This window comes from Achromobacter sp. Root83, from assembly GCF_001428845.1.
GTDB lineage: Bacteria > Pseudomonadota > Gammaproteobacteria > Burkholderiales > Burkholderiaceae_B > Achromobacter.
Genome location: NZ_LMIU01000009.1, coordinates 1 through 57,461 on the forward strand (window position 1 = coordinate 1; position 57,461 = coordinate 57,461).

Sequence of the window (57,461 nt, forward strand, 5' to 3'; positions counted from 1 at the left end):
CCAAGCGCCAAAACTACCTATGCAGGTGTCCACTAAAACTTGACCACCACATTGCGGTCCGGAGCCTTCGCTCCGGACTGCCCCTTCGTCATCTTCGTTGTCGCCTGCGGCGACTGCCTTCAGATTCCCTCGGGCTTATCGACTCCCCTCGCTCGCCCCCGCCCCGGCGCCAGCCGCTACAGGAATGGCTGGCCGGGTTTGCTGGGGCGGGTGGTGTGCTTGGCGTTCTTGCCGCGCTCGGGGTGGGGGAAAGAGGATCTTGCGGGGTCGCCAAAACCGGCCGCGCGGGCGGCCTTCTTTGGCTTCGCGGTGTCTTGCGTCGTGGCGATGGCGATGGCGCTTAGCGCTTTTCCAGCGCGAGCCTTAATCCGAATGCGATGAATACTGCGCCGGTGACGCGGTCCAGGCCGCGCGTGACGGCGGGGCGGGACAGCCAGCGGGCCAGGGGGCGGGTGGCGGCGACCAGCAGCACGAACCAGAGCATGCCGACGATGGCGTGGACGACTGCCAGCAGCAGGCTGAAGCGCAGGACGTCGGCGCCGGCGGGGATGAACTGGGGCAGGAAGGTGATGTAGAAGACGCCGACCTTGGGGTTCAGGGCGTTGGTCAGGCAGCCGCGCAGGAACCAGCCGGTGCCGGTGGTGCCGTGGCGGGCGGCGGCGGTTGCGGTTGCGGCGGTCACGGGGCGGGCCGGGTCTGCGGCGGCCTTGCGGCCTGGCAGGGTGCTCCACAGAAGCTTGATGCCCAGGTAGAACAGGTAGATGGCGGCGCAGATGCGCAGCGTGTCGTAGGCGAATGTGGATACCGCCAGCAGGGAACCCAGGCCGAATGCGGCGATGGCGCCCCAGAGCAGGCAGCCAGCGCTGATGCCCAGGCCCGCCATGAGGGCGCGGCGCGCGCCTTCGACGGCGGCGGTGCGCAGCACCAAAGCGTTGTCCAGGCCGGGAGTGATGGTCAGGATGGCGGCGGCCAGGGTGAAGGCGAGCAGGGCGGCGGTGGGCGTCATTTCGGGCGGCGAATTGGGGGTTGGCGTCGGGCGCCCGGGAAGTGTAACGCCGTCCCGGTGACCCGGAGCGCTGGATAACCAGAGAACCAGGAAACCGGTGCGGTCGGCGTCCGCGGGCCGCGCGGGATTGCAGCCGCCTGCCGGCATCTTTGGCAAGCCGCCCGTGAAGCCGTCCGGGCTGCCCGGGTAGGGCCGCGCCGCCGCAGGCGGTATCATGGCGGCCTTCTCGCAATTCGCTTTTTTCAACGGATTTTTGCCATGGCCCTGCGCGCCACTATCTACAAGGCCGATCTCAACGTCGCCGATACGGACCGCCACTATTACGGCAGCCATACGCTGACGGTGGCCCGCCATCCCTCGGAAACCGATGAACGCATGATGGTCCGCCTGGTCGCTTTTGCGTTGCATGCGCAAGAGGAACTGTCGTTCACCAAGGGGCTGAGCGACACGGACGAGCCGGACCTGTGGGTCAAGGACCTGACGGGCGCCGTGAAGCTGTGGATCGAGGTGGGCCAGCCCGAAGAGCGCCGCATCTTGCGTGCGTGCGGGCGCGCCGATGAGGTCATCGTGTACTGCTACGGCGGCTCCGCCAGCAAGATCTGGTGGGACGGGGTGCGCAACAAGCTGGAACGCACCCGCAACCTGAAGGTGGTCAACCTGCCGTCGGAGCAGACGCGGGCGCTGGCCAAGCTGGCCGAGCGCACGATGCAGCTGAACGCCAATATCTCGGACGGCATCGTGTACTTTTCGGCGGAAAAGGGCGAGGTCAGCGTCGAGCCGGAGTCCTGGCGCTAGCAGGGCCTGTTCTTGCTGAATGGTGATACGCGGGCCGGTAATCGGGGCCGGGGCTTGCGTTGCGGATAGTCGCGGTATTAATATGACGATCATCATATTTTAGGTGCCGCGATCATGGCTTCTCGACGTAAGGAACTGTCCCACGAGCGCATCGTCGATGCCGCATCGCGCGCGATCCGGCGCGAGGGGTATTCGGGCGTGGGCGTCGCGGAAGTCATGAAGGAAGCCGGCCTGACCCATGGCGGCTTCTATGCGCACTTTCCCTCGCGCGACGCCTTGCTGGCGGCCGCGATGGATCGCGCCGGCCAGGACGGCGCCGACCGGCTGTCGCAGGGCATGGCGCGCCGCCGTGCCGAAGGCGCCAGCCCGTTGCGGGCCTGGGTGGAAACCTACCTTAGCGAGGCGCATCTGACGGGTTGCGAGGGCGGTTGCCCGGTGTCCGCGCTGGCGTCCGAGATTCCGCGCCAGTCGCCCGAAGTCCGAGAGGTGGCCGCGACCCGGGTGCAACGCTTGCTGGATGCCCTTGGGCAGGTGCTGCCCGCCAGCGCGGGCGGGCATGCGGCGGTGGCGGTGACCAGCACGCTGGTCGGCGCCTTGCAGCTGGCCCGGGCGCTGGGCGATACGCCCCAGGGACGCGCCGTACTGGCGTCGGCCCGCCAGGCGATCCTGGACCAGTACGACCACGAGGACGCCAGCCCCGCCCATTGAACGTTTTTCCCCAGGCCGTCTTGCGCGGCCTTTTTGCCGGACGTAAATATGATGATCATCATATTTGTGAGTATCGAAACCTGGCGGATCCGCCACACCACCGACTGACCAAGGATTACCCATCATGGAACTCAAGAACGCCGTTGTTTTCATCACCGGGGCCAATCGTGGCCTGGGGCTGGCCTTTGCCCGCGAGGCGCTGGCCCGTGGCGCCCGCAAGGTGTATGCCGCCGCGCGCGACCCGGCCAGCATCACGCTGGCGGGCGTGCAACCCGTCAAGCTGGACGTGACCAACGCGGACGACGTGGCGGCCGCCGCCGCGCTGGCCAAGGATGCGACGCTGATCATCAATAACGCCGGCATCGCGGAGACGGGCGGCTTTCTGGCGCCGGGCAGCGTTGAATCGGCGCGCCGCCATCTGGACACCAATCTGTTCGGTCCGCTGCTGGTGGCGCAAGCGTTCGCGCCGGTGCTGGCCGCGAACGGTGGCGGCGCCGTGCTGAATGTGCTGTCGATCGCAAGCTGGATCAATGGTCCGCTGCTGGGCGTGTACGCGATGAGCAAGTCCGCCGCGTGGGCGCTGACGAATGGATTGCGCCAGGAACTGCGCGAGCAGAAGACCCAGGTGCTGGGCCTGCATATGGGCTTCGTGGATACCGATCTGACCAAGGGCATCGATGCGCCCAAGTCCACGCCGGAAGCGATCGTGAGCCAGGCCCTGGATGCGCTGGAAGCGGGAGAAGAAGAGGTGCTGGCCGATGAGCGGACGCGCCAGGTCAAGCAGGGCCTGTCCGCCAGCCCGGCGGTCTATCTCTAAGCCCGAGGACCGCGCCATCATGCACTCGACCGCAACGTCCGCCGGGACGCCTCCCGCAGTATTGCCTCCCGACGCAACGGCTTCCTCCAACGGCGCGTCCGCCGCTGCCGGTTCGGCCGCCGGAGCTTTTACTGTCGGTGCGTCCGCCGCCGGTGCTTCCTCCGCCACGCCTGCCGCCATCGCGCCGGCGCCACCGGCGGCTTCGTCGCCGTGGCCCGTGTTCTGGGTCTCCAGCATCGCCGTGTTCCTGGTGTCGTTGGACAGCACCATGCTGTACGCCGCGTTCGGCGCGCTGCGGGACGGCTTTCCCGAAGCGTCCGCCGCGGACATGTCGTGGGTGCTCAACGCCTACACGGTGGTGTTCGCCGCCATGTTGATTCCGTCGGGCGGACTGGCCGACACCCATGGCCGCAAGCGCATGTTCATGGGCGGCGTGGTGCTGTTCCTGGCGGCGTCGGCCGCGTGCGGGCTGGCGGGCACCGAGGGATGGCTGATCGCCGCGCGCGTGTTGCAGGCTATCGGCGCGGCCCTGCTGACGCCCGCGTCCCTGTCGATCGTGCTGGCGGCGTTCCCGGCGTCGCAGCGCTCGGTGGCGGTCAGCCTGTGGGGCGCGGTGGGCGGCCTGGCGGCGGCGGTTGGCCCCAGTTTGGGGGCATTCGTGGTGGATGTCGCGGGCTGGCCGTGGGCGTTCTATATCAACCTGCCGCTGGGCGCCTTGTCCCTGTGGTTCGGCGCCGGCCTGCTCAAGGAATCGGTGCGGCCCGACGCCCGCCGCCGGGTGGACGGGGTGGGCATGGCGTTGCTGGTCGTGGGCGTGGGCGCGCTGGCCCTGGCGATCGTGCAGTCGGAATCGCCGTCTTGGCAGCGCGGCGAATTGGCGGTCGCGGCTGCCGTGGGCGTGATTTCGATGATCGCGTTCGTGGCGTGGGCACGCGCCACGCCGCATCCGCTGGTGGACCTGGCGCTGTTCAAGCATCGGACCTATCGCTATGTGAACCTGGCCACGTTCAGTTTCGGCATCGCGTTCGCCATGATGTTCTTCGCGTTCTTCTTCTTCATGACCGGCGTGTGGCATTACAGCCTGCCGCGCGCGGGGCTGGCGGTCACGCCCGGTCCGTTGCTGGTGATGCCCACGGCGATCATCACCGGCCGGCTGGCGGCGCGGATGGGGCACCGGCCATTCCTCGTGGGCGGCGCGCTGATCTATGCGGCCAGCGGGCTGTGGTTCCTGCTGGTGCCCGGCGCCGAACCGGCTTACCTGAGCGCATGGCTGCCCGGTTTGCTGCTCAGCGGAATCGGCGTGGGCATGGTGTTGCCATCCTTGTCCGGCGCCGCCGTCAACCGGCTGCCGGCCCAGCATTACGCCGTGGGCAGCGCCGTCAATCAGGCGACCCGCCAGATCGGCGGCGTGCTGGGCGTGGCGATCACGGTGCTGCTGCTGGGGCATGGCGCCGTGAGCCACGCCGATTTCTCGCCGCTGTACCTGGGGCACGTGGGATTGGCGCTGCTGACGGCGGTGCTGTGCCTGGCCGTGGACACGCGGCCCAGGACGAGCTGAGCGGCCTGCCGGGCCGGCCGGCATCGGATTGGCCGGCTTCGGATTGGCCGGCATCGGAGCGGGGGGCATCCGATCCGGCGCCGCGGTTCAGGGGCAGGCCTGCCCGGTCAGGTTCGCCGGATCCGTGCAGGCCTGCCACGCTGCCGGCGCCATCGCCGGCACCAGCAGCACCCGGCTCATTGGGTCGACGTACCAGAGTATCCGGCCCGGCTTGTCGTGCATGGCCTTCCAGATTCGCTCCTGCTCATCGGGTTTGAGCGGCGCCTGGCCCAGCGGGCCGGTCAGGCCTTGGGCAAGCACGGTCTGGGTCTGCGGATCCCAGGATTCCAGATCGGAATCGTCCAGCGGCACGTCGTCGGCGATGCGCACGATACGCCACTCGTTGCCCGGCACCTCGGCGGACAGGCGCGACAGTCCTTCCCGTTCCAGGATGTGGAGCCGGTCCCGTTGGGGGGCAGGCTCGGCATAGGGAAGGGAGGCGCTGCTTTCCCCTGCCGCCGCGTAGGGAGAGTACTGGCGCACATAGCGTTGCCGCGGCCGGCCATTGCCGTCGTAGGTTTGCACGGCGACGGGCTCGCCGAGGGCGGTGGTGTCGATGACGCGCAGCAGCGCGCCCGCCGCGTCGCGCACGAAACGCCGGCTGCCCGCCGGGTCTTGGGCGTTGCCGCAGCGGTCGGCGATGAACTCGATCAGCGCGCCTTGCGCATCCCGCTTCAGGCAGGTCTGGCCGACCATCGCGTACGTCGCGCCGGGCGCCTGCTCATATTCGGCGACGCGCAGCAGCGCGCCCCTGGCGTCGTACTCCAGCGCGAATCCGCCCGCGGGCTGCTGCGGCGCGGGGCCGCCGCGCGCGGGCCTGTCGTAGCGTTCGATGCGGCACAGGTGGCCTTCCGGATCGAAGTACAGCCGGGTGGGCGCGACCGCGCGGCCGCCGTCCGCGCCACGGTTCACGCCACGGTTCACGCCACCGTTCACGCCGCCGTTCACGCCACCGTTCACGCCACCGGCCACCGCGCCATTCACCGCGCCATCCGCCCCGCCGTCCACCCGGTATGCGGACCAGTCCACCTTGTCCATCCATGTCCGTGGCAGCAGGTCGCCCTTGTCCTCCGCCCACACCGGAGCGGGCCGCGTGGGGACGCGTTCGCCATGGCGGCCCAGCAGGACACGTTCGTGGCTCAGATCGACAGAGACGGGCGTGGCCGCGAGCGTGCCGGGCGCGGCGAAGCCGGCGTCGGCCGGTCCGCAGGCGGACAGCGCGGGGGCGGCGTGCAGGGCGGCGGCCAGCAGCGCCACGCAGGGCAGGCGCTCAAGCATATTGCAGCGCATCGATGAACTTCACCAGATCCCAGAATTCCTTGGATACGCCGCCCAGCCGCAGCTTGCCGTCGCGCACCTCGAACAGCAGGAAGGGGTAGGCGTCGCGCGCGAACACGCCGGGGTCCGGCAGCCGATAGGGCTTGAAGACCTCGGGGTTGCCGAAGTAGCGTTCCAGCCGGCCGCCGCCGTCCACGTGCATGTAGCGCACGCGCAATGCATCTTTTTGGTAGGCCGCCTGCGTGTCCGGATAGACGCCGCCGTCGCCCGCCACGACGGCATCGGACAAGGCGGCCAGGAACACGCGCTGGATGCCGGCGAAGTGGATCTCGCCGCTGGTGCTGCCCGTCTTGGCCGCGGCCAGTTCCTTGACCAGCCCCGTCGCGCGCGATCCGGGCACGATGGTGTTGGCGAACAGGGCGTCGATGTCCGCCTGCTTCGGATCGGGCGACCGGCGCAGGCGCAGCAGGTCCTGCTTGAAATCGCCCAGCCATTGCCGGTAGCGCTGGTTTTCCGCCTGGCGGTCGAAAGCCTGGGCGCCGGCCAGGCCGGGCTGCAGGGCCAGAAAACCGGCCAGCGCCAACAGCCAGAAGCGCCGCAACCAGAGCAAGTCGAGAAAAGTAGGAGGGCTCATAGGGCTGCGATCATATCTTCCGAAATGATGCAATTTTGGTGCGGAACGTGACAAAATGTCATCCACACCCCAGTCATGGCTGTGCCGATGAATCTCGTGTCTATCAGGTACTGAAATGCCCGCTACAGGTGATGCGACCCTTACTCCAATGCCTGGCGACGGCGCGGGCGGGAAGCACCCTGAACCGGACGGTCCGCTGGACAAGCTGGCCCGTCTGGCCCGGCGGCAGTTCGGCGTGGACATGGCGCTGGTGGCGTGCACCGACGCCGACGGCGTGTGGCAGGCCCGGGCCGGCACGCCGCCCACGCTCCCCGACGTTCCTTTTTCCGCCGAATGCCCCGTGCGCGCCGCCGACGGCCGCCAACTGGGGACCTTCCGCCTGCTGCACGGCCAGCCGCGCGCCTTTACCGACGAAGACCGCCTGGCCCTGCGGGACCTGGCCTGCCTTGCCGCCCTGGCCGTGGAAAAGCGTCAGGCGCTGGCGTCGGACCGGGCGCAGGAAGACGGCTGGCGCGACGAGGCCCGCAAGCTCTCGATGGCCATCGCCGGCAGCGGCACGGGCGTGTGGGACCGCAACGTGGTCACAAGCGAGATCACGTACTCGCCGGGCTGGAAGGCCTTGCTGGGCTACGGCGAATCCGAACTGTCGACCCGTCTCGAAGACGCCTATGGGCGATTGCACCCCGATGACCTGGAGTACGTCCGCGCGGCCATGCAGGACCACGTCGACGGCAAGACCGACTGCTACGAGGTCGAACACCGGATCCGCTGCAAAGACGGCACCTACAAATGGATATGCAGCCGCGGCAAGGTCGTCAGCCGCGACGCCGCGGGCAAGGCGCTGCGCATGATGGGCACCACCACCGACATCAGCGCGGTGCGCGCCATGTCCGAACGCCTGCGGCGCACGGCGGATCTCGTCGTCAACCTGACGGACGCGGTGCCCGGCCTGGTCTTCCAGTGCCGGCCGGTGCCCGAGGGCGGGGCGTGGTTCTCGTATGTCAGCGCGGGCATCTGGGACATGTTCGAGCTCACGGCCGACGACGTGCGCGCCAGCACCACCGCCATCGAGCGGCGGGTCCATCCCGACGATCTGGCCGTCTACCACGCGTCACTGAAGGCCGCGGCGGCCGCGCAGACGCCCTGGCATCTGGAATACCGGGTCTGCCTTCCGCTGCAGGGCGTGCGCTGGCGCCAGGGCGATGCCAGCCCCCGGCGCGACGTGGATGGCGGCGTGGTCTGGCATGGTTTCGTCACCGACATCACCGACCGCAAGCGCGCGGAATTCGAACTGCGCGAACAGGCCGCCACCGACGCCCTGACCACCTTGCCCAACCGCCGCCATTTCATGTCGCGCATCGCCGCGGAGCTGGCGCGGATCAAGGGGCACGGCAGCCGCTGCTCGGCGGTGCTGATGTGCGACCTGGATCACTTCAAGCACATCAACGACACCTGGGGGCACGCGATCGGCGACGGCGTGCTGCAGCACTTCGCGAAGATGCTGCGTGCCCAGTTGCGCGAGGTCGATCTGGTGGGGCGCATCGGCGGCGAGGAGTTCGCCGTCGTGCTGCCGGACACCGACATCGAACGCGCGCAGATCTTCGCCAAGAACGTGCAGCGGCGCATCGCCGACACGCCGTTCTCGGCGCAGGGCAGGCCCATTCCGCTGACGGTCAGCATCGGCATCGCCTCCATGCACACGATGGACGCCGACGCGGAACTGGCGCTCAGCCGCAGCGACCGCGCGCTGTATTTCGCCAAACAGCGCGGGCGCAATCGGATCGAGTCGGTGTTTTCCCGATAGAACAACCCGCCAGGCCATTTGTTCCATTGACGGTACATTAGGACACCCCTAGAGTTCCCGTCATGGGAACCTCATTGCCACTTCCGAAGTACCACCAGATCTACCTCGTCCTGCGCGAGCAATTGCAGGAAGGACGGTTCGATCAGGACGGCGTGCCCGGCGAACATGCGCTGGCCGGCCAGTTCGACGTGGCCCGCATCACCATCCGCAAGGCCATGGAAATGCTGGTGACGGACGGCCTGGTGTCGCGCCGGCCCGGCCTGGGAACCTGGCCCCTGCGCGGCGCCTCCAGCCGCAACAGCCTGCCGGCCGCGAACGCGCAACAGAAGGCGCACCTGACCGGCCTGCTCGAGAACATCGTCAACATGGGGCTGCGCACCTCGGTGCAGGTGCTGGACAGCACGCTCGTGTGGGCCCCGCCCGCGGTGGCCGATGCCCTGCACATTGCGCCGGGCGAACCCGTGCACAAGAGCCTGCGGGTGCGCAGCACCGAGGCCGGGCCGCTCTCGCATATCACGACCTACGTGCCGCGGGCGGTGGCCGATTTCACGCGGGAAGACCTTGAACGCGAGCCGCTGCTGATGCTGCTGGAAGCGGCCGGGGTGGAGTTCGGCGGCGCCACGCAGACCATTTCCGCGCGCCTGGCCGATGCGCAGGTGGCGCGGCACCTCGATGTTTCGGTGGGGTCGGCGCTGCTGTCGGTCACACGCGTCGTTCGCGACGTGAACGAGCGGCCCGTACAACTGTTGCAGGGCCTGTACCGGCCCGATCGCTATCAATACCAGTTGCAGCTGTCGCGCGTCGGCAGCATCGACGCCAAGGTCTGGGTCAGCGAAGAGCTGTCGGCCCAATTCCATTGAACCCTTCGGAGATCGTCCCATGAATTCGCGCCGTACTTTCCTCTATCAATCCGCCGCCGCCGCCGCGCTCGTATCCGCGCCGTGGGTGGCCCGCTCTCAGGGAGCGGCACCCATCAAGGTGGGCGTGCTGCATCCGGTGACCGGGGCCCTGGCCTATTCCGGACAGCAATGCCGCCTGGGCGCGTTGCTGGCGATCGAGGACATCAACAAGGCGGGCGGCATCAAGTCGCTGGGCGGCGCGCCGCTGCAGGCAGTGCTGGGCGACGCGCAGTCGCGCCCCGAGGCGGGTTCGGCCGAAGTGGAAAAGATGAACGAGGCCGGCGTGTCGGCCATCGTGGGCGCCTACGCGTCGGCGATCTGCCTGGCCACGACGCAGACGGCCGCCAAGTACAACCTGCCGCATGTGGTGGACGTGGGCGTGGCCGATCAGATCGTCGAACGCGGCCTGAAGAACACCTTCCGCTTCGGTCCTGGCTACCGTGCCTGTAGCGAACGCGCCATCATGGATCTGGCGGCGCTGAACGACGCGGCCGGCAAGCCGGCCAAGACCGTGATGATCGTGCACGAGGATTCGCTCTTCGGCACCGGCACGGCGGCGCTGCTGTCCAAGTCGCTGCCGCAGCACGGATTCGAGGTCAAGGAAGTGGTCAAGCACCCCAACCCCACCCGCGACTTCAACAACATCGTGCTGCGCATGAAGTCGGTCAATCCCGACATCGTGATCCCGGCCAACTACTACAACGAATATGCCTTGCTGCTGCGCGCCATGAAGCAGCAGAAGGTGCAGCCCAAGGCCATCTATTCGGTGCTGGGCGGCGCCGCGTCCAGCTATAAATTCCTGAAGGAGTTTCCGGACATCGCCAACGGCATCATCGACTGCAACCACTGGTTCAACCCCAAGGATGCGCGCGTGGCGCCGCTGAAGGCCCGCGTCGAAGAGAAGGGCGCGTACTTCAGCTACGAGGTCTTCATGACCTACACCGCGATGCTGCTGCTGGCCGATGCGCTGGAGCGCGCCAAGTCCGCCGACCGGGCCGCCATCATCGATGCGCTGGCCGCCAGCACGTTCCAGGACAACCTGATGCCCTACGGCCCCACGAAGTTCGTCAATGGCCAGAACACCGGCGCCCAGCCCTTGCTGACGCAGGTGATCGGCGGCGACATCAAGGTGATCTTCCCGGCCGACTACCGCCAGGCCGACGCCGTTTTCCCGCTGAAGACCTGAGCATGCTGGATCCCGCCATCCTTTTTTCCTCTGTGCTGAACGGCCTGACGACCGGCGCCGTGTATGCGCTGATCGCCCTGGGCCTGACCCTGATCTACGGGGTGTTGCACATCATCAATTTCGCCCACGGCGCGGCGCTCATGGTGGCGCTCTACGCCGTCTACCTGCTCAAGGACCGGCTCGGCATCGACCCCTACGCCGCCTTGCCGCTGGTGGTGGCGGGGATGTTCGCGCTGGGCTATGCGCTGCAGCGCTTCGTGATCAACCGCGCCAGCCATGGCAAGGACGAGAACATCCTGCTGGTGACGCTGGGGCTGGCCATCGTGCTGGAAAACCTGGCGCTTGTCTGGTTCAAGTCCGACACGCGCAGCATCGATACCGCGTACACCCTGTCCACCGTCGAGATCGGGCCGGCCATGATCGCGCTGCCCAAGGTCATCGCGTTCTGCGGCGCGCTGGCGGTGGCGGCGGTGCTGTTCTGGATCATCCGCAGCACCGATCTGGGCCGCGCCATCCGGGCCGTCGCGCGCGAGAAGCAGGGCGCCAAGCTGATGGGCATCGACGTCGAGAAGGTCTACGCGGTGTCCTTCGGCATCGGCATGGCCTGCCTGGGCGCGGCCGCCTGCTTCCTGCTGCCTGCCTACTACGTCAATCCGCAGGTGGGCAGCGGCTTCGTGCTGGTGGCCTTCACCATCGTGGTGCTCGGCGGCATGGGCAGTTTCGTCGGGGCGCTGGTGGGCGGTCTGCTGATCGGCGTGGTGGAGTCCATCGGGGGCCTGTTCCTGGGCGACTCGCTGGGCCAGATGGGCATCTTCGCGATCTTCATCGCGGTGCTGCTGTTTCGCCCGCAGGGGCTGTTCGGGGCGAGGGGCTGACCATGAAACGGGATCTTTGCGCAATCGCGCTGTTTGGCGTGGCCCTGGCGGCCGTTGGCGCGCTGGCCCAATCGGGCGTGCTGCTGACGTTCGTGATGATGTCGCTGTACGCGGCCCTGCTGTCGCAGGCCTGGAACATCCTGGGCGGCTACGGCGGCCAGTTGTCCTTCGGGCATGCGCTGTTCTTTGGCGTGGGAGCCTATGCGCAGGCGCTGGGCCAATTGAACCTGGGCCTGAACCCGTGGCTGGTGCTGCCCATGGCAATCGCCATGGGCGCGCTGGTCGGCGCCGCGGTGGGCGGGCTGACCTTCCGCTACGGGCTCAAGGGCTCGTACTTTGCATTGGTCACGCTGGCCTTTGCCGAGGTGTTCCGCATCCTGGCGCTGTCCGTCTCCTTCACCGGCGGCGGGGTGGGGCTGATGGTGCCCTTGCAAGAGGGCGTGGCCAACATGCAGTTCGGTTCGCGCCGGGGCTACATCTACCTGCTGCTGGGCTTCGTGCTGCTGGCCCTGCTGGTCACCGCCTGGCTGCGCCATTCGCGCTTTGGCGCCTACCTGCAGGCGGTGCGCGACAACGAAGACGCGGCGCGCGCCATCGGCGTGAATCCGTTGCGCGTGAAGCTGGGCGGCATCGCGCTGTCCGCGGCCTTCATGAGCGCCGCCGGGGCCTTCTACGTGCAGGTGTTCCAGTACATCGACCCCGGCATCGCGTTCGGCTCGGCGGTCTCGGTGGAGGCCCTGGTGGGCGCCATCGTCGGCGGCATGGGCACCTTGTGGGGGCCGCTCCTGGGCGCGGTGACCCTGCATGCGCTGGCCGACCTGACCCGCAACCTGTTCGGCGAGCTGCCGGGCATCAGCATGGTGATCTATGGCGTGGTGCTGATCCTGATCGTCATGTTCCTGCCGCGCGGCATCACCGGTTGCGGCCAGTCGCTGGGCCGCCTGTTTGGTTTCAAGGAGCGCGCCCGTGTCTGACGTCCTGCTGCAAGCGCGCAATCTGTCCATCACCTTCGGCGGCCTGAAGGCCGTCCAGGACGTGAGCCTGGACGTCCCGCAAGGCTCCCTGACCGCGCTGGTCGGCCCCAACGGGGCAGGCAAGACGACGCTGTTCGGCCTGCTGTCCGGTTTCCTCAAGCCCGGGGCCGGCTCCGTGCATTTCGCGGGCCAGGACATCACCGGCCGCGCCCCGCATGAATCCGCTCGGCTCGGTCTGACCCGCACCTTCCAGATCGTGCAGCCGTTCGGCGCGCAGACGGTGCGGCAGAACATCGCCGTGGGCGCGCACCTGCGCCTGGCTGACCGGGAAGAGGCGCTGGCCGCGGCCGACGCCGTGGCCGCCCGCGTCAATCTGCAGGCCTCGCTGGACAAGCCGGCGGCGGACCTGACCGTGGCGGGGCGCAAACGCCTGGAGCTGGCGCGCGCGCTGGCCACCCGGCCGCGCCTGCTGCTGCTGGACGAGGTGCTGGCGGGGCTGAATCCCAGCGAGATCGACGAGATGATTCCCGTGGTGAAGAAACTGGTGGACGACGGTGTCACCGTACTGATGATCGAACACGTGATGCGCGCGGTGATGAGCCTGGCCGAGCACGTATGGGTGCTGGCCCAGGGGCGGCTGATCGCGTCGGGATCGCCCGGCGAGGTCACCCGCGACGCCCAGGTGGTCGAGGCCTATCTGGGCCACGGCGCGGCGGCCCGGCTCGCCGCCCAGGGAGCGCGGCCATGAGCGCGCTGCTGGAGGTCAAGGGCCTGCGCGCGGGCTACGGGCGCATGGAAGTGCTGCGCGGCGTGGATCTGGACGTGGGCGCGGGCGAGATCGTCGTGCTGCTGGGCAGCAACGGCGCGGGCAAATCCACGCTGAACAACACGGTGTGCGGGCTGTGCCGGCCGTGGGGCGGCTCCGTGCGCTTCGAGGGCCACGATCTGACCGGCCGCCATTACCGCCAGGTGGTGCAGGCGGGCCTTATCCAGGTGCCCGAAGGCCGCCGCGTCTTCCCCAACCTGAGCGTGCGCGAAAACCTGGAGCTGGGCTCGTTCACGCGGGCGCGCGAACGCCGCGCCGCCAACCTGGACAAGGTGCTCGGGATCTTCCCGAGGCTGCGCGAACGGCTGGCGCAAGTGGCGGGCACCATGTCCGGCGGCGAACAGCAGATGCTGGCGATCGGCCGGGGCCTGATGGCCGAACCGCGCCTGCTGATCCTGGACGAACCCTCGCTGGGCCTGTCGCCGCTGATGGTCGAGGAGTTGTTCGGCCTGATCCAGCGGCTGCACGGCGACGGGCTGGCGATCCTGCTGGTGGAGCAGAACGTGGGCCAGTCCCTGGAAACGGGGCAGCGCGCCTACGTGCTGGAGAACGGCGCGGTGCGCTACAGCGGCGCCTGCGCGGACCTGCTGGCCAGCGACGACGTGCGCCGCGCCTATCTGGGAATGTAGCCATGGTTCAACCTCAAACCCTGGCTCAGAAGCTGATCGCCGCCGCCTGCGGGCGCGCGGCGGTGGCCGAGGGCGACATCGTGACCTGTGCGGTGGACCTGGCGATGTTCCACGATTCCAGCGGCCCGAGGCGCCTGCAGCCCATGCTGGAAGAACTGGGCGCCACGCTGTGGGACCGCTCCAAGGTGGTGCTGGTCATCGACCACTACGTTCCGGAATCCGACGACGAATCGCGCCGCATCGTGCGCATCGCGCGCGACTGGGCGGCGGGGCAGCAACTGCCCAACGTGTATGACTCCGTGGGCATCTGCCATGTGGTCGTGCCCCAGCACGGCCATATCCGCCCCGGCATGTTCTGCGTGGGCGGGGATTCCCATTCGCCCACGGGCGGCGCGTTCGGCGCGTATATGTTCGGCATCGGCAGCACCGAGATGCTGGGCGTGGCGGTCACCGGCCAGATCTGGGTCAAGGTGCCCAAAACGCTGATGATGCGCTGGAGCGGGCGCCTGGGCGACGGCGTCACGGCCAAGGACATGATGCTGCACATGATCGGCCGCTACGGCATGAACGGCGGACGCTACCAGGCGGTGGAATTCTGCGGCGAGGCCGTGCGCGCGCTGTCCATGCAGGAACGCATGACCCTGTCGAACATGAGCGCCGAACTGGGCTCGCAGGTGGGCCTGATCGCGCCGGACGAGACCACCGCCGCCTACCTGCGCGACGCCGGCGTGGCGGGGGATCTGGACCTGGCGCGTTGGCAAGGCGACCCGGACGCAGAGGCGGAATGGCACGACTTCGATGCCGCCGCGCTGGCGCCCCAGGTGGCCGCGCCGCACAGCCCCGCCAATGCGCGCGATGTGGAGCAGTACCGGGATGTGCCGGTGCAGGTGGCATACATCGGCGCCTGCACCGGCGCCAAGCTGGAAGACCTGCGCGCCGCGGCCAGCGTGCTGCGCGGGCGCCGGCTGGCGGACGGCATGCGGCTGATGGTCGCGCCGGCCAGCCGGCGCGACCAGGAACAGGCCGAGCAGGAAGGCGTCATGCAGGTGCTGCGCGAGGCCGGGGCGGACGTGCTGGCCACGTCCTGCGGCGCCTGTGCGGGTTACGGCGGGTCCATTCCGGACGGCGCCAGCGTCATCTCCACCACCGCGCGCAACTTCAAGGGGCGCATGGGCTCCGAAACGGCGCAGGTCTATCTGGCTTCGCCCTACACGGTCGCGGCATCGGCCGTGGCCGGCCGCATCGCCGATCCCCGGGAGTTCATGGCATGACGGCTCAGACCACTACCCACCGCGTCTGGCGGGTGGGCGCGGACATCGACACCGACGCGCTGGCCCCCGGCGCCTACATGAAGTTCGGCATCGACGAGATCGCGCGCCATTGCCTGCAGCGGGTGCGCCCCGAGTTCGCGGCCGAGGTGCGGCCGGGCGACGTGCTGGTGGCGGGGCCGAACTTCGGCATCGGCTCGTCGCGCGAACAGGCTGCCGCCGCCCTGGTACGCCTGGGCGTGGCCGCGGTGATCGCGCCGTCCTTCAATGGCCTGTATTTCCGCAACGCGTTCAACGTGGGCCTGCTGCTCTTGACCTGCGCACAGGCCGAGATCCTGGCCGAAGGCGAACGCATCGCACTGGATCCGGCAGCGGGGCGCATCAGCCGCGCCGGCGCCGTCCCGGCCGAACTGCACTGCGAGACCGTGCCCGGCTTTCTGCTGGAAATGGTGCAGGCCGGCGGACTGCTGAATCTGCTGAAACAGCGTCAAACCTCTTAGGAAGAACAACATGCTTGATCCCGTCACCCTGGCGGTCCTGAAGGGCCGCCTGGAACAGATTGCCGACGAAATGGACGCCACGCTGTACCGCAGCGCGTTCAACCCCATCATCGCCGAGGCCCATGACGCCTGCCACGGCATGTACGACGCCGCCACCGGCGCCACCCTGATCCAGGGCAAGTCGGGTCTGCCTGTCTTCGTGGGCGCGATGGCGTTCGCCGTCAAGGCGGCGGCCAGGGTCGCGGCCGAGCGCGGCGGCATGGTGGACGGCGACGTCTGGCTGTTCAACGATCCCTACGAAGGCGGCACGCACGCCAACGACTTCAAGCTCGTCCGGCCGGTGTTCCGGGGCGGCAACCTGTTCTGCTTCCTGGCGTCGGCGGCGCACTGGCACGACGTGGGCGGCGCGGTGCCCGGCAACTACAACCCGGCCGCCACCGAATGCTGGCAGGAGGCAGTGCAGATTCCGCCCGTGCGCATCCTGCGCGCCGGTGTGCTGGATGAGGACGTGCTGGCCATCCTGAAGGCCAACACCCGCCTGCCCGACAGCCTGTGGGGCGACCTGAACGGCCAACTGGCCGCGCTGGAACTGGGCGCGCGCCGGCTGGACGGCCTGCTGGACGAGTATGGCGACGCCACGGTGCTGGAGTCCCTGGACACCTTGCGGGAACGGGCGCGCCGCCTGATGCGCGATCACATCTCGCGCCTGCCCGACGGCGTCTATGCCTTCGAGGACATGCTGGACAACGACGGCGTGCGCGATACACCGCTGCGCATCGCGCTGACGCTGACGATCGCCGGGGACCGCCTGGCGCTGGACTTCACCGGCACTTCGCCCGCCTGCGCGGGCCCGGTGAATATCTCCCGCGCGACGGCGATCGCTGCCTGCTATGTGGCGCTCAAGCACCTGTTCCCGGACGTGCCCGCCAATGCCGGCGTGCTGGACGCCGTGGACGTGGTACTGCCCGACGGCCTGGTGATCTCGGCCGACCGCCCGCGCCCGGTGGGCGGTTACACCGAGACCATCCTGCGCATGATCGACGTGATCTTCTGCGCCATGGCCCAGGCCGCGCCGGAACGCGCCATGGCGCAGGCCTACGGCACCATCAATGCCCTGTCGATCGCCGGCTACCGCAGCGACGCCGCCCGCAAGGGCCAGCGCTGGGTGATGTTCAGTTTCTTTGGGGGCGGCCACGGCGGCCACTCGGACGGCGACGGCCTGAGCCACGGCAACGCGCCGATCTCCACCGCCACCATCCCGCCGCTGGAAATCCTGGAAGCGGCGTATCCCGTGCGCTTCACCCAATGGGCGCTGCGCCCCGATTCGGCGGGCGACGGTACGCATCGCGGCGGCCTGGGCGCGATCTATGAAATCGAATTGCTCGAAGACAGCGCCGAAGCCTTCATCTTCGGCGAACGCGGCCGCAGCGCGCCCAAGGGCATCGCCGGCGGCGGCCAGGCCGCGCTGAACGTGTTCCGCTATGAGCAGGACGGCCAATGGCAAACCCCGCCCATGAGCTCGAAGATGCTGGGCATCCAGTTGCAGCGCGGCGACCGCGTGCGCCTGGAGACGCCGGGCGGGGGCGGCTATGGCGAACCCGCGCGGCGCGATCCCAAGGCGCGGGAGCATGACCGCAAGATGGGCTACGTAAGCGAAACTCTGAAGGAGCAGTCGGCATGAGCGCGGCGCAAGGCTTGGTGGTAGGCGTGGACGTGGGCGGCACGTTCACGGATCTTTTCGTGCTGGACGAGGCGGGCGGCAGTGCGCGCGTCGTCAAGGTGCCGTCCACCCGCGGCGAGGAAGCGCGCGGCTTCATGAACGGCATCGCGCGCGTGGCCGAAGGGGCGGGTGACATCGCCACCATCGTGCACGGCACCACGGTGGGCACCAACGCGCTGCTGGAGCGCAAGGTGGCGCGCACCGGCATCATCACCACCGAGGGCTTTCGCGACGTGCTGGAAATGCGCCGGCGCGACCGGCCCCGCACCTGGGGCCTGCGCGGCAACTACGAGCCCGTCGTGCCGCGCGACCTGCGCCTGGAAGTCAGTGAGCGCGTGCTGGCCGACGGCACCCTGCACACGCCGGTGGACCTGGACCAGGTCGAAGCCGCGGCGCGCGCGCTGCTGGAGCAGGGCTGCGAGGCGGTGTGCGTGTTCTTCGTCAACGCCTATGCCAATCCGGCCAACGAGGCCCAGGCCGCGGCCCGCGTGCGGGCGATCTGGCCGAACGGCAACGTCACGGCCGCCACCGAGGTGCTGCCCGAGATCCGCGAATTCGAACGCTGCTCGACCGCGGTGCTGAACGCCGCGCTGCAGCCGGTGGTGGGCAGCTACCTGACCCGGCTGGAGTCGGACCTGCAACAGCATGGCTTCGGCGGCGAACTGCTGGTGGTGCAGAGCAACGGCGGCGTCATGTCGCGCCAGACGGCGTGCGACGTGCCGGTGCGCACCGCCTTGTCCGGCCCGGCCGCGGGGGTGATCGCCTGCGCGGCCATCGCCCGCGCCGCGGGCTTTCCGAACGTGGTCACCGGCGACATGGGCGGCACCTCGTTCGACGTGTCGCTGGTGGCGGGCGGCGAGGCCTCGCTGTCGGCGCAGACCGCCATCGACTTCGGCATGGTGGTGCGCGCCCCGATGATTCAGATCGAAACCATCGGCGCGGGCGGCGGATCCATCGCCAGCGTGGACGCGGGCGGCCTGCTGCAGGTCGGCCCCGAATCCGCCGGCAGCATTCCCGGCCCGGCCTGCTACGGACGCGGCAACACGCGTCCCACGGTCACCGATGCTAACGTGCTGCTGGGCCGCATCGCGGCCGAACGCCCGCTGGGCGGCGGGCTGCTGGCCACCATGGACGTGGCGCTGGCCCGCGCCGCCATTGACGAACACGTGGCCAAACCGCTGGGCCTGGACGTGCATGCCGCGGCCGAAGCGATCCTGACGGTGGCCAACGCCAAGATGGCCGGCGCCATCCGGGTCGTATCCATCGAGCGCGGCCACGATCCGCGCAAATTCGCCTACATGCCGTTCGGCGGCGGCGGCGCGCTGCATGTCTGCGCCATGATGAACGAGGTGGACGCGGCTCACGGCATCGTGCCGCGCTATCCGGGCGTGACGTCGGCGCTGGGCTGCGTCATGGCCGACATGCGCCATGACGGCGTGCAGACGCTGAACGTGGCGCTGGACGCGCTGGATGCCGATGACCTGCTGGCCCGCATCGACGGGTTGGCCCGGGCCTGCCAGGAACGCCTGGATTCCGCTGGCGTGGCCTTCGAAGGCATCCGCGAAAGCATCGAGCTGGACATGCTGTACGTGGGCCAAAGCCATACCGTGCGCGTGGAAACCCGCCGCGGCGAACTGAACCGGGAAGGCATCGCCGCCGCGTTCGACCGCGCCTACCGCGCCGCCTTCGGCCGCAGCCTGAGCGGCATCGCGGTCCGCATCCTGAACCTGCGCTACGCCCGCATCGGCCAGCGTCCCAAGTTCGACCTGGCGCTGCTGGCCCCGACCTGCCAGGACATGCCGGCCGCGCTGGGCACGCAGGCGGTCTTTCACGCGGGCCAGTGGCGCGACGCCGTGCGCTTCGCGCGGCTGGACCTGCCTGTCGGCGCCGAGGTGGCGGGTCCCGCCATCCTGGAGCAGCCGGACACCACCATCTGGATCGAACCCGGCTTTGCCGGCCGCGTCGACCCCCTGGGCAATCTGCTGATCGCCCGGACCGCCTCGTAGGAACGCGCCATGCACCCCTTCGACCCCCGCACCACCGCGCTGCTGATCATCGACCTGCAGAACGATTTCCTGGCGCCCGGCGGCGCCTATGACCGCGGCGGCGCGGTCAGCCCGCAGGCGCGCGCCTTGCCCGCCCGCGTCGCGCCCGTGGCCCGAGCGCTCAAGGAGCGCGGCGGCTTCGTGGCCGCCAGCCAATTCACGCTGTGGCCGGACGCGCACGGCGAACCCATGATCTCGCCGCATCTGAAGCAACTGCGTCCTTTCCTGAGGAAGGGCGACTTCGTCGCGGGTTCGGCCGGACAGGCCAACGTGGCCGAACTGGACGGCCTGGTCGACGTGTCGGTCTGGAAGGTGGCGTATTCGGCCTTCTTCAACACCCAGCTCGACTGGGTGCTGCGCCGCGCCGGCATCTCCAGCGTGGTGCTGGCCGGCATCGTCACCAACGGCGGCGTGGCCAGCACGGCGCGCGACGCCCACATGCGCGACTACCACGTGACAGTGCTGGCCGATGGCTGCGCCGCGCCCACGCCCGCCATGCACGACGCGGCGCTGGCGGATCTGCGCACCGTGGCCGACGTCGTGTCGTGCCAGGACCTGCTGGACAGGCTGGCCTCGTGAGCGCGCCGGCCGTCAAGCGGGGCGCCGCGCCCGGCGCGGATGCCATGCACGTGCCGGTGGCGATCATCGGCGCCGGCGCCTGCGGCCTGACCGCCGCGCTAAGGCTGGCCAGCGCCGGCATCGAGACCGTGCTGATCGAACGCGACGCCGCGCCCAGCGGGTCGTCGGCCCTGTCTTCCGGCTTCATTCCGGCGGCCGGGTCCAAGGTGCAGCGTGCCGCGGGCATCGAGGACGACGCGGGGCGCTTTGCTGCCGACATCCAGGCCAAGGCCCGGGGCACGGCCGCGCCGGAACTGGTTTGCGCCTACACGGGCGCGGCGGCGGCGGCCATGGATGCGCTGGCGCGGCACGGGCTGGCGTTCCAGGTCCTGGACGGTTTTCTGTATCCGGGCCATACCGCCCGCCGCATGCACACCTTGCCCGAACGCACGGGCGCCGCGCTGGTCGCGGCGCTGGAGCGGGCGGCAACCGGGGCGGGCGCCTACCTGCTGACGCGCGCGCTGGCCCGCGAGATCTGGACCGATGAAGACGGCCGCGTCACCGCCGTGGGCTGCGAGCGCCCCGGCGGCGCGGTCGACGTGATCGGCTGCGATGCCCTGATCCTGGCCTGCAACGGCTTTGGCGGCAATGCCGAGATGGTTGGCCAATACCTGCCCGCCATGCGCGATGCCATCTATGGCGGGCACGCGGGCAACGACGGCAGCGCCATCGAATGGGGCACGCAGATGGGCGCGCGGCTGGCCGACCTGGGCGGCTACCAGGGCCACGGCTCCTGGGCCACGCCGCAAGGCGCGCTGATCTCCTGGGCGGTGATGATGGACGGCGGCGTGCAGATCAACCGCGACGGCCTGCGGTTCCATGACGAGACCCACGGCTACTCCGAGGCGGCTGTCCATGTGCTCGCGCAGCCGGGCGCCGTAGCCTGGAATGTGTTCGACGACCGCAGCTTGGCGCTGGCCCGCGGCTTTCCGGATTTCGTCGCGGCCGAGTCCGGCCACGCGCTGAAAAGCTGCGCCGGGCTGCCCGAACTGGCCGCCCTGATCGGGTGCGATGCGCAAGTGCTGCGCCAGACCCTGGCCGCCGTCGGCCCGGACACGGCGGATCCGCTGGGCCGCCGCTTCGAGCGCGTCCTGCGGGCGCCGTACCACGCGGTCAAGGTCACGGGGGCGCTGTTTCATACGCAAGGCGGATTGGACATCGACGCGCATTGCCGCGTCCTCGACCGCGATGGCCGCGCCTTGCCCAATCTGCTTGCCGCGGGCGGAGCCGCCCGGGGTGTGTCGGGCAACGACGTGTCGGGCTATCTGTCCGGCAATGGCTTGCTCAGTGCGGTGGCGGGCGGCCATATCGCCGCGGCGACCGCGGCGGCGCTGCTTGGGCGCAGCCTGGATCAGGAAGGGAAGTGATGCAGAAACAGAATCTGAAGATGCAACTGGATGCCGGCGCCGTGCTGGCCCCCGGCGTCTACGACGCCCTGTCGGCGCTGGTGGCCGAACAGGCGGGCTTTGGCGCGCTATATCTGTCCGGCGCGTCCATCGCCTACACGCGGCTGGGGCGTTCGGACATCGGCCTGACCACTTATACCGAGGTCGAAGACACGCTGGCGCGCATCGCCGAACGGGTATCGGCGCCCATCATCGTGGATGCCGACACCGGCTTTGGCAATGCGCTGAACACGCAGCGCACCGTGCGAGGATTCGAGCGCGCGGGCGCGGCCATGATCCAGCTTGAAGACCAGACCTTTCCCAAGCGCTGCGGCCACCTGGACGGCAAGACCGTGATTCCCGCCCCCGAAATGCGCGGCAAGCTGCGCGCCGCCGTTGATGCGCGGACGCACGCGTCCACGCTGATCCTGGCGCGCACCGACGCGGTGGCGGTCGAGGGCCTGGAAGCCGCGCTGGACCGCGCGGAATCCTATCTGGAAGCGGGCGCCGACGCGCTCTTCATCGAAGCGCTGCGCACGCCGGAACAGATGCGGGCGGCCTGCGCGCGCTTCGCGGCCCGCGTGCCGTTGCTGGCGAACATGGTGGAGGGCGGCAAGACGCCGGTGCAAAGCGCCGATGAATTGACCGCGCTGGGATTCCGCATCGTCGTCTTCCCGGGCGGCACCGCGCGCGCCGTGGCGCATACCCTGCAAGGCTATTACGGCAGCCTGCGCCAGCAGGGCACGACCGCGCCCTGGAAGGAAAAGATGCTGGACTTCGACGGCCTGAACGCGGTGATCGGCACGCCCGAACTGCTGGCACGGGGACGCCAGTACGAGGGTTGAACCACCCGGGTTGAACTACCGGGCCTGTACTGCGCGCGCTTGAACCGCGCGGGATTCGATCCCGCCCAAGGGCGCGGTCCGCGTCAGCGGGGCGTGCGCTGGTGCGGCACCAGCGGCGGCACGGGCTGGCCGGCAATCACGTCCCAGAATCCCGGCAAGAAGCATTCGGCCACCAACAAGGGCTGGCCCTGGCGCCAGAACACGGACCGGCGCGCCCAGATGCGCGCGGCGTCGCGATCCCGGCTTGCGGCGGGCAGCACGTTCCGCGCGGTCGCATGAAACGGCACGGGCGACGCCAGGCGGCGGCAGGCAAAGGGCGACCGGATGACGGTGCTGTCGTGATACAGCATGTCGGCCAGCGGCCGGGTCAGCAGGCGGCGCATGCCTTGCCAGGCGCCATGCGAGGCGGTCAGCGGGGTCAGGCTGCGCGCGGGCACGCTGTCCACGCCGTTGACCGACATCAGCACTTCGCGGATCCAGACGGGCGAGCCGGCCGCGATGCGCATGGCGCGGGCCTCGTCCGGCGGCGCGCCGTCGGCGTATTCGGCCAGCACCCGCAGGCGGACCTGGCCTACCTGCCGCAGTCCGGCGGTCAAGGCGCCGGGACGGAACAGCCAGTGGCGTTGGACGGGGGGCAGGATGGGCGGCGCTTCGGCCAGCCAGCCCGCGGCGAGAGGAGGGCGATGTGCTGCGGGTGTCGTCATGGCTGCGTATTATGCCAAGCCCGGCTGACAGGCCCCCTGCGTCGCAGTGCCGCAGGCGGGCCCCGGCGGGCGCGTCCGGCGGTCCGCATACAATACCGCCCATGGAAAAAGTACGTATCTCCAAGCTCATGTCCGAGCGCGGACTCTGCTCGCGCCGCGAGGCCGACAGCTACATCGAACGCGGCTGGGTCCGCGTGGACGGCGTCGTGGTGTCCGAATTGGGCGCCCGGGCCTACCCCGACCAGGTCATTACGCTGGAACGCGCAGCGCAGGCGCGCCAGACCTCGCGGGTCACCATCCTGATCAACAAGCCCGTGGGCTATGTGTCGGGCCAGGCCGAAAAAGGCTATACGCCCGCCGTGGCGCTGATCGACGCGCGTTCGCGCTTCGCCGGGGACAGGGCGCCGCAGCGGTTCGAGCGCGCGCATCTCGAAGGCCTGGCCGTGGCCGGCCGGCTGGACATCGATTCGCAGGGGCTGCTGGTGCTGACGCAGGACGGCCGCATCGCCAAGCACCTGATCGGCGAAGACTCCAGTGTCGACAAGGAATATCTGGTGCGCGTGCAGGGCGACCTGCCGGACAACGGGCTGGCCCTGCTGAACCACGGGTTGTCGCTCGACGGCAAGGCGCTCAAGCCGGCCCATGTGCGCTGGCAGAACCACGACCAGCTTCGTTTCGTGCTGCGCGAAGGCAAGAAGCGCCAGATCCGCCGCATGTGCGAAATGGTCGGCCTGAAAGTGGTGGGCCTGAAGCGCGTGCGCATCGGCCGCGTGTCCCTGGGCGACCTGCCGCTGGGCCAATGGCGCTACCTGCGCGACGACGAAGCCTTCTGAACCGCCTGGCTGCTTGATTGGTCACGCATCGCGACAAGTGATGTCGGCGGCCATCAGATTTTTCAATCTGTTTCCGTCTCGCCGTCATTTCATGAAAGCGGGCGTATCCTTCGCTTGCCGGTTGCTGCCCAGGCGCTCCATCAGGAATTCGATGAAGATCCGGGTCTTGGCGGGCAACAGTCTGGTCTCGGTCACCGCGTGAACGGGAAACGGACCTAGCTGCCAATCGGGCAGCACGCGCTGCAACTGGCCGGATTGCTGCTCGGCCAATTGACCTCCCACCAGCACCGCGATGCCCGCGCCCAGCATGGCCAGGCGCCGCGCCATGGCGACGCCATTGACCGAAAACCGGTTGCCCGGCGTGAACTCGATGTGCTGTTCGCCATTGGTCAGCGGCCAGCGCGTCACGCGTCCGGCGCCTTCCGCGCGGAACTCGATGCACTCGTGCCGGGTCAGGTCGCTGGGGTGCCGCGGTTCGCCGTGCTTCTGCAGGTATTCGCGCGAGGCATACAGGTGGGCGGGCAGCATGCCCAACAGCCGTGCAATCTGCGTCGAGTCCGGCAGGTCGCCGATCTCGATCGAAACATCGCAGGTCTGGAACACGCGCGAAGCGTGGTCCGGATTGGCCAGGTCCAGGAAAAACGTCACATCGGGATATCGGCGGGAAAACTCCATGAACGATTCAGCCAGGAAGTCCGTGCCGAAATCCGCGGGCATGTTCACCCGCAGCGGTCCGGCGGGCGTGTCCACCAGCTTCTGCAATTCTTCATGGGCGATCTGCGCCTCGGCCACGATGCGCTGGCAGCGCTCGAAATACAGCCGGCCGGCGTCGGTCAGTTCGACCTTGCGCGTGGTGCGGCTGAGCAGCCGCAGGCCCACGGAGCGCTCCAATTCGGCCACCTGGCGAGACAAGGTCGATTTCGGCACGCCCAGCGTGGCCGCGGCGCGGCTAAAACTGTGCGTCTTGGCGACTTCAACGAAAAGTTCCATGCCCTGTAGTCGTTTCATGACAGGTGTTTGTGACAGTGGAGATTCGATAATTGTCCCATAAATGGAATGATGTTTTCTTAATGCGCCCCTTTGTTTCTCGGGCGGGATAACTCAAAATGCAAGTTCTGCAATGCAGCATTCCGGTAAATCCCAGCCCGCGTGCTCACGCGAAACCACCCAAGTCGAACCACGCGGACCGCGTCAAGACGGTCGGACGGGCTGATGCGCTTTGCAGGGACGCTCCAAGGCAACACGGCCCCTCGTGGCCGGCAGGCACGCGGCGCATGCGCGGCGCGGAGCTTTTTATTTTTGGAATCGGGAATGCAATCTATGAATAAGAAAAGCGCTATGTGGCGCGGCGCGGCCGTTGTCGCGTTGACGGCATCGGCTCTCACCTTGGCCGCTTGCGGCAAGAAACAGGAAGCGCCCCAGGCGGGCAAGCCGCAAGTCACGGTCGTCACCCTGACTACGCAGCCCGTTTCCCTTACCACCGAGTTGCCCGGCCGGACATCGCCGTTCCGCGTGGCCGAAGTGCGGCCCCAGGTCAATGGCATCGTCCAGAAGCGCCTGTTCACCGAAGGCGGCGAGGTCAGGGCCGGCGAACAGCTCTATCAGATCGATCCCGCGCTCTACCAGGCCAGCGTCGACAGCCAGAAGGCCGCGCTGGCGCGCGCCCAGGCCCAGCAGAAGACCGCCGCCCTGCTGGCCGAGCGCTACAAGCCGCTGGTGGCCACCCGCGCCGTCAGCCAGCAAACCTACGACAACGCCGTCGCCTCGCGCGATCAGGCCGCCGCCGACGTGCTGTCGGCCAAGGCGGCCCTGGACACGGCGCGCATCAACCTCGTCTACACCAAGGTGCTGTCGCCCATCGCGGGCATCATCGGCCGCTCGTCGGTGACCGAAGGCGCGCTGGTTACCGCCAACCAGACCAACGCGTTGGCCGCGGTGCAACAGATCGACCCCATCTATGTCGACGTCACCCAGTCCAGCGTCCAGCTTCTGCGCCTGCAGGACGCGCTGGCCAGCGGACAGCTCAAGCGTGCCGACGGCGAACAGGCCGCGCTGGTGACGCTGACACTGGAAGACGGCTCGCAATACAAGCAGACCGGCAAGCTCCAGTTCTCGGAAGTGACGGTGGACCAGGGCACGGGCTCGATCACCTTGCGCGCCGTGTTCCCCAACCCCGACCGCCGGCTGCTGCCGGGCATGTTCGTGCGGGCCCGCCTGGCCGATGGCGTTGCCGCCGACGGCCTGCTGGTGCCGCAACGCGGCGTGACGCGCAATCAGCGCGGCCTGCCCACGGCGCTGGTCGTCAACGCCAAGAATCAGGTGGAACTGCGTGAACTGAAGACCGACCGCGCCATTGGCGACAAGTGGCTGGTCACCAACGGCCTGGCCGCTGGCGACAAGGTGATCGTGGAAGGCTTGCAGATGGTGCGTCCGGGCGTCGAGGTGGTCGCCACCGAAGCCGGTGCCAACGCGCAGCAGCCGCAGGCGGCCAACGCCCCGGCCAAGCAGTAATCAGGGAGCCATGCATGGCAAAGTTTTTTATCGATAGGCCGGTTTTCGCCTGGGTGATCGCGATCGTGCTGATGATGGCCGGCGCGCTGTCCATCCTGCAGCTTCCGGTCGCCCAGTATCCCAACATCGCGCCGCCGGCCATCGGCATCGCGGTGACCTACCCGGGCGCGTCCGCGCAGACCGTGCAGGACACCGTGGTGCAGGTGATCGAACAGCAAATGAACGGCCTGGACGGCTTGCAGTACATCTCGTCGGAAAGCAATTCCGACGGCAGCATGTCCATCACGCTGACCTTCAAGCAGGGCACCAACCCCGATACCGCGCAGGTCCAGGTCCAGAACAAGCTGGCGCTGGCCCAGCCGCTGTTGCCGCAGGAAGTGCAGCAGCAGGGCATCCGCGTCACCAAGGCCACCAAGAACTTCCTGATCGTGGCGGGCTTCGTGTCCACCGACGGCACGATGACCAAGGACGACCTGGCCGACTACGTCGCGTCCTACGTCCAGGATCCCATCAGCCGCACGCAGGGCGTGGGCGACTTCCAGCTCTTCGGTTCGCAGTATGCGATGCGCATCTGGCTGGATCCGGCCAAGCTCGTCAACTACGGGCTGACCACCGTCGACGTCACGACCTCGATCAAGGAACAGAACGTCCAGGTGTCGTCCGGGCAACTGGGCGGCCTGCCGTCCGTGCGCGGCCAGCAGCTCAACGCCACGATCATCGGGCCGTCGCGCCTGCAGACGGCCGAGGACTTCGGCCACATCCTGCTGAAGGTCAACCCCGACGGTTCGCAGGTGCGCCTGGGTGATGTCTCGCGCATTGAACTGGGCGGGCAGACCTACGCCATCGACAGCTTCTACAACGGCAAGCCCGCATCGGGCCTGGCGGTCAAGCTGGCCCCCGGCGCCAACGCGCTGGATACGGCGCAGGCGGTGCGCGACACCATCAACAACCTGAAGCCTTACTTCCCGCCGGGCATGGACGTCGTCTATCCGTACGACACGACGCCGTTCGTCAGCCTGTCGATCCATGAAGTGTTCAAGACGCTGGTGGAGGCCATCATCCTGGTCTTCCTGGTGATGTACCTGTTCCTGCAGAACTTCCGCGCCACCATCATTCCCACGCTGGCCGTGCCGGTGGTGCTGCTGGGCACGTTCGGCGTGCTGGCGGCGTTCGGGTACTCCATCAACACCCTGACCATGTTCGGGATGGTGCTGGCCATCGGCCTGCTGGTGGACGACGCCATCGTGGTGGTGGAAAACGTCGAGCGGGTGATGGCCGAAGAGGGCCTCACGCCCAAGCAGGCCACGCGCAAGTCCATGAGCCAGATCACCGGCGCGCTGATCGGCATCGCCATGGTGCTGGCCGCCGTGTTCATTCCCATGGCGTTCTTCGGCGGTTCCACCGGCGTGATCTACCGCCAGTTCTCGATCACCATCGTGTCGTCCATGGTGCTGTCCGTGATCGTGGCCATCGTGTTCACGCCTGCTCTGTGCGCGACGCTGCTGAAACCCATCCCCAAGGGCCATCACGGCGCCAAGCGCGGCTTTTTCGGCTGGTTCAACCGCACCTTCGAGCGCAGCAGCAACGGCTATGCCAATACCGTCGCGCGCGGCCTCACCCGCACCAAGCGCCTGATGGTGGTCTACCTGGCCCTGGTCATTGCCATGGGCTGGATGTTCACCCGCATCCCCACGGCCTTCCTGCCAGCCGAAGACCAGGGCATCCTGTTCGCCCAGATCCAGACGCCGGCCGGCGCCACCGCCGAGGCCACCAAGGCCGTCATCGACGACGCCACCAAGTATCTGCTGACCGAAGAAAAGGACGCCGTCACCTCGGTGTTCGCCGTCAACGGCTTCAACTTCGGCGGCCGCGGCCAGAACGCGTCCATCCTGTTCATCAAGCTGCGCGACTGGGAAGAGCGCGGCGACGCCAGCCTGAAGGCCGGCGCCGTGGCGGAACGCGCCAACGCGCACTTCGGCAAGACCGAGCGCCGCGCGAAACTGTTCGTCGTGCCGCCGCCGTCCGTGATGGAACTGGGCAACGTCACGGGCTTTGACTTCCAGTTGATGGACCGCGCCGGCGTGGGCCACGAAAAGCTGCTTGCCGCGCGCAACCAGCTGCTCGGCGAGGCTGGCAAGAGCCCGGTCCTGGTGGGCGTGCGTCCCAACGGCATCGAAGACGCGCCGCAGTACCAGCTGGACATCGACCGCGAAAAGGCGCGCGCCCTGGGCGTGGCCGTGTCGGACATCAACAGCACGCTGGCCACGGCATGGGGTTCGTCGTACGTCAACGACTTCATCGACCGCGGCCGCGTGAAGAAGGTGTTCGCGCAGGGCGAGGCATCGTCGCGCATGCTGCCGGAAGACCTGAACAAATGGTATGTGCGCAACAACGCGGGCGACATGGTGCCGTTCTCGGCGTTCTCCAAGGCCACCTGGAGCTTCGGCCCGCAAAAGCTGAACCGCTACAACGGCGTGCCGTCCTACAACATCCAGGGCCAGGCGGCGCCGGGCTACAGCTCGGGCGCGGCCATGGAAGAAATGGAACGGCTGGCGGCCAAGCTGCCGGTGGGCGTGGGCTTTGAATGGACAGGCCTGTCCTTCGAAGAGCGCCTGTCCGGCGCGCAGGCGCCCGCGCTGTACGCGATCTCGCTGATCGTGGTGTTCCTGTGCCTGGCGGCGCTGTATGAAAGCTGGACCATTCCGTCCGCGGTCATGCTGGTGGTGCCGCTGGGGATCATCGGGGCGCTGCTGGCGACGTTGATGCGGGGGCTGTCCAACGACGTGTACTTCCAGGTGGGTCTGCTCACGACTATCGGGCTGGCGGCCAAAAACGCCATCCTGATCGTGGAGTTCGCCAAGGAGCATTACGAGTCGGGCGCCAGCCTGACGGAATCGGCCATCCACGCCGCCCGCCAGCGCCTGCGTCCCATCCTGATGACGTCCCTGGCGTTCATCCTGGGCGTGACCCCGCTGGCCATTTCGTCCGGCGCGGGCTCGGGCAGCCAGAACGCCATCGGCACGGGCGTCATCGGCGGCATGCTGACCGGCACCTTCCTGGCGATCTTCTTCGTCCCGGCCTTCTTCGTGATCATGCTGCGCGTGTTCAAGGTCAAGCGCATGAGCGAAAACCTCGACAAGCACGACACCAGCGCCAAGGGTCCGCAGGACGTGTCCGCGGAAGGACAACCGTAATGAAACTTCAGATGAGAACCTTGCTGTCTGTTTCCCTGGCGGCGGCCCTCGCGGGCTGCTCGCTGGCCCCCACGTACGAACGGCCGGACGCGCCGATCGACACCGCCTATCCCACCGGCCCGGCCTACAACTCGGCCCAGACGGGGGCGCCGGGCGGGCTGTCCACCGCGGATATCGGCTGGCGCGATTTCTTCGGTGATCCGCTGCTGCAGCAGTTGATCGGCCAGTCGCTCGTCAACAACCGCGACTTGCGGGTGGCGGCCCTGAACGTCGAGGCCGCGCGGGCGCAATACCGCATCCAGCGCTCGGACCTGCTCCCCAGCGTGGGCGTCGCGGGCCAGAATTCGGGTCAACGCACGCCGGCCGACCTGTCGCCCAGCGGGCAGGCCACCACCAGTCACAGCTATCAGGTCGGCGCCGCCATGTCCGCCTGGGAACTGGATCTGTTCGGCCGCATCCGCAGCCTGAGCGACCAGGCGCTGGAATCCTATCTGGCGCTGGACGAGACGCGCACCGCGACCCAGCTCACGCTGATCGCCGAGGTGGCCAACGCCTATCTGACGCTGCGCGCCGACCAGGAACTGCTGAGCCTGACGCGCGACACCCTCAAGAGCCAGCAGGACTCCTTCAAGCTCACGCAGCAAAGCTATGACCAGGGCCTGTCCACCGCGCTCGACCTGAGCCAGGCGGAAGTGTCGCTGCGCACCGCCCAGCGCAACCTGTCGCAATACACGCGCCAGGCCGCGCAGGACCGCAACGCGCTGGTGCTGCTGGTCGGCCAGCCCCTGTCGCCCGAGCTCTCGGCCGCGCTGGACAGCGCGGTCAAGCTGGACGACGGCATGCTGCCGACCACGTTGCCGGCCGGCCTGCCGTCGGACCTGCTGGCCCGTCGGCCGGACATCCGCGCGGCCGAGCATCAGTTGAAGGGCGCCAACGCCAACATCGGCGCGGCGCGCGCGGCCTTCTTCCCGACCATCAGCCTGACGGGTTCGGCCGGCACCGCCAGCGCCAGCCTCGGCGGCCTGTTCGAGGGCGGTTCGGGGGCGTGGAGCTTCGTGCCCCAGATCACCGTGCCGATCTTCGCGGGCGGCTCGCTGCTTGCCGGCCTGGATCTGGCCAAGGTGCAGAAGAACATCCAGGTCGCGCAATACGAAAAGTCCATCCAGACGGGCTTCCGCGAAGTCGCGGACGCCCTGGCCGGCCGCGGCACGCTCGACGAGCAGATCGAGGCGCAGCGCCTGCTGGTGGACGCCAACCAGCGCGCCTATGACGCGTCGGAACAGCGTTTCCGCCAGGGCATCGACGACTACTTGAGCGTGCTGGATTCCCAGCGTTCGCTGTACACCTCGCAGCAGGCGCTGGTCGATACGCGCCTGGCCCGCCTCTCCAATCTGGTCACCCTGTACAAGGTGCTGGGCGGAGGCTGGACCGAACGCACGGCGGCGGCGCCCGCCACGCCCGCCGGCTGATCGGCGGGGGCGGCGCAAGCCAAAAAAAACGGGCCGATCGGAAGATCGGCCCGTTTTTTCTTGCCTGGCTGGACGTCAGGTGCGTTTCCTGGCGACCAGTCCCACGATGAACAGGACGATGATCGCACCTACGACGGATGCGATCCAGCCCGCGGGCTCGCCCGGGGCATACCAGCCCAGGGACTGGCCCAGGAATCCGGCCACGACCGCGCCGATGATGCCCAGAATGGTGGTCATGATGATCCCCATGTTCTGGTCCCCGGGCATGATGGCGCGGGCGATAAGGCCCACGATGAACCCGACGATGATCATGATGATGATGCTCATGCGCGTACTCCTTGCGAGGGTAAAAGGGCAGTGTGGACTGATGATACCCATGCCGCGCGGGGCCCGGCTGTAACAACTGGTGTGCGGATCGGGCCGGCGCCCGGCGCCCGCGCCCCAGGGGTCAGGAGGTGATGTCGATGAGCTGGCGCACGTCTTTGGTCAGCGCTTCGATGCTGTCGGTGTCCGAGGCCAGCAGGCGGGCGCGGCCTTCATTGTCGAAAATGTACACGCCGCGGCTGTGCGTCACTTCGTACATGTCGGCGTCGTCGCCCGGCCGGGGCTTCTCGATCTGGTAGGCCACGCGGTAGCGGCGGGCCAGGTCGGCGATCTGCTTTTCGTCGCCGGTCACGCCGATGGCCTGGTTGTTGAAGGCGTTGACGTAGGCCTGCAGGATGTCGGGGGTGTCGCGGTGCGGGTCCACGCTGACGAACAGGATGCGCACCTTGTCGGCCTTGTCTCCCAGGTTCTGCAGCACGGCCGTCAATTGCGCCATGGTGGTCGGGCAGATGTCCGGGCAACTGGCGTAGCCGAAGAACAGCAGCACGGTCTTTCCCTTCAGATCCTCACTGCTCACGGTCTTGCCGCCCGCGCCCGGCAGCGAGAACTTCAGGTCCGGCAGGTGTCCCTTCACGTTGTAGAGCGTCCAATCGACGTTGCGGTCGCCGCAGGCGGCAACCAACATGCACAGGGCCAACAGCAGCCCGCGCCAGGCGCGGCCGGAAATGAAGTGTCGCATGGGTCCAATAGCCGGAAAGGGGTAAACCTTTCGATTCTACCCGCTGGCGCGGGCAAGGGCAGGGCGCGCCAACCGCGTCTTGTCCCGCCGCAAGGGCGCATCGAAAAAACGGCCCGCGCGAAGGCGGGCCGCTGGCAGACGTGACCTAAAAAGGTCAGCCTGCCGTCATGCCGCTGTGGCGCAGCAGCGCATCGATGCGCGGAGCGCGGCCGCGGAACGCCGCGAACGACTCCGCCGCCGGGCGCGATCCGCCCACGGCCAGCACTTCGCGGCGGAAACGGGCGCCGGTTTCCGGGTCCAGCGTGCCCAAGGCGTTGCCTGCCTGCTTGGCGGCGGCTTCCTCGAAAGCCTCGTATGCGTCGGCGGACAGCACTTCCGCCCACTTGTAGCTGTAATAGCCCGCGCCATAGCCGCCCGCGAACAGGTGCGAGAAGGCGTGCGGCAGACGATGCCAGGCCGGCGGGAACAGCACGGCCACTTCCTCGCGCACTTCCTGCAGCAGGGCCAGCACCTCGGCAATCGTGGCGCCCTTGGCGCGGTCATGCATCAGCATGTCGAACAGCGCGAATTCGATCTGGCGCACGGTCTGCATGCCGCTTTGATAGTTGCGGGCCGCGACCAGGCGGTCATACAGCGCGCGCGGCAACGGTTCGCCCGTGTCCACGTGCGCGGACAGCTTCTGCACCACGGCCCACTCCCAGCAGAAGTTCTCCATGAATTGCGAAGGCAGTTCGATGGCGTCCCATTCCACGCTGGCGAACGCGGCGGCGCCGGGTTCGTCGACCTCGGACAGCAGGGCGTGCAGCGCGTGGCCGGTTTCATGGAACAGGGTGATGACGTCGTCGTGCGTCAGCACGGCGGCGCGTTCGCCGTTGGGGCGCGAGAAGTTGCAGGTCAGGTAGGCGACGGGCGTCTGCACCTGGCCGGCCACGACGCGGCGGGTGCGCTCGCTGTCGACCCAGGCGCCGTTCTGCTTGCCCGACCGCGCGTACAAGTCCAGGTACAGGTAGCCGATAAGCTCGCCCCTGGGGCTTTCCACGCGCACGCCGCGCACGTCGGCATGCCAGGAAGACACCGGCGTTTCGGTCAGGCGCACATCGAACAAGGTCTGGATGACGTCGAACAGGCCCGCCAGCACGCGGGGTTCGGTAAAGTACTGTTTGACCTCGTCTTCCGAATAGGCGTAGCGCGATTCGCGCAGGCGTTCCGAGGCGTAGGCCACATCCCAGGGCTGCAGGCTGTCCAAACCCAGTTCCGCGGCGGCATAGTCCTTCAGTTCGGCCAGGTCGCGCTGGGCATAGGGCTTGGCGCGCGCCGCCAGGTCGCGCAGGAACACGGTGACTTCGCGGGCGTCGCGCGCCATGCGCGTCTGCAGGCGCAGCGCGGCGAAGGTGCCCAGGCCCAGCAGCCCCGATTCTTCGGCGCGCAAGGCCAGCAGCTCTTCGATGAGGGGCGAATTGTCGAGCTTGGCCTCGCCCTGCTCGGACGCCACCGTGCCATAGCCCCGGTACAGCGCCTCGCGCAGCGAACGGTCCTGCGCGTACTGCATGACGGGCAGATAGCACGGCATCTTCAGCGTGAGCTTCCAGCCGGGCTTGCCGTCCTCTTCGGCGGCGGCGCGCGCGGCGGCCTGCACGTCAGCCGGGATGCCGGCCAGGCGGGCTTCGTCTTCCACCAGCAGCGACCAGGCGTCGATGGAGTCCAGCACGTTTTCCGAAAACTTCTGCGAGGCCTGGGCCTCGCGGTCGGAAATCTCGGCGTAGCGTTCGCGGTCGGCGCCCTGCAGCTCGACGCCGCTCAGACGGAAGTCGCGCAGGGCCATTTCCACGATGCGGCGGCGCACCGGCGTCCACGACGCGAAATCGGGGGCGGCGGCCAGGCGCTGGTACTGCTCGTACAGGCCTTCATGCAGGCCGACCCAGGTCGAGAACTCGGTCACCAGGGGCAGGGCAGCGTTATAGGCCTCGCGCAGCTCAGGCGTATTGACGACGGCGTTCAGGTGGCCGGCAACCGACCAGGCGCGCCAGAGGCGCTCGGACGCGGTATCCAGCGGTTCCACCACGGCTTCCCAGGTGGGCGCCAGCGCGGGGTCGGCGGCGTGGTCGACGGCCTGGCGGGCGATGCCCAGCAGTTCCTGGACGGCGGGCACGATATGTCCGGGTTTGACGGCCGCGTAATCGACCAGATCGGAGACGGGAGCGAGCAGGGGGTTCTGGGTCATGGTGTTACCGGCGTGAAGAATGGCGGGCGGCGCGGACAGCGCGCCGACGAAGGACATAAGGATCAGGTAGGGGCGATCCGCCCAAACGCAAGGGCAGGACAGGGCTTGGAGAGCGCGCCGCGGAGGCGCCCGTGCCTCGGACCGGGGTCCGGGCGGGGCCGCTCCCGCGGCTGGGCCGGCGCTGGGCGCGGCCCGCGTGGCGCGGCCGAACTCAGGCGGCGGCCCGTTCCGCCGCTTCGACGGTATTGACCAGCAGCATGGCGATGGTCATGGGGCCCACGCCGCCCGGCACGGGCGTGATGGCGCCCGCGATTTCCTTGGCCGAGGCGAAGTCCACGTCGCCGCACAGCTTGCCGTCCGCGCCGCGGTTGATGCCCACGTCAATGACGACGGCGCCGGGCTTGATCATCGAGCCGTCGATCATGCCGGGCTTGCCCGTGGCAACCACCAGCACGTCGGCCCGGCGAGTCTGGGCCGCCAGGTCGCGCGTCTTGGAGTTGCAGATCGTGATGGTGGCGCCTGCCTGCAGCAGCAGCATGGCCATGGGCTTGCCGACGATGTTGCTGGCGCCCACGATCACGGCTTCGGCGCCGCGCAGCGTCACGCCTTCGGATTCCAGCATCTTCATCACGCCATACGGCGTGCAGGGACGGAACAGCGGCTGGCCGGTCATGAGCAGGCCGGCATTGCTGATGTGAAACCCGTCCACGTCCTTCTCGGCCGCGATGGCCTCGATGACCTTGTGCGAGTCCATGTGCTTGGGCAGCGGAAGCTGCACCAGGATGCCGTGGATGGACGGGTCCTGGTTCAGGATGGCGATGCGGGCCAGCAATTCGGCCTCGGTCATCTCGGCCGGGTACTGCTCTTTCACGGAATGCAGGCCGGCCTTTTCGCAGGCCGCGACCTTGTTGCGCACATACACCTGCGACGCGGGGTCCGCGCCCACCAGCACCACGGCCAGGCCGGGGCGGGCGCCCTTGGCGGCCAGGGCCGAAACGCGTTGGGCGACTTCTTCGCGGATGCGCAGCGACAATGCCGCGCCGTCAATAATCCTGGCTGTCATGCATGAGCCTCGGGTTTGGCCAAAGCCACTTTCATCAAATCAGCAACGGTGGTCACTTCAAGTTTTTCCATGATGTTGGCGCGGTGCGCCTCGACGGTCTTGATGCTGATGCCCAGGTCGTCGGCGATCTGCTTGTTCAAGCGGCCGGCGACGATGCGCTCCAGCACCTGCTGCTCGCGCGCGGTCAGGCGCGCCAGCATGGCTTCGTGATCCTTCTGGGCCTGGTGCTTGCTCACGCGCTGCGTGGCCTGCTCCAGCATGCGCGCGACGATCTCGCGCAGGTCGGATTCATTGAAGGGTTTTTCCAGGAAGTCGACCGCGCCCTTCTTCATGGTGGACACGGCCATGGGCACGTCGCCGTGACCCGTGATGAACACGATGGGCAGCGGCGCGTTGCGCAGGATCAGTTGCTCCTGCAGTTCCAGGCCGCTCATGCCCGGCATGCGCACGTCGGCGATCAGCACGCCAATCTGGCTGGCGTCGTAATCCTCCAGGAACGATTCGCCGCTGGCATAGGCGCGAACGCGGTATCCATTGGCTTCCAACAGCCAGCGCAACGAATCGCGGACCGCTTCGTCGTCGTCAACAATGAATACCGTGCTCGACAGGTGGGGCGTGTTCATGCGTGCAACTCCTCGGACTGATCGTTCTGGGCCTGCGGCTGGGTTGCAGCGCAGGGCAGGGTAAAGCGGAAGATGGTACCGCCGGCGGGATTGGGATCCGCCCACAGGCGGCCGTGGTGCGACTCGATAATGGTACGGCAGATGTTCAGCCCCATGCCCAGGCCCTGGGTCTTGGTGCTGAAGAAAGGTTCGAAGAGGCGCTCGGGTTCGGCCAGGCCGTGGCCGCGGTCCACCACGCACACCTCGATATGCTGCTCGTGAAGAATTACGGCAACCTTAAGCTCGTCGGATTCGCTCTTTTCCATGGCTTCCAGCCCGTTCTTCAGCAGGTTCAACAGCACCTGCTCGATCAGGATGGGATCGGCCAGCACGTCCGGCGCGTTCGACGGCACGAAGCTCTCGATGCGGATGCGGCGCTTGCGGGCGTCGATTTCGGCGAAGCCGATGGCATTGTCGACAATGCGGCCGATGGCCACGCGCTGGCGGCGCGGCTCGCTGCGCTTCACGAATTCGCGGATGCGGCTGATGATCTTGCCGGCGCGCTCGGCCTGCGAGGCGGCCTTTTCCAGCGCGGGCAGCAGCATGTTGGGGCTGGTGTGGCCGGCCTTGACCAGCGCGACCGCACCCATGCTGTAGTTGGCGATGGCCGTCAGAGGCTGGTTGAGCTCATGCGCCAGCGACGAAGCCATTTCGCCCATGGTGGTCAGGCGGCTGGTGAGCTGGATCTTTTCCTGCTGCACGCGCGACGCTTCTTCGTGGCCGCGGCGCTCGGTGATGTCGCGCGCCACCTGCATGCGGACGCGGCGGCCGTCGGTCCAGGCCAGCATGCGGTGATGGACCTCGAACCAGCGCTGCACCGACGGCGCGAAGACTTCGACGGATTCGTCGGTGAAGCGTCCGCGCCGGCCGGCCAGCAATTCGTCGTGCCCGCCCGTCTGCGCGCCGAACACGCGGCGGTAGGTGCGGTTGGCGAACAGCAGTTCCAGGCCGTCGTGGGTGTCCGCGGTGACCGAAATGGCGTCGTCCAGGCCTTCCAGCACGGTCATGAAGCGCTCGTGCGCGGCGGTCAGGGCCTCGCGGATGCGCTTGGGTTCGGTGATGTCCGTCATGGACGTCATCCAGCCGATCTGGTTGCCGTTGGGGTCCAGCAGGGGCGACACGTACATGCGGGCGGTGAAGCGCGAGCCGTCGCGGCGCTGCGCCTCGACTTCCAGGCCGCTACTGGGCGTCTTGCCGGACATCAGCACGTCCAGGGTGTGCTGGTGCTGTTCGTGGCGGCCGGGCACCCAATAAGGGAAGGGCGGGCTGCGCCCGATCAGATCGGCTTCGTTCCAGCCGATCATGCGGCAGAACGCGGGGTTCACATAGGCGATGCGGCCTTCCATGTCCAAAACCCGCATGCCGGTGGACATGGAGTTCTCCATGGCGCGGCGAAATCCGGTTTCGGCGATCAGGGCGGCCTCGGCGGTCGAGCGGAAGCGCGTATAGCGCCAGAGCATCAGCAGGCTGATGACGATCACGCAGGACAGGGCCAGCACCACCCAGATCAGGCGCTGCTGGCGCATTTCCTGGTCTATGGTGACAAACATGACGCTGTCGTCATGGATGCGCTGCAGCCAGAAGAACACCGCCATCACACAGATATAGAGGATCAGCACCATCGCGGGCGTGACCCAGTACACGCCGCGCCGGCGAGTGCGGGCGTGGTCGTGGAATGGCGTAGGAATATTGGACTTGGGCGCGCTGGACATGGAATTCGGGCCGGATAGACCGCCGCATTTTAGTGCGTGTTGGAAGGGAATTACCGGGAATCAACCCCTCCTTTTGGTCTACACCTTAAAAAGTATAGCCATAAGGAATTCAGCTTCCGTTCAATTTTCCACATTATGAAATGCCGTACCGCAACATGAAATTTTTCTTGCGACCGGTTAATCTTCTTTCTTAGAATGCCGGCTGATAGGGAACAGGCCCGACGAGCAGGTCCTTAAAAACACCCCGACCCATGCATTGCATGGTAGCCCGGATGATCCCGGCTACCATGCAATGTCCGCGAGTAGATGAATAAGCGGGTGTGGTCACGAACGAACCCCAACAGGAGACACACGATGTCCTCTTTCGCCCAGGCTGGCGCCGTGCAGGCTGCCAACGACGAAGACACCCTTGAAACCCAGGAGTGGCTCGAAGCCCTGGCGGCAGTCCTTGACCGTGAAGGACCGCAGCGCGCCCACTACCTGCTGGAACGCCTGATCGACGAAGCCCGTCGCTCCGGCGCCCACATCCCGTTCTCGCCGAATACCGCCTACGTCAACACGATTCCCCCCGGCCTCGAGCCGGCGCATCCGGGCAATCTGGAGCTGGAAGTCCGCATCCGTTCGTACGTGCGCTGGAACGCGATGGCCATGGTGGTCAAGGCCAACAAGCACAACCCGCCGGACGGCGGCGACCTGGGCGGCCACATCGCGTCGTTCGCCTCGCTGGCCACCATGATCGGCTGCGGCCAGAACCACTTCTGGCACGCCGAAGCCGAAGGCCACGGCGGCGACCTGGTCTACTTCCAGGGCCACACCTCGCCCGGCATGTATGGCCGCGCCTACCTCGAAGGCCGCCTGACCGAAGAACAGCTCAATCACTTCCGCCAGGAAGTCGACGGCAAGGGCCTGTCGTCCTATCCGCACCCCAAGCTGATGCCGGAATTCTGGCAGTTCCCGACGGTGTCGATGGGCCTGGGCCCGCTGATGGCCATCTACCAGGCCCGCTTCCTGAAGTACCTGCACGCCCGCGGCATCGCCGACACCAGCAACCGCAAGGTCTGGGTATTCTGCGGCGACGGCGAAATGGACGAACCCGAATCGCTGGGCGCCATCGCCCTGGCTGCCCGTGAAAAGCTCGACAACCTGATCTTCGTCGTCAACTGCAACCTGCAGCGCCTGGACGGGCCGGTGCGCGGCAACGGCAAGATCATCCAGGAACTGGAAGGCGATTTCCGCGGTTCCGGCTGGAACGTCATCAAGCTGATCTGGGGCGGCTACTGGGATCCGCTGCTTGCGCACGACAAGGAAGGCATCCTGCGCCAGATCATGGAAGAGACCGTCGACGGCGAGTACCAGGCGTACAAGGCCAATGACGGCAAGTTCGTCCGCGAACACTTCTTCGGCAAGCACCCGAAGCTGCTGGAAGCCGTGTCGCGCATGAGCGACGAGGACATCTGGCGCCTGAACCGCGGCGGCCATGATCCCCACAAGGTGTACGCCGCGTTCAACGCCGCGACCACCCACACCGGCCAGCCCACCGTCATTCTGGCCAAGACCATCAAGGGCTACGGCATGGGCCATGTTGGCCAGGCCAAGAACCCCACCCACCAGCAAAAGAAGCTGGAACTGGACTCCATCCGCGAATTCCGCGACCGCTTCGGCATCCCGATCCCGGACGACAAGCTGGAAGACCTGCCGTACTTCAAGCCGGCCGAAGACTCGCCCGAAATGAAGTACCTGCACGAGCGCCGCGCCGCGCTGGGCGGCTACCTGCCGCGCCGCCGCGCCAAGGCCGACGAACAACTGAAGGCGCCCGCGCTGGACGCGTTCAAGGCCGTGCTGGAGCCCACCGCCGAAGGCCGTGAAATCTCCACCACCCAGGCGTTCGTGCGCATCCTGAACCAGGTGCTGCGCGACAAGGACCTCGGTCCGCGCGTCGTGCCGATCCTGGCCGACGAATCGCGCACCTTCGGCATGGAAGGCCTGTTCCGCCAGATCGGCATCTACGCGCCGGAAGGCCAGAAGTACACCCCGGTCGACAAGGACCAGGTGATGTACTACAAGGAATCGGCCGACGGCCAGCTCCTGCAGGAAGGCATCAACGAAGCGGGCGCAATGAGCTCGTGGATTGCGGCGGCCACGTCGTACTCCTCGAACAACCGCATCATGATCCCGTTCTTCATCTACTACTCGATGTTCGGGTTCCAGCGCATCGGCGACCTGGCCTGGGCCGCGGGTGACATGCAGGCGCGCGGCTTCCTCCTGGGCGGCACCGCCGGCCGCACGACGCTGAACGGCGAAGGCCTGCAGCACGAAGACGGCCACAGCCACATCCTGGCGTCCACCATCCCGAACTGCGTGTCCTACGACCCGACGTTCGGCCATGAGCTGGCCGTGATCATCCAGCATGGCTTGAAGCGCATGGTGGAAGACCAGGAAAACGTCTATTACTACCTGACGGTGATGAACGAAAACTACCCGCAGCCCGGTCTGACCAAGGGCGACGAGGAAGGCATCATCAAGGGCATGTACAAGCTGAAGTCGCACGGCAAGGGCAAGAACCGCGTGCAGCTGATGGGTTCGGGCACGATCCTGCGCGAAGTCATGGCCGCGCAGGAACTGCTGGCCGCCGACTGGGACGTCGCCTCCGACCTCTGGAGCGTCACCAGCTTCACCGAACTGCGCCGCAACGGCCTGGACGCCGAGCGCCACAACATGCTGCACCCCGACGAAAAGAAGCCGCAGGTGGCCTACGTCACGGAACAGCTCGCCAAGTCGGAAGGCCCGATCATCGCGTCGACCGACTACATGAAGCTCTTTGCCGACCAGATCCGTCCGTTCGTGCCCAAGGGCCGCGAATACAAGGTGCTGGGCACCGATGGTTTCGGCCGCTCGGATTTCCGCTCGAAGCTGCGCGAGCACTTCGAAGTGGACCGCCACTTCGTCGTGGTCGCCGCGCTGCGCGCGCTGGCCGACGAAGGCAAGGTGCCCGTCGCCAAGGTGGCCGAAGCCATCAAGAAGTACGGCATCAATCCGAACAAAGCCAACCCGCAATACGCCTGAGGGTAAAGAGACATGAGCAACATCGTGCAAATCAAGGTTCCCGACATCGGCGACTTCAAGGAAGTGGAAGTCATTGAAGTGCTGGTTGCCGTGGGCGACACGATCAAGGCCGAACAGAGCCTGATTACCGTCGAATCCGACAAGGCCTCGATGGAAATCCCCGCGTCGCAGGGCGGCGTGGTGAAGTCCATCACCGTGAAGGTCGGCGACAAGGTCGCCGAAGGCGCGGTCGTGCTGGAAGTGGAAGGGGGCGATGCCGCCCCGGCCCAGGAAGAGGCCCCCAAGGCCGGGTCCAAGGCCGACGCCAAGCCGGCCGCCAAGGAAGAACCCAAGCAGGCCGCCGCCGCCGCGCCCAAGGCTGAAGCGTCGGCCCCGGCCGCCGCTACCGGCCCGGTCGAGATCGAAGTGCCCGACATCGGCGACTTCAAGGAAGTGGAAGTCATCGAAGTGATGGTCGCCGTGGGCGACACCATCAAGGCCGAGCAAAGCCTGATCACTGTCGAGTCCGACAAGGCCTCGATGGAGATCCCGTCGTCGCAAGGCGGCGTGGTCAAGGAAGTGAAGGTCAAGGTTGGTGACAAGGTCGCCAAGGGCTCGGTCGTCGTCGTGGTCGAAGGCGCCGCGCAGGAAGGCAGCGCTGCCGCCGCGCCGGCCGCCAAGGCCGAGGCTGCCGCGGCGCCCGCCGCCAAGGCTGAAGCCAAGGCCGACGCCGCCGCGCCGGCCGCTCCCGCTGCGCGTCCGGCCCCCGCCGCCGCGCTGGAAGACGCCAACCTCAAGCCCGGCCAGCTCCCGCACGCTTCGCCGTCGGTGCGCAAGTTCGCGCGCGAGCTGGGCGTGAACCTGAGCAAGGTCAAGGGTTCGGGTCCGAAAGAACGCATCACCGCCGACGACGTGCGCGGTTTCGTCAAGCAGGCGCTTTCCGCCGCCCCGACGGCCGCCGCCGGCGGTTCGGCCGATGGCGCCGCGCTGGGCCTGTTGCCGTGGCCGAAGATCGACTTCACCAAGTTCGGCCCGATCGAAGCCAAGCCCCTGTCGCGCATCAAGAAGATCTCCGGCGCGAACCTGCACCGCAACTGGGTCATGATCCCGCACGTCACCAACAACGACGAAGCGGACATCACCGACCTGGAAGCGCTGCGCGTCACGCTGAACAAGGAAAACGAGAAGTCGGGCGTCAAGGTCACGATGCTGGCCTTCCTGATCAAGGCCGTGGTCGCCGCCCTGAAGAAGTTCCCCGAGTTCAACGCCTCGCTGGACGGCGACAACCTGGTGCTCAAGCAGTACTACCACATCGGTTTCGCCGCCGACACGCCCAACGGGCTGGTGGTGCCGGTGATCCGCGACGCCGACAAGAAGGGCATCCTGCAGATCGCGCAGGAAATGACCGACCTGTCCAAGAAGGCCCGCGACGGCAAGATCTCGCCCGCCGAAATGCAGGGCGGCTGCTTCTCGATCTCGTCCCTGGGCGGCATTGGCGGCACCTCGTTCACGCCCATCATCAACGCCCCTGAAGTGGCCATCCTGGGCGTGTCGCGCTCCTCGCACAAGCCCGTCTGGGACGGCAAGCAATTCGTGCCGCGCCTGATCGTGCCGCTGTCGCTGTCCTATGACCACCGCGTCATCGACGGCGCCTCGGCCGCACGCTTCAACGCCTATCTGGGCGCCTTGCTGGCCGACTTCCGCCGCATCGCGCTGTAAACGGGGAGCCCCATGAGCAATACCGTTCAAATCAAAGTGCCGGACATCGGCGACTTCAAGGAAGTGGAAGTCATCGAAGTGCTGGTGGCGGTGGGCGACACGATCAAGGCGGAACAAAGCCTGATCACCGTCGAATCCGACAAGGCCTCGATGGAAATCCCCGCGTCGCAGGGCGGCGTGGTGAAGTCCATCGCCGTCAAGGTCGGCGACAAGGTCGCCGAAGGCGCGGTCGTGCTGGAAGTGGAAGCCGGCTCAGGCGCTGACGCCGCGCCCGCGGCCAAGGCCGCCGATGCCCCCAAGAAGGCCGACGCCAAGACCGAAGCCAAGGCCGGATCCGCGCCGGCTCCCGCCGCCAAGGCGGCAGCTCCCGCGGCCGCCACCTACAGCGGTTCGGCCGATGCCGAATACGACATGCTGGTGCTGGGCGCGGGCCCCGGCGGCTACTCCGCCGCCTTCCGCGCTGCCGACCTGGGCCTGTCCGTGGTCCTGGTGGAACGCTACGCCACGCTGGGCGGAGTCTGCCTGAACGTGGGCTGCATTCCGTCCAAGGCGCTGCTGCACAACGCCGCCATCATCGACGAAGCCCGCGAACTGGCCTCCCACGGCATCAGCTTCGGCGAGCCCAAGATCGACCTGGACAAGCTGCGCGGCTACAAGGACAGCGTGGTCGCCAAGCTGACCGGCGGCCTGGCCGGCATGGCCAAAGCTCGCAAAGTCACCGTGGTGACGGGCGTGGGCGAATTCGCCGATGCCAACCACCTGACGGTCAAGGGCGCCGACGGCAAGGCCCAGACCCTGCGCTTCAAGCAGGCCATCATCGCCGCCGGCAGCCAATCGGTGAAGCTGCCGTTCATGCCCGAAGACGACCGCGTCGTCGATTCCACCGGCGCCTTGCTGCTGCGTGAAATCCCCAAGAAGATGCTCATCGTCGGCGGCGGCATCATCGGCCTGGAAATGGGCACGGTGTACTCCACGCTGGGCGCACGCCTGGACGTCGTGGAAATGCTGGACGGCCTGATGCAGGGCGCGGACCGCGACCTGGTCAAGGTCTGGCAGAAGAAGAACGCCTACCGCTTCGACAACATCATGTTGAAGACCAAGACCGTGGGCGCCGAAGCCAGGAAGGACGGCATCTACGTGTCCTTCGAAGGCGAGGGCGCTCCCAAGGAGCCCCAGCGCTACGACCTGGTCCTGCAGGCCGTGGGCCGCAGCCCCAATGGCAAGAAGATCGGCGCCGACCGTGCCGGCATCGCCGTGACCGACCGCGGCTTCATCGAGGTCGATCGCCAGATGCGCACCAACGTGCCGCACATCTACGCCATCGGCGACATCGTCGGCCAGCCCATGCTGGCCCACAAGGCGGTGCACGAAGGCCACGTCGCGGCGGAAGCCGCGGCCGGCCAGAAGTCCTTCTTCGACGCGCGCGTCATTCCGTCGGTGGCCTACACCGATCCGGAAGTGGCGTGGGTGGGCCTGACCGAAGACGAAGCCAAGAAGCAAGGCATCAAGATCGAAAAGGGCGTGTTCCCCTGGGCCGCCTCCGGCCGCGCCATCGCCAACGGCCGCGACGAGGGCTTCACCAAGCTGATTTTCGACGCGGAAACGCATCGCATCCTGGGCGGCAGCATCGTGGGCACCCACGCTGGCGACCTGATCAGCGAGCTGGCCCTGGCCGTGGAAATGGGCGCCGACGTCGTCGACATCGCCAAGACCATCCACCCGCACCCGACCCTGGGTGAATCGGTGGGCATGGCGGCCGAAGTCGCCGAAGGCGTCTGCACCGACCTGCCGCCCATGAAGAAGAAGTAATGCGCGGCGGCTTGCCGCCACCGCATGAAAAACGCCGGTCCCTTTGATAGGGCCGGCGTTTTTTTGACTGGCGCTCAGCGCCCGGGCGGCCATGAAAAAGCCGCCCGAACGGGGCGGCCTGGATATCTTGCCCGATGCGCGGCTTGCCGCGCCAGGCGAGGCTCAGGCGTGCGTGTTGACGCGCGAGCCCAGCGTGCCGTCGATGGCCAGCACGGGCAGCGACTGCATCAGCGTCGCGACCGAGTCGGCCTGCGCGTTGATCGCCTTCTTCATCACGGTGGCCTGCACCTCTTGCATGAGGTTGACGTCCCTCAGGGCCAGGGCGGAGTTGACGGTGTTGTTGACGGAAGCATCCATGGTCAAGGTGTCCTAATGATGAAAGGCCGGGTCCGGGCCGAAGCAGGTGCCATTATGGCGTACGTTTTCAATTTGATGCAAAACATTCCGGCGCGATTGCGGCGTTGAGGCATTGTCGCCCCGGTTCGTGGCCGGCATGTGACATGCATCGGCCGCGCGCTATGGCTCTTTCGGACATTCGGCGACCGTGCCCCATCCGTGGTTCGGCTCGCAGAACTGTTTGCGAGCCGCCCACGCGCAATCGGGCCGCTCGAAAAAGCCCAACTCGGCGCAACGCGCCAGTTCGCCCTTGAGCGCGTCCACCCAGGCCAGCGGATTCGGCGCCGGGATCTCGGTGATGCGCAGCGTGGAATGCGGCGCCGCCGCGCTGGCGGGCGGCTCGCCCGCCGGTGCCGCCGCGGCCGCCGCCGGAGAAGCGAGGGGCGCGGGAGAAGCGGAGGGCGCAGCGGCGCGCGGCTGCGCGGGCTGATCTGCCAGGCCGGGTTCGGGTTTATCCGTCGCGGACGTTGCGGACGTTGCGGGCGAGGCGGGGGGAGAGGCGGCGGGTTCCTGACCCGGCTCGGCTTCCGCGGGCAAGGGCGGCAGCGGCACTAGCGGCACGCGCACCGGACTGGCGGCCGTGACACCGGAGCGCGCGGCATTCGGCGAATTCCACGAGACGACCAGCAGCACCAGGGCGCCGTAGATGGCCAGGGTGTACAGCACGGTCAGCGTCGCATAGCCCACGCGCCGGCGGGTGATCGGCGTGGCTTCGTCGCGCCCCAGCAGGCTGCGCCAACCCACCAGCGCCGCGCCCGGCGCTGATATCAGCCACCAGCACAGCCGCCGAAGCCAACCCGGCTGGTGCTGAGGAAGCGCGGCCTGCACCTGTGCGGCCAGCAGTTCGCGCAATGCGCGGTTCTCTTCGCGCAGATGCATGGTCTGCGCATCCACCGGCGCCTGAGTGTCTGGATCCGGGGTGCCGTCGTGCTGCGTAGCGAGTGGATCGGGGGGCGTGGCGGTCATGTCGTGAAAAATATGGATACAAAAGCGTGCGACGGCAATTATGAAGTAAGTGCGCAGCGGCGCAAGGGGGGAATAGAACGGGAAAAGGGGGGCTTGGATGGGATTCGCCCGGTCGAAGGCCGTCGTTTGGCCTGGACAATGGGCTACGGGCTGGGTGGAGAACCCACCGTTGCTGGCTGCCCGGAATTACGGATGGGGATCCGGCGAAAAGTGTGGTGCGTCGCCGGTCTGGTCGGTGCGGGGCCGCGACGAACGTGCGGCACCGCACCTGGGGACATGCCAGTCAGCAATGAAGCTGCTCACCGGACTCGCTTGAGGAAGCCGTCTTGCGCCACGGTGATCTGAAGTTTGTGCTGCATGGCAAGGTCCTGCTCGAAGTCCGGATGTTGCGGCAACCAGGCCTGAACGGCGGATTTTGGACTATTGCCCTGGCCCCACGGGCGGTGCGCGCAGAGTTCCGCCGGCATGTCTTCAATGACTGTGTCAAAAACGACGCAGTAGCTGCCGGGGGTCGTCATCGGAGCATAGGCTTCCAGTTCGGCCAGCACATGCTCATGGGTATGGTTGGAGTCCAGGCACACCAGCACGCGCTTGGCGTCGCCCACCAGTTCGCGTACCTGTTGGACGATATCCGCCGCGATGCTTGATCCTTGCACCATCGTGATCAGATGGCTCAGGGGATGGGCTTCGATCGCCTGCCGATTATGGGCGCGGATGTCGATATCCACCCCGATGACGCGCCGATTCGAGACGCCAGGCATCAACGGCGTTCTATTGGCCTGCGCGTCGCAGTAGTCGAGCATCGCCAGCATAGACGCGCTCAGGATGAGCGAGCCCCCATGCGCTATGCCCGTTTCGACAATCACATCAGGCTGCGTGGCCCAGATAATCTCCTGCATGGCATGGATGTCTTGCGGATACTGGATGATCGGGCGTCCGAGCCACTGGAAATTGTAGGTGTAGGCGCCGATGGTGCCTGCCTTGATCATCCATGCAAGCGTGTCGGCCGACATGGTCTTGTCTGCGCCCAGGCGCTTGATGTTGTCCTGCACTTCATTCTGGAATTGTTTGATGGCGTCCATGGTCTTGGCTCTCGGTGTTTTGGATGATGTTGACGCTATCGACGCGTCCGCCGATTTGCGCGCCCTTATAGAGGTTTTCGTAGCAGAACGGCTCGAAGCCCGCGGCCTTCATGGCTTGGACGGTACGGTCGATGTCGTAGGCGACGCGATGCAGATGCACCTGGTCGTTATGCAGAGTGGCGTAGGCGGCGCGGCGGTCGCCGTCTCGCGGCTGTCCCACGGAACCCGGGTTGCAGTAGCGTTGCGGGCCGAAATGCGCAAGCACCTGCACGTGGGTGTGGCCGGAAAACAGCAGCCTGACGTCTGCGGGAATCTTGTCCGCCGATATCGTGTAGAGATATTGATCGCGAGGATCTTCCGGTCCGCCATGCACGTACAAGCAGTCGCCTTCGCGTATTGATTCCTGCGAACCTTTCAGCCAGGCCACCTGGTCCGTGCTGAGTATGCTCTTTTGATAGTTGATGATCTGGGTCACTACCCTGGAACGCGGGCAGTTTTCATCCAGAGTGATATAGCTGTCATGGTTACCCAACACATTCGGCGCTTCAAGCTCGCGTAGCAGGTCGATGCATTCGCCGGGTTGCGCAAGGTAGCCCGCGACGTCGCCTAGCGAGAGGAAGCGCGTGCAACCACGCTGCTTGGCGTCTGCCACGACGGCTTGCAGCGCCGGCAAGTTGCCGTGGATATCAGAGAGAATGGCCAGCATGGATAACAAAGTCTTCGGTATAGCGCCATGCCTTGCCGACGCCAATGCGTGGCTGGGCGGGTTCCACGCCAGCGTGATACAGCTGAATCGACATCTCTGCCTCATTGAAACCGAAAGCAGTGCGAAGCGAGTTGCTGCTCGAAAAGCGCGGATTGATTTCCAGCAGGTATGCCTTGTCGCCTTCGACGCGGAACTGGAAGTTCGACGGCCCCAAGGGCTGAAAGCGCAGGCACAGGAACTCCGTGGCCGCTTCGATAATGGGGTGATCGTGCAACACCTCGGCCACCAAGGTATTGCCGGCGCTGGACAAGCGGCGCCGGAAAATCAGCGGCCCCAGCCACCGCCCGCCGCCCAATCCGAAAACGCCCACGGTGTATTCCTCATCGGCGCTTCCCACAACGCGCTGCAGCATCCACGGCGACGCGCTCTTGCGGCGCCAGTAGTTGAAGTCATCCTCGTCTTCCAGCAGGACGATGCCGCGTGATCCGTTGCCTCGCAGCGGCTTGAGCAGCAAGGGGGGGGCGCCCAGCGCGGCGATCGCTTCAGCCCATGTGGCGGGCCGGGCCGACGGGATCGCGGGGTAGCCAATGGCGTTCAACGCGTTTCCAAACTCCCACTTGTCGACCGTCTGAGCAATCAATTCCGGAGTGTTCAGCGCCAATTTCACGCCCAGTCCTGAAAAGAACTGGCGATGGCGATCAAAGAAGGCCATGTCCAGTTCCAGGCCGGGCAGGATCAGGTCGATGCCGTGCGTATCAACAATGCGTGCCCAGTAGTCCAGATACGCCTGGCTATCCTCGGGTACGTCAGGCTTCTGTTCAAAGACGTCGCAAAGATGCGGTCCGGGGGAATTCTTGTTGCGGTCGATTCCCACGACGCGCACGGAAAACCGGGATTCCCGCAGGCCTTTGATGATCCCCTGGCCAATAATGGCGCCTACGCCGGTGACGGCGACTGTTACCACGCCGGTCGAGCCGGCGGGTACGGGGCGGCCATCGCGGTGGCCTTCGGTCATAGTTCTTCCAGTTCCATCAGCAAGGCGACGCAGAGGTCCGGGAAATCCACTCCAACTTTCAGCATTGCCTGCAGGTTCGCGTCGAAGTCGTCCAGGCTCTTGAGCACGGCCAAAGGCAGTGGCTTGAGGTAAATGCCCTCTTCGTGGGTGATCCGGTAGCCAGCCCGGCGGACCGCGGCCGTCAACGTGTCGCGGCAATACTGCCGTTGGTGGCCCAACGCGATGTCATTGGCGTTCAGGCTGTAGATGTCGTCAATCAGACCAAGCTCCAGCCCCAGGCGGCGGTTCATCGATTTGGCATTTGGCACGGCCACGTACATTTTGCCGCCGGGCTTCAAAAAGCCGCGGTAACGATCCAAAATGAGATCGGGATCATCCACATGCTCAAGGATGAACCCCATCACGATTATGTCGAATTGCTGGTCGGGAACGTAATCCTCAAAGTAAGCCTCGACGATTTCCCCCGCAAACCCGGGCGTATTCTGGCGAAACTGTTCGATGACCACGCTGGCGCCGTCCACGATGACATGGCGGTTGCAGGCTTGCGCGAAAATACGCGAGGTATAGCCGTGGCCCAGACCGAGTTCCAGCAGCGAATCGCTGTGTCCGGAACGGTTGATGATCCGGTGCGGGTACCAGTTCAACATCAAGTTGTTTTCTATCTCTGTCGCACCATTGGGGCGGTACTCGGAAGAGACGGCGTTCAGATCTTGCTTCATAGAGAGGTCGTTATTTGGGTCGACTTGTGGAGGAATTCGCGCCAGGGTTCGGGCCGTCCATTGATTTCGGCGATCCCGTCGCGGCCACGGTTGGCGATCAGGTCCAGCGCGCTCACATAGGGCGTGAACTCCCCATGCATCTGCGTATAGGGTTTGCACCCGTAGGCCATGTAGGACACGCTGATGCCTTCGGCTTCAAAGGCCTGGTGTTCCAGGTAGTGCTTTGCGCCGTGTCCGGTGAGGTACGACGTGGCGCGTAATGCGATGCAAATGTCTATCAGGCGCTGCGTGCCAGACCCAGGGATGCCCAGCGCCGATGAGGCCATGAAGGACTTGTCCGCCCCGATCGGCGCGAAGTAATTAACCAGCGCACCCATGGAGGTTTGCGCCAGGTCGGCGAGCGTCCGGTGTTGCGCGCAGAAGACGGCGTCAACGACGTCAAGCATCTCCCTCTTGAACGGTGCGCCCTCATACGCCTGCTTCAGTTGGTCAATATGGCTGCGTTTCCAATCGGCCCGGTTGTCGATCTGCACCTCGTTGATCAACTGCCCGCGTTTTTGACCTGCCAGCGGAACGGTCAGCCAGCTGGTTCCCGTCCGTGTCTTGATCTGCACGCGATTAAAGAAGCCACGCGCGAACTGCACGTCGTCGTAGTGCACAAAGACATCGGCATGCTTGATCTGTTCAAGCATGCCCACCCAAGGGAAGTACATGGGCTGGGAGATCACGGCGCAGCGCGGGAGGCCTGTCCGGCTATCGGGCATGGGAAGATGCTCCGTACAGACGTTGCACGGCGTCCGTTACCCGGTCCAGGTCAACCTGGGTCATATCGTGGTAACTGGGCAGGTTGATGGCGCGCTCGGGAATGTCGTAGGCGTTCACGTTCCGCGGGCAGGGTTCGAACATGGAAAGGCTGGACAGCGGATGGAAAAAGACGCGCGCATCGATGCCTTCGGGATTCAGGGCTGCCTGAAGGCTTTCCCGCGTGATACCAAGGTCACGATCGAAGACGGCTGTCGGCATCCAGTATCCATTGCGCACATGCTCGGCCTCGGGGTTCAGGGCCACGCCCGCCAGCCCGCCCAGGGCAGAGCGGTATTCCTCGAATACCCGGCGCTTGCCCGCAATCAGCTCGTCGATGCGTTCCAGCTGCGCACACCCGATGGCGGCCTGGATGTTCGACATCTTGTATTTGAAGCCCAGCAGGTCCGGCCAGAACTGCTTGGACTGCTTGGCGTGCCGGCCATGGTTGGACAGGGTAATGGCCGTTTCGTACAGCTTGGGGTCGTTGGTGACCAACATCCCGCCTTCGCCCGTGGTCAGCGTCTTCGTCCCGTGGAACGAAAACGCGCCAAACGTGCCCATGCTGCCCGCGCGTTTGCCTCGATACGACGAACCTATGGCTTCCGCGGCATCCTCGATGACGGGAATGCCATGGCGATCGCCGATAGCAAGAAGGCGATCCATGTCGCAAAGATTGCCGTAGAGATGCACGGCAAGAATGGCCTTGGTCCGCGAGGTGATCGCAGCTTCGACGTGAGCGGGGTCTGCGCACCAGGAGTCCGGCTGGATATCCACAAAGACGGGCTTGGCACCCAGATGGACGATCGGCGCCGCGCTGGCGATCCAGTTGGTATCGGCCATGATCACTTCGTCGCCCGGTCCGATGCCCAGCGCCGCCATGCCGATGTGCAGCGCGCCCGTACAACTGGACGTGGCGATGGCGTACTCGGTGCCGATATGCTGCCTGAATCCCTGCTCGAACCGGCCAAGGTACTCGTAGCATCGCTCTCCCCAGCCATGGCGGGCGGCGTCCGCGGCGTACTCGACCTCAAGGTCCGTGATCGAGGGTTTGGTGTAGTGGATGCGAGCGCTCATCGTATTTCCAGAGTCGGAACCGCGGTCACGAACTTTCCGCCCCAACTGCGGATGTATTCATTCTGGCTGATCACTTCTTCAACGATGTTCCACGGGAACACCACGACATAGTCGGGGCGCGCCTCTTTCAGCTTGTCCGGTGCAAAAACCGGAATTCTGCTGCCCGGCAGGAACTTGCCTTGCTTGTAGGCCGCGGCGTCGCACACCAGCGGCAACAGGTCCGGCTTGATGCCGGCGTAGTTCAGCAGTGTGTTGCCTTTGGCGGCGGCACCATAGGCGGCGATCGTCTTGCCCGCGCGCTTTTGCTGGATCAGGAAATCCACAAAATTGTCTTTGATCTGGTCGACGCGCGCCTGGAAGGCCTGATAGGCGGCAGGCCCTTGCAGGCCGCTTTGCCGTTCGGATTGCAAGATGCGCTCGACCGAACCATCATCGGCGCGTCCATCCTGGGCATGGCATCCGTAGACGCGCAGGCTGCCCCCGTGCGTGGGGAGTTCTTCGACGTCGGTCACCCGCAGCCCGCACGAGGCAAATATCCGGCTTACGGCATACAGCGACAGGTAAGAATAATGTTCGTGATAGATGGTGTCGAACTGGGTGTGTTCGACCAGACGTAGCAGATGAGGAAACTCCAGGGTGATGGTTCCGCCCGGCTTCAAGGCAGCCTTCAGGCCGCGCGTAAAGTCGTTGATGTCAGGCACGTGCGCATAGACGTTGTTGCCAACGATCAGATCCGCCTGTTGGCCCTTGTCACGCAGTTGTTTACCGAGGGATTCGCCGAAGAACTCCCGCAGGACGGGAATGCCTTGTGCCTCGGCGGCGTCCGCGGTGCTGGCTGTGGGTTCGATTCCCAGGCAAGGTATTTCCGCGGCCAGAAAATTCTTCAGCAGATAGCCATCGTTGGACGCGAGCTCGATGACCAGGCTTTGCCTGTTCAGCCCCAGCCGCTGGATCACCATGTCGCTGTAACGCGCGGCATGGGCCAACCAGCCAGTCGAGGTCGACGAGAAATAGGCGTAATCCTTGGTGAACAGTTCGGAGGCCTGCGTGTAGTCCTCGGTCTGCACAAGCCAGCACGCGTGGCAGACGCGCACCTTCAACGGATAGTAGGCTTCGGCCTGAGTCAGTTCCTGCGCGGTCAAATAGGCGTTCGATGGCGGAGCCGCGCCCAGGTCGACAAACGTCTGCTGCAACGGCGTGGCGCAATGGCGGCACTTCATACTTGAATTCCTGCGTAATCAGCGGGGAGCAATGGGTGGGACCTGTCCCGGGGAGACAGCTCGACGGCTTCCCGGGGCCAGCGGATGCCTAGCTTCGGGTCATCGTGGCGCAGGCCCGCTTCAGATGAAGGGGTGTAGAACGCGGTGTGCAGATAGATCAGTTCGCTATCGGCTTCAAGCGCCTGAAAGCCGTGCGCACAACCTTCCGGAATAACCAACATCCGGGCCGATTCCATGTCGAGTCCCTGCGCATGCCATTTCAGGAATGTCGGGGATCCGGCGCGCAGATCCACGACCACATCCCAGACGCGGCCCTTGACGCAGCGTACAAGCTTCATTTCAGCGTGTGGCGGATGCTGGAAGTGCATCCCGCGTACAGCACCGGCAAGCGCCGTCCGCGAATGGTTGATCTGCAGGATAGTGCGCGGACCAATTATGTCGGCCAGGCTGCGGGCGCAGTAGAGGCGGGTGAATGCGCCTCGCGGATCGGCGTGCGTCCGGGTCTCGACGACAACGACGCCGGCAATGGCCGTCTGGATCACGTTCAAGGTTTTACCCACCCGCAGCCCGCACTGGCGGCTTTGTCGACATACTGGCGCAGTTGCTCCTGCGTGAGCGCCAGACCGGATTGATGATGATGGCGATACCAATGGGCCGTCATAGCCAACGCGTCGTCAAGCTGCAGCGCCGGATGCCATCCAAGCGCTTGGCGCGCCTTGGCGCAATCCAGCAGCAGCAGACCGGCTTCGTGCGGCCCACTGGACGGCTGTGCCTTCCACGCAAGCTCAGGCCAATGGCGAGTCAGCATTTCAAGCAACTCCGCCACGCTGCGATTGTCTTGCGCGGCTGGACCGAAATTCCAGCTATCCGCAAATTGGGCGTTCCCGGCCAACAACTGCTGGCCGAGCATCAGGTAGCCCGACAGACAGTCCAGCACGTGTTGCCACGGCCGTGTGGCGGCAGGCGAGCGCACTTCCAGGGCGCGCCCCTCACGTACCGCCCTGACCAGGTCCGGCACCAGGCGGTCAGGCGCCCAGTCGCCGCCGCCTACGACGTTGCCCGCACGTGCAGAAGCGACCAGCACGCGCTTGTCTGAACTCCAGAACGACTTGCGGTAGCTTTCCACGAGGATCTCGCAGGCTGCCTTGGATGCGCTGTAAGGGTCATGGCCTCCCAGCTCATCGTTTTCTCGATATCCCCAGTGCCACTCGCGGTTGGCATAGACCTTGTCAGTGGTAATGATCACCACCGCGCGCACGCTCGGCGTGAGGCGGCATGCCTCCAGCACGTTGGCGGTGCCCATGACGTTCGTGGACCAGCTCGTCAACGGGTCGCCGTAGGATTCCCGTACCAGGGTCTGGGCAGCCAGGTGAAAGACGATCTCCGGCCTGGCCTGAGCCATGGAATCCAGGACCGTCTGGCGGTCGCGCACGTCGCCGCGAAGATCGAGGGCGTCGACCGGCAACAGATCCCAATGGTTCGGCTCCGTGGCGGAATCCAGGGACAGGCCCGTGACCCGCGCCCGCAGTTGATCCAGCCAGGCGGCCAGCCAACTTCCTTTGAAGCCTGTGTGTCCAGTGACCAGGACGCGGGTTCCTTCATAGGCCCCGCCAAACTGTGTCACGCCCATTTTTTCCATGGCGGGTTTCCTTGGGCCCACAGTTGTTCGAGCTGGTTCTTGTCTCGCAACGTATCCATGGGCTGCCAGAAGCCCAGATGCTCGAATGCTTGCAACTGGCCTTGCCGGCTCAGCGTTTCCAGCGGCGCGCCTTCCCAGGACGTGTCGTCGCCTTCGATCAAGGACAAGACGCTGGGAGAGAGCACGAAGAAGCCGCCGTTGATCAGCCCGCCGTCGCCGCGCGGCTTTTCAGTAAAGCCGGTGACCGAGTCGCCTTCGCGGCGCAACGCCCCATACCGGCCGGGGGGCTGCACGGCGGTCACCGTTGCCGCTTTGCCGTGGCCACGGTGAAACGCGATCAAGCGACCGATGTCGATGTCGGACACGCCATCGCCATAAGTGAAGCAGAACGCCTCCTCTTCCTTCACGTAATCGGCCACGCGCTTCAGGCGGCCGCCGGTCAACGTGGTCTCTCCCGTGTCCACCAGCGTCACGCGCCAGGGTTCAGCTTTGCGCTGATGCACTTCCATGCGGTTGTCGGCCATGTCGAATGTCACGTCGGACATGTGCAGGAAGTAGTTCGCGAAGTACTCCTTGATCATGTAGCCCTTGTAACCGCAGCAGATCACGAAGTCGTTCACGCCGTGGGCGGAATAGGTCTTCATGATGTGCCACAGGATGGGCCTGCCTCCGATTTCGATCATCGGTTTGGGGCGAGCCTGGGTTTCCTCCGAGATCCGGGTGCCCAGCCCGCCGGCCAGGATGATTGCTTTCATGCTTGAGCCTCACACCACTGTGTGTACATTTTTCTGAGATCTGCTTCGAATCTGCGAGTGAAACCCGCTTCGTCCATGAAGGCGCTATCGCGCATGTCCTGGCGAAGATTCTTTCGGATACCGGCGAGCGCCGGCAAATCGCTTGCCAACGCAACCGCCTTATCGACGTATTCCTCTTCCGTTGCGCAGATCCATTCGGGGTGCCCGATGGTGTGCAGAAGCGAGCTGCCCACACGGCCCACGCTCGGACGGTCGGCCAGAGACACGAACGGCACCCCCATATGTATGAACTCCACGAGGGTCACGCCGGAATTGTGCGGGAAGCAGTCCAGGCCTATATCGATTCCCCGGAGTACGTCCCATGGCGGGCTGCTGTAGCCGATGGAGAGCCTGTTGCGGTTCACGCCAAGCGCTTCGAATCGAGCCGCGAGCGCAGCGGACATGGGCGCGTCCCGATAACTACCACTGTTCACAACGAGTCGTGCGTTGGGCATTTTTCGCAGGATGGCGGCCCAGGTACGGACAGTGCGGTCATTTATTCGGATTGCGCGCGACAAGGTGCCGAAGGTGATGCATTCCTTGGAAAGAGCCGGGAGCTCATTGACGTCGCCCATCGCGGTATTGGGGCGGTAGGGGCAGCCCCCTTGCAGCCGCCAGATTTTCTCCGAGAACAGATCCTCGCAGCCGGGGGGCGCCATTACGTCATCCATCACGATGTAGTCGATGGCTGAAAGACCCGTGGTGTAGCCATAGCCCATCCACGTCACCGATACGGGAGCGGGCTTTCGCGCGAAGACGCTTAGCCTGTTTCCTTGGGTATGCCCGGCCAAGTCAATGAGGATATCTATTTCATCCCGGCGGATCTTTTCCGAAAGATCCGCGTCCGTCATATTCGCCGTCGGAACCCAGTTGTCGAAGTAGGGCTTGAAGCGTGCCGTGACGTCGTCTTCTGTTTCCAATTGCGCGTAGGCTGTTAGCTCAAATGCCGTCCGATCGTGGTGAATCAGGACCGGTTCGAGAAAATTGTTGCCGGAATGCTTGCGGAAGTCGGGGGATACATATCCGATCTTCAGGCGCCGGGCTAATTGACGTGAATTCTTGTGCTCTCGCCAGGATTTACGCAGCGGTGTGCATATGTCCCGGTCGTACGCTTGGTAGGCTTCGAAAATCTCGTGCGCGTTTCTGTCGACGGAATAATTCAACGCGAAGAGCAGGTTGCTACGCGCCATGGTTTCGGTGGGAAATGCGGCCACGGCCTCGCGCGCGGCGCGCTCTGCCTGAGAAATATCCCCGGCATCGATGTAGGTCTTGCACAGATTGATGCGCGCTTTCCGGTGGGTCGGGTCCAAGGCAATCGCGGCCAAGTTGCTGGCTTCGGCTTCCTTATAGCGCCGCTCCGTGGACAACGCATCAGCCAGCGCGGAGTGCGTCTCGGCGCTGCGGGGCGCAAGCTCTACGGCACGGCGGCTTGCGCCAATGGCTTCCGAGGTCCGCCCCAATTGCGTCAGGACGGCGGCAAGCACCACATAGCTTTGGGGGTCGGCCGGCGCCAGATCGAGCATGGTAAGAGCCGGCAAGATGGCTTCCGGCGCACGCACCATACTGAAAAGCGCAATGGCCAGCGCTTCCCAGGCGTCCCAGAATTTGGGCGCTGTTTTCGTCAGGCGGCGTGCCACCGGCTCGGCCTCGGCAAAGGCCTTCTGGGTCACCAGCTCATGCAGGCGAACGGCTTGGCTGGCGATGGCGGGACCAGGGTTGGGTTGATGACCGCTGGCCACCAGAATGCGCGCATTGAGGCTTAGATAGGCGTGCGCGCTGATATACAAACCCGCCAGCGGCATGTTGCCCTGTGCCGCGGTCAGGGTGTCGCGCAACATGTTGGCCCATGCTTGCATATTGCCCTGCATGAGTGCGTAGCGCTTCAGTAACGAGAGCGTTTCGGCCACATCCGATGGATGCACCGGTTCGCTGCCTGCTCCAGAATCGTTGGGTAGCCGACCTGCAGCCATATTATCGATAATTGTTGACTGAGCGTCCGATGGAACGAGTTTGACCGGCTCGTGCCAAAGGTTGAAACGCGGCGAGGCCTGGCCGCAGGTTTCGCCATCCATAGCATTCATGCACGGCAGCGGGCGCAGCAGGTTATCGCCTTCGCATTCGTAGGGGCCGTTGTCCAGGCAATAATGCACCAGATCGTTTTCCATGAGCGTCTGGAATGCGCGATCGAGGATCTTGCGATTGACGGCGTCGTCGGTCTGGTTTTTTTGCATCAGCACCGCCAGCAGCGTGCTGTAGGGCAGGGAGGCCGGCCAGGCATGAGCCAGCATGTCCGTCACCGTGACGATGTCGGCATCGTGCGTCACCAGGGCCCGGCCAAGCTGGTTCACATACGTGGCGCCCTGTTCCTGGCCATTGGCCGCCAGGCGGACCAGGCCGGAGGCAAACCGCAGATTCTGCATGCGGCTGAAGTCAGGCTTGCCGAGCACGCCGGAAGCCCGGTCCTGCGCGGTCCACATGCATTGCCGGAACGCCCGGCCGGTGGCGAAGTCGAGGTACTGCTGACGCACCGTTGCAGGTTGTCCCATTGTCAACAGACTATGGTTCAAGGACACGCCCTGGCCAAAGTTGAGCGCGATTTCGCTTAAGGGCTGGGTGTCGCCCACGTAGGCAAGCC

At 66.3% G+C, this 57,461-nt stretch carries 49 protein-coding genes (1 of these 49 running past the window's edge); 25 read left to right on the forward strand and 24 right to left on the reverse strand.

Annotated features, from left to right (window positions below):
* Positions 1-340 precede the first annotated feature (340 nt).
* The gene (locus tag ASE30_RS10940; protein ID WP_057284342.1) at positions 341-1,006 is read right to left on the reverse strand and encodes a LysE family translocator; all 666 of its coding nucleotides are present in this window, start codon (positions 1,004-1,006) and stop codon (positions 341-343) included.
* 258 nt (positions 1,007-1,264) lie between these two features.
* Here ASE30_RS10940 and ASE30_RS10945 point away from each other — a divergent pair, with 258 nt between their 5' ends.
* The 4 genes from ASE30_RS10945 to ASE30_RS10960 all read left to right on the forward strand — a co-directional run bounded on the left by ASE30_RS10945 (position 1,265) and on the right by ASE30_RS10960 (position 4,884).
* Entirely contained in the window at positions 1,265-1,801 is a 537-nt protein-coding gene (locus ASE30_RS10945) for a YaeQ family protein (protein WP_057284343.1), read from the forward strand.
* Between the two features lie 114 nt (positions 1,802-1,915).
* Complete coding sequence (locus ASE30_RS10950; protein WP_057284344.1) at positions 1,916-2,509, forward strand: TetR/AcrR family transcriptional regulator; 594 nt, start codon at positions 1,916-1,918, stop codon at positions 2,507-2,509.
* Positions 2,510-2,633: 124 nt separating this feature from the next.
* A complete protein-coding gene (locus ASE30_RS10955; protein WP_057284345.1) occupies positions 2,634-3,326 on the forward strand; it encodes an SDR family oxidoreductase in 693 nt (230 codons plus the stop codon).
* A 19-nt stretch (positions 3,327-3,345) separates the two neighbouring features.
* A complete protein-coding gene (locus tag ASE30_RS10960) occupies positions 3,346-4,884 on the forward strand; it encodes a DHA2 family efflux MFS transporter permease subunit (protein ID WP_156407613.1) in 1,539 nt (512 codons plus the stop codon).
* An 87-nt stretch (positions 4,885-4,971) separates the two neighbouring features.
* Here the strand turns inward: ASE30_RS10960 and ASE30_RS10965 are convergent, their stop codons facing one another.
* Both ASE30_RS10965 and ASE30_RS10970 read right to left on the reverse strand, forming a co-directional pair.
* A complete protein-coding gene (locus ASE30_RS10965) occupies positions 4,972-6,201 on the reverse strand; it encodes a hypothetical protein (protein WP_057284512.1) in 1,230 nt (409 codons plus the stop codon).
* The gene (locus tag ASE30_RS10970; RefSeq protein WP_057284346.1) at positions 6,194-6,835 is read right to left on the reverse strand and encodes a hypothetical protein; all 642 of its coding nucleotides are present in this window, start codon (positions 6,833-6,835) and stop codon (positions 6,194-6,196) included. The genes ASE30_RS10965 and ASE30_RS10970 overlap by 8 nt, the downstream gene beginning before the upstream one ends.
* Before the next feature lie 115 nt (positions 6,836-6,950).
* On the opposite strand from ASE30_RS10970, the gene ASE30_RS10975 reads away from it, so the two are divergent.
* From ASE30_RS10975 to ASE30_RS11040, 14 genes are all read left to right on the forward strand, one after another.
* Positions 6,951-8,639, forward strand: coding sequence for a sensor domain-containing diguanylate cyclase (locus tag ASE30_RS10975; protein WP_057284347.1), 1,689 nt, complete (start codon positions 6,951-6,953; stop codon positions 8,637-8,639).
* 62 nt (positions 8,640-8,701) lie between these two features.
* Complete coding sequence (locus tag ASE30_RS10980; RefSeq protein WP_057284348.1) at positions 8,702-9,499, forward strand: GntR family transcriptional regulator; 798 nt, start codon at positions 8,702-8,704, stop codon at positions 9,497-9,499.
* A gap of 19 nt (positions 9,500-9,518) precedes the next feature.
* A complete protein-coding gene (locus ASE30_RS10985; protein ID WP_057284349.1) occupies positions 9,519-10,724 on the forward strand; it encodes an ABC transporter substrate-binding protein in 1,206 nt (401 codons plus the stop codon).
* A 2-nt stretch (positions 10,725-10,726) separates the two neighbouring features.
* Positions 10,727-11,599, forward strand: a complete 873-nt coding sequence (locus ASE30_RS10990; RefSeq protein WP_057284350.1) for a branched-chain amino acid ABC transporter permease — start codon at positions 10,727-10,729, stop codon at positions 11,597-11,599.
* 2 nt (positions 11,600-11,601) lie between these two features.
* Entirely contained in the window at positions 11,602-12,573 is a 972-nt protein-coding gene (locus ASE30_RS10995) for a branched-chain amino acid ABC transporter permease (RefSeq protein ID WP_057284351.1), read from the forward strand.
* The gene (locus ASE30_RS11000) at positions 12,566-13,321 is read left to right on the forward strand and encodes an ABC transporter ATP-binding protein (protein WP_057284352.1); all 756 of its coding nucleotides are present in this window, start codon (positions 12,566-12,568) and stop codon (positions 13,319-13,321) included. The genes ASE30_RS10995 and ASE30_RS11000 overlap by 8 nt, the downstream gene beginning before the upstream one ends.
* Positions 13,318-14,028: an ABC transporter ATP-binding protein gene (locus ASE30_RS11005; protein ID WP_057284353.1), complete on the forward strand. Its 711-nt coding sequence runs from the start codon at positions 13,318-13,320 to the stop codon at positions 14,026-14,028. The genes ASE30_RS11000 and ASE30_RS11005 overlap by 4 nt, the downstream gene beginning before the upstream one ends.
* A gap of 2 nt (positions 14,029-14,030) precedes the next feature.
* Entirely contained in the window at positions 14,031-15,299 is a 1,269-nt protein-coding gene (locus ASE30_RS11010; RefSeq protein ID WP_057284354.1) for a 3-isopropylmalate dehydratase large subunit, read from the forward strand.
* On the forward strand, positions 15,296-15,796 hold the full coding sequence (locus tag ASE30_RS11015) for a 3-isopropylmalate dehydratase (RefSeq protein ID WP_057284355.1): 501 nt from the start codon (positions 15,296-15,298) through the stop codon (positions 15,794-15,796). Before ASE30_RS11010 ends, ASE30_RS11015 begins: the two co-directional genes overlap by 4 nt.
* Before the next feature lie 10 nt (positions 15,797-15,806).
* Entirely contained in the window at positions 15,807-17,477 is a 1,671-nt protein-coding gene (locus ASE30_RS11020; protein ID WP_057284356.1) for a hydantoinase B/oxoprolinase family protein, read from the forward strand.
* The gene (locus tag ASE30_RS11025; RefSeq protein WP_057284357.1) at positions 17,474-19,522 is read left to right on the forward strand and encodes a hydantoinase/oxoprolinase family protein; all 2,049 of its coding nucleotides are present in this window, start codon (positions 17,474-17,476) and stop codon (positions 19,520-19,522) included. The genes ASE30_RS11020 and ASE30_RS11025 overlap by 4 nt, the downstream gene beginning before the upstream one ends.
* Positions 19,523-19,531: 9 nt before the next feature.
* Positions 19,532-20,140 (forward strand): cysteine hydrolase family protein, encoded by a 609-nt coding sequence (locus tag ASE30_RS11030; RefSeq protein WP_057284358.1) that lies wholly within the window; start codon positions 19,532-19,534, stop codon positions 20,138-20,140.
* Positions 20,137-21,546 (forward strand): FAD-dependent oxidoreductase, encoded by a 1,410-nt coding sequence (locus tag ASE30_RS11035; RefSeq protein ID WP_057284359.1) that lies wholly within the window; start codon positions 20,137-20,139, stop codon positions 21,544-21,546. The genes ASE30_RS11030 and ASE30_RS11035 overlap by 4 nt, the downstream gene beginning before the upstream one ends.
* Positions 21,546-22,409 (forward strand): oxaloacetate decarboxylase, encoded by an 864-nt coding sequence (locus ASE30_RS11040; RefSeq protein ID WP_057284360.1) that lies wholly within the window; start codon positions 21,546-21,548, stop codon positions 22,407-22,409. The genes ASE30_RS11035 and ASE30_RS11040 overlap by 1 nt, the downstream gene beginning before the upstream one ends.
* 83 nt (positions 22,410-22,492) lie before the next feature.
* On the opposite strand, the gene ASE30_RS11045 is transcribed toward ASE30_RS11040, so the two are convergent.
* The gene (locus ASE30_RS11045; RefSeq protein WP_057284361.1) at positions 22,493-23,113 is read right to left on the reverse strand and encodes a chorismate lyase; all 621 of its coding nucleotides are present in this window, start codon (positions 23,111-23,113) and stop codon (positions 22,493-22,495) included.
* 101 nt (positions 23,114-23,214) lie between these two features.
* On the opposite strand from ASE30_RS11045, the gene ASE30_RS11050 reads away from it, so the two are divergent.
* Positions 23,215-23,946 (forward strand): pseudouridine synthase, encoded by a 732-nt coding sequence (locus ASE30_RS11050; protein WP_057284362.1) that lies wholly within the window; start codon positions 23,215-23,217, stop codon positions 23,944-23,946.
* An 84-nt stretch (positions 23,947-24,030) separates the two neighbouring features.
* Here ASE30_RS11050 and ASE30_RS11055 read toward each other — a convergent pair whose 3' ends face one another.
* On the reverse strand, positions 24,031-24,936 hold the full coding sequence (locus ASE30_RS11055; protein ID WP_057284363.1) for a LysR family transcriptional regulator: 906 nt from the start codon (positions 24,934-24,936) through the stop codon (positions 24,031-24,033).
* Between the two features lie 330 nt (positions 24,937-25,266).
* Here ASE30_RS11055 and ASE30_RS11060 point away from each other — a divergent pair, with 330 nt between their 5' ends.
* The 3 genes from ASE30_RS11060 to adeC are packed head-to-tail and all read left to right on the forward strand — an operon-like array spanning position 25,267 to position 31,120.
* Positions 25,267-26,457 carry an efflux RND transporter periplasmic adaptor subunit gene (locus ASE30_RS11060; protein WP_057284513.1) on the forward strand — a complete coding sequence of 397 codons (1,191 nt, stop codon included), beginning with the start codon at positions 25,267-25,269 and terminating at the stop codon, positions 26,455-26,457.
* Positions 26,458-26,471: 14 nt separating this feature from the next.
* Positions 26,472-29,651 carry an efflux RND transporter permease subunit gene (locus ASE30_RS11065; protein WP_057284364.1) on the forward strand — a complete coding sequence of 1,060 codons (3,180 nt, stop codon included), beginning with the start codon at positions 26,472-26,474 and terminating at the stop codon, positions 29,649-29,651.
* Positions 29,651-31,120: an AdeC/AdeK/OprM family multidrug efflux complex outer membrane factor gene (gene adeC, locus ASE30_RS11070; protein WP_057284365.1), complete on the forward strand. Its 1,470-nt coding sequence runs from the start codon at positions 29,651-29,653 to the stop codon at positions 31,118-31,120. The genes ASE30_RS11065 and adeC overlap by 1 nt, the downstream gene beginning before the upstream one ends.
* Before the next feature lie 75 nt (positions 31,121-31,195).
* Here adeC and ASE30_RS11075 read toward each other — a convergent pair whose 3' ends face one another.
* From ASE30_RS11075 to ASE30_RS11100, 6 genes are all read right to left on the reverse strand, one after another.
* The gene (locus ASE30_RS11075) at positions 31,196-31,447 is read right to left on the reverse strand and encodes a GlsB/YeaQ/YmgE family stress response membrane protein (RefSeq protein WP_057284366.1); all 252 of its coding nucleotides are present in this window, start codon (positions 31,445-31,447) and stop codon (positions 31,196-31,198) included.
* Positions 31,448-31,568: 121 nt separating this feature from the next.
* A complete protein-coding gene (locus tag ASE30_RS11080; protein ID WP_057284367.1) occupies positions 31,569-32,183 on the reverse strand; it encodes an SCO family protein in 615 nt (204 codons plus the stop codon).
* 154 nt (positions 32,184-32,337) lie between these two features.
* Positions 32,338-34,404, reverse strand: a complete 2,067-nt coding sequence (locus ASE30_RS11085; RefSeq protein WP_057284514.1) for a M3 family metallopeptidase — start codon at positions 34,402-34,404, stop codon at positions 32,338-32,340.
* 211 nt (positions 34,405-34,615) lie between these two features.
* Positions 34,616-35,467, reverse strand: coding sequence for a bifunctional methylenetetrahydrofolate dehydrogenase/methenyltetrahydrofolate cyclohydrolase FolD (gene folD, locus ASE30_RS11090; RefSeq protein ID WP_057284368.1), 852 nt, complete (start codon positions 35,465-35,467; stop codon positions 34,616-34,618).
* Positions 35,464-36,090: a response regulator transcription factor gene (locus tag ASE30_RS11095; RefSeq protein WP_057284369.1), complete on the reverse strand. Its 627-nt coding sequence runs from the start codon at positions 36,088-36,090 to the stop codon at positions 35,464-35,466. The genes folD and ASE30_RS11095 overlap by 4 nt, the downstream gene beginning before the upstream one ends.
* A complete protein-coding gene (locus tag ASE30_RS11100; RefSeq protein WP_057284370.1) occupies positions 36,087-37,841 on the reverse strand; it encodes a PAS domain S-box protein in 1,755 nt (584 codons plus the stop codon). The genes ASE30_RS11095 and ASE30_RS11100 overlap by 4 nt, the downstream gene beginning before the upstream one ends.
* Before the next feature lie 354 nt (positions 37,842-38,195).
* On the opposite strand from ASE30_RS11100, the gene aceE reads away from it, so the two are divergent.
* Genes aceE through lpdA form a run of 3 tightly spaced genes read left to right on the forward strand, consistent with a single transcriptional unit; the run spans position 38,196 to position 44,411 of the window.
* Positions 38,196-40,904, forward strand: a complete 2,709-nt coding sequence (aceE, locus tag ASE30_RS11105) for a pyruvate dehydrogenase (acetyl-transferring), homodimeric type (protein WP_057284371.1) — start codon at positions 38,196-38,198, stop codon at positions 40,902-40,904.
* A gap of 12 nt (positions 40,905-40,916) precedes the next feature.
* Positions 40,917-42,602, forward strand: a complete 1,686-nt coding sequence (gene aceF, locus ASE30_RS11110; protein ID WP_057284372.1) for a dihydrolipoyllysine-residue acetyltransferase — start codon at positions 40,917-40,919, stop codon at positions 42,600-42,602.
* A gap of 12 nt (positions 42,603-42,614) precedes the next feature.
* Positions 42,615-44,411, forward strand: a complete 1,797-nt coding sequence (lpdA, locus tag ASE30_RS11115; RefSeq protein WP_057284373.1) for a dihydrolipoyl dehydrogenase — start codon at positions 42,615-42,617, stop codon at positions 44,409-44,411.
* Between the two features lie 162 nt (positions 44,412-44,573).
* Here lpdA and ASE30_RS11120 read toward each other — a convergent pair whose 3' ends face one another.
* The 13 genes from ASE30_RS11120 to ASE30_RS11180 form a co-directional block, all read right to left on the reverse strand.
* Positions 44,574-44,768 carry a putative motility protein gene (locus ASE30_RS11120; protein WP_057284374.1) on the reverse strand — a complete coding sequence of 65 codons (195 nt, stop codon included), beginning with the start codon at positions 44,766-44,768 and terminating at the stop codon, positions 44,574-44,576.
* A gap of 159 nt (positions 44,769-44,927) precedes the next feature.
* Positions 44,928-45,773: a hypothetical protein gene (locus tag ASE30_RS11125; RefSeq protein ID WP_057284375.1), complete on the reverse strand. Its 846-nt coding sequence runs from the start codon at positions 45,771-45,773 to the stop codon at positions 44,928-44,930.
* 299 nt (positions 45,774-46,072) lie between these two features.
* Positions 46,073-46,855 (reverse strand): cephalosporin hydroxylase family protein, encoded by a 783-nt coding sequence (locus ASE30_RS11130; RefSeq protein WP_057284376.1) that lies wholly within the window; start codon positions 46,853-46,855, stop codon positions 46,073-46,075.
* Positions 46,827-47,561 carry a metallophosphoesterase gene (locus ASE30_RS11135; protein WP_057284377.1) on the reverse strand — a complete coding sequence of 245 codons (735 nt, stop codon included), beginning with the start codon at positions 47,559-47,561 and terminating at the stop codon, positions 46,827-46,829. The genes ASE30_RS11130 and ASE30_RS11135 overlap by 29 nt, the downstream gene beginning before the upstream one ends.
* The gene (locus tag ASE30_RS11140; RefSeq protein WP_057284378.1) at positions 47,542-48,576 is read right to left on the reverse strand and encodes an ATP-grasp domain-containing protein; all 1,035 of its coding nucleotides are present in this window, start codon (positions 48,574-48,576) and stop codon (positions 47,542-47,544) included. The genes ASE30_RS11135 and ASE30_RS11140 overlap by 20 nt, the downstream gene beginning before the upstream one ends.
* Positions 48,573-49,295: a bifunctional 2-polyprenyl-6-hydroxyphenol methylase/3-demethylubiquinol 3-O-methyltransferase UbiG gene (locus ASE30_RS11145; RefSeq protein ID WP_057284379.1), complete on the reverse strand. Its 723-nt coding sequence runs from the start codon at positions 49,293-49,295 to the stop codon at positions 48,573-48,575. Before ASE30_RS11145 ends, ASE30_RS11140 begins: the two co-directional genes overlap by 4 nt.
* A complete protein-coding gene (locus tag ASE30_RS11150) occupies positions 49,292-50,059 on the reverse strand; it encodes a WbqC family protein (RefSeq protein WP_057284380.1) in 768 nt (255 codons plus the stop codon). Before ASE30_RS11150 ends, ASE30_RS11145 begins: the two co-directional genes overlap by 4 nt.
* Positions 50,049-51,173 carry a DegT/DnrJ/EryC1/StrS aminotransferase family protein gene (locus tag ASE30_RS11155; protein WP_057284381.1) on the reverse strand — a complete coding sequence of 375 codons (1,125 nt, stop codon included), beginning with the start codon at positions 51,171-51,173 and terminating at the stop codon, positions 50,049-50,051. The genes ASE30_RS11150 and ASE30_RS11155 overlap by 11 nt, the downstream gene beginning before the upstream one ends.
* Positions 51,170-52,393, reverse strand: coding sequence for a class I SAM-dependent methyltransferase (locus tag ASE30_RS11160; protein WP_057284382.1), 1,224 nt, complete (start codon positions 52,391-52,393; stop codon positions 51,170-51,172). Before ASE30_RS11160 ends, ASE30_RS11155 begins: the two co-directional genes overlap by 4 nt.
* Entirely contained in the window at positions 52,390-52,941 is a 552-nt protein-coding gene (locus ASE30_RS11165) for a dTDP-4-dehydrorhamnose 3,5-epimerase family protein (RefSeq protein WP_057284383.1), read from the reverse strand. The genes ASE30_RS11160 and ASE30_RS11165 overlap by 4 nt, the downstream gene beginning before the upstream one ends.
* Entirely contained in the window at positions 52,938-54,032 is a 1,095-nt protein-coding gene (rfbG, locus tag ASE30_RS11170; protein ID WP_057284384.1) for a CDP-glucose 4,6-dehydratase, read from the reverse strand. Before rfbG ends, ASE30_RS11165 begins: the two co-directional genes overlap by 4 nt.
* Positions 54,014-54,787 carry a glucose-1-phosphate cytidylyltransferase gene (rfbF, locus tag ASE30_RS11175; protein WP_057284385.1) on the reverse strand — a complete coding sequence of 258 codons (774 nt, stop codon included), beginning with the start codon at positions 54,785-54,787 and terminating at the stop codon, positions 54,014-54,016. Before rfbF ends, rfbG begins: the two co-directional genes overlap by 19 nt.
* Positions 54,784-57,461 carry the 3' portion of a bifunctional class I SAM-dependent methyltransferase/glycosyltransferase gene (locus ASE30_RS11180; protein ID WP_057284386.1) on the reverse strand. It continues 736 nt past the right edge of the window, so the window shows 2,678 of its 3,414 coding nt (coding positions 737-3,414); its start codon lies off the right edge, out of view; it ends in the stop codon at positions 54,784-54,786. The genes rfbF and ASE30_RS11180 overlap by 4 nt, the downstream gene beginning before the upstream one ends.

Coding starts and splice junctions, on each gene's coding strand:
- ASE30_RS11145 (WP_057284379.1), bottom strand. CDS start 49,295: ATGAAGCAAGATCTGAACGCCGTCTCTTCCGAGTACCGCCCCAATGGT.
- ASE30_RS11015 (WP_057284355.1), top strand. CDS start 15,296: ATGACGGCTCAGACCACTACCCACCGCGTCTGGCGGGTGGGCGCGGAC.
- ASE30_RS10960 (WP_156407613.1), top strand. CDS start 3,346: ATGCACTCGACCGCAACGTCCGCCGGGACGCCTCCCGCAGTATTGCCT.
- rfbG (WP_057284384.1), bottom strand. CDS start 54,032: ATGGAAAAAATGGGCGTGACACAGTTTGGCGGGGCCTATGAAGGAACC.
- ASE30_RS10980 (WP_057284348.1), top strand. CDS start 8,702: ATGGGAACCTCATTGCCACTTCCGAAGTACCACCAGATCTACCTCGTC.
- ASE30_RS10985 (WP_057284349.1), top strand. CDS start 9,519: ATGAATTCGCGCCGTACTTTCCTCTATCAATCCGCCGCCGCCGCCGCG.
- ASE30_RS11100 (WP_057284370.1), bottom strand. CDS start 37,841: ATGTCCAGCGCGCCCAAGTCCAATATTCCTACGCCATTCCACGACCAC.
- ASE30_RS11160 (WP_057284382.1), bottom strand. CDS start 52,393: ATGAAGTGCCGCCATTGCGCCACGCCGTTGCAGCAGACGTTTGTCGAC.
- folD (WP_057284368.1), bottom strand. CDS start 35,467: ATGACAGCCAGGATTATTGACGGCGCGGCATTGTCGCTGCGCATCCGC.
- ASE30_RS11050 (WP_057284362.1), top strand. CDS start 23,215: ATGGAAAAAGTACGTATCTCCAAGCTCATGTCCGAGCGCGGACTCTGC.
- ASE30_RS11020 (WP_057284356.1), top strand. CDS start 15,807: ATGCTTGATCCCGTCACCCTGGCGGTCCTGAAGGGCCGCCTGGAACAG.
- ASE30_RS10955 (WP_057284345.1), top strand. CDS start 2,634: ATGGAACTCAAGAACGCCGTTGTTTTCATCACCGGGGCCAATCGTGGC.
- ASE30_RS10990 (WP_057284350.1), top strand. CDS start 10,727: ATGCTGGATCCCGCCATCCTTTTTTCCTCTGTGCTGAACGGCCTGACG.
- aceE (WP_057284371.1), top strand. CDS start 38,196: ATGTCCTCTTTCGCCCAGGCTGGCGCCGTGCAGGCTGCCAACGACGAA.
- ASE30_RS11095 (WP_057284369.1), bottom strand. CDS start 36,090: ATGAACACGCCCCACCTGTCGAGCACGGTATTCATTGTTGACGACGAC.
- ASE30_RS11030 (WP_057284358.1), top strand. CDS start 19,532: ATGCACCCCTTCGACCCCCGCACCACCGCGCTGCTGATCATCGACCTG.
- ASE30_RS10940 (WP_057284342.1), bottom strand. CDS start 1,006: ATGACGCCCACCGCCGCCCTGCTCGCCTTCACCCTGGCCGCCGCCATC.
- lpdA (WP_057284373.1), top strand. CDS start 42,615: ATGAGCAATACCGTTCAAATCAAAGTGCCGGACATCGGCGACTTCAAG.
- ASE30_RS11150 (WP_057284380.1), bottom strand. CDS start 50,059: ATGCCCGATAGCCGGACAGGCCTCCCGCGCTGCGCCGTGATCTCCCAG.
- ASE30_RS11120 (WP_057284374.1), bottom strand. CDS start 44,768: ATGGATGCTTCCGTCAACAACACCGTCAACTCCGCCCTGGCCCTGAGG.
- ASE30_RS11025 (WP_057284357.1), top strand. CDS start 17,474: ATGAGCGCGGCGCAAGGCTTGGTGGTAGGCGTGGACGTGGGCGGCACG.
- adeC (WP_057284365.1), top strand. CDS start 29,651: ATGAAACTTCAGATGAGAACCTTGCTGTCTGTTTCCCTGGCGGCGGCC.
- ASE30_RS11060 (WP_057284513.1), top strand. CDS start 25,267: ATGAATAAGAAAAGCGCTATGTGGCGCGGCGCGGCCGTTGTCGCGTTG.
- ASE30_RS10995 (WP_057284351.1), top strand. CDS start 11,602: ATGAAACGGGATCTTTGCGCAATCGCGCTGTTTGGCGTGGCCCTGGCG.
- aceF (WP_057284372.1), top strand. CDS start 40,917: ATGAGCAACATCGTGCAAATCAAGGTTCCCGACATCGGCGACTTCAAG.
- ASE30_RS10965 (WP_057284512.1), bottom strand. CDS start 6,201: ATGCTTGAGCGCCTGCCCTGCGTGGCGCTGCTGGCCGCCGCCCTGCAC.
- rfbF (WP_057284385.1), bottom strand. CDS start 54,787: ATGAAAGCAATCATCCTGGCCGGCGGGCTGGGCACCCGGATCTCGGAG.
- ASE30_RS11040 (WP_057284360.1), top strand. CDS start 21,546: ATGCAGAAACAGAATCTGAAGATGCAACTGGATGCCGGCGCCGTGCTG.
- ASE30_RS11065 (WP_057284364.1), top strand. CDS start 26,472: ATGGCAAAGTTTTTTATCGATAGGCCGGTTTTCGCCTGGGTGATCGCG.
- ASE30_RS11055 (WP_057284363.1), bottom strand. CDS start 24,936: ATGGAACTTTTCGTTGAAGTCGCCAAGACGCACAGTTTTAGCCGCGCC.
- ASE30_RS11010 (WP_057284354.1), top strand. CDS start 14,031: ATGGTTCAACCTCAAACCCTGGCTCAGAAGCTGATCGCCGCCGCCTGC.
- ASE30_RS10950 (WP_057284344.1), top strand. CDS start 1,916: ATGGCTTCTCGACGTAAGGAACTGTCCCACGAGCGCATCGTCGATGCC.
- ASE30_RS11085 (WP_057284514.1), bottom strand. CDS start 34,404: ATGACCCAGAACCCCCTGCTCGCTCCCGTCTCCGATCTGGTCGATTAC.
- ASE30_RS11045 (WP_057284361.1), bottom strand. CDS start 23,113: ATGACGACACCCGCAGCACATCGCCCTCCTCTCGCCGCGGGCTGGCTG.
- ASE30_RS11005 (WP_057284353.1), top strand. CDS start 13,318: ATGAGCGCGCTGCTGGAGGTCAAGGGCCTGCGCGCGGGCTACGGGCGC.
- ASE30_RS11130 (WP_057284376.1), bottom strand. CDS start 46,855: ATGGACGCCATCAAACAATTCCAGAATGAAGTGCAGGACAACATCAAG.
- ASE30_RS10970 (WP_057284346.1), bottom strand. CDS start 6,835: ATGAGCCCTCCTACTTTTCTCGACTTGCTCTGGTTGCGGCGCTTCTGG.
- ASE30_RS11080 (WP_057284367.1), bottom strand. CDS start 32,183: ATGCGACACTTCATTTCCGGCCGCGCCTGGCGCGGGCTGCTGTTGGCC.
- ASE30_RS10975 (WP_057284347.1), top strand. CDS start 6,951: ATGCCCGCTACAGGTGATGCGACCCTTACTCCAATGCCTGGCGACGGC.
- ASE30_RS11125 (WP_057284375.1), bottom strand. CDS start 45,773: ATGACCGCCACGCCCCCCGATCCACTCGCTACGCAGCACGACGGCACC.
- ASE30_RS10945 (WP_057284343.1), top strand. CDS start 1,265: ATGGCCCTGCGCGCCACTATCTACAAGGCCGATCTCAACGTCGCCGAT.
- ASE30_RS11140 (WP_057284378.1), bottom strand. CDS start 48,576: ATGACCGAAGGCCACCGCGATGGCCGCCCCGTACCCGCCGGCTCGACC.
- ASE30_RS11155 (WP_057284381.1), bottom strand. CDS start 51,173: ATGAGCGCTCGCATCCACTACACCAAACCCTCGATCACGGACCTTGAG.
- ASE30_RS11075 (WP_057284366.1), bottom strand. CDS start 31,447: ATGAGCATCATCATCATGATCATCGTCGGGTTCATCGTGGGCCTTATC.
- ASE30_RS11135 (WP_057284377.1), bottom strand. CDS start 47,561: ATGCTGGCCATTCTCTCTGATATCCACGGCAACTTGCCGGCGCTGCAA.